Origin of the sequence: Bradyrhizobium sp. MOS002 (genome assembly GCF_003020115.1) — a bacterium.
GTDB lineage: Bacteria > Pseudomonadota > Alphaproteobacteria > Rhizobiales > Xanthobacteraceae > Bradyrhizobium.
Map to the genome: position 1 here is coordinate 1 of NZ_PYFX01000017.1, position 57,671 is coordinate 57,671.

Annotated in this window: 44 protein-coding genes and 3 pseudogenes (1 of these 47 running past the window's edge); 19 read left to right on the forward strand and 28 right to left on the reverse strand. The window is 57.1% G+C overall.

Annotated features, from left to right (window positions below):
- A pseudogene (locus tag C7G41_RS38125) lies at nt 1–287 on the forward strand (2-polyprenyl-6-methoxyphenol hydroxylase); the annotation flags it as partial.
- On the opposite strand, the pseudogene C7G41_RS38405 reads toward C7G41_RS38125, so the two are convergent.
- Both C7G41_RS38405 and C7G41_RS30400 read right to left on the reverse strand, forming a co-directional pair.
- Nucleotides 288–473: pseudogene (locus C7G41_RS38405) on the reverse strand (AraC family transcriptional regulator); the annotation flags it as partial. It lies immediately after the preceding pseudogene.
- A 36-nt stretch (nt 474–509) separates the two neighbouring features.
- Nucleotides 510–710, reverse strand: a complete 201-nt coding sequence (locus tag C7G41_RS30400; RefSeq protein ID WP_106946059.1) for a DUF6494 family protein — start codon at nt 708–710, stop codon at nt 510–512.
- Nucleotides 711–1,081: 371 nt separating this feature from the next.
- On the opposite strand from C7G41_RS30400, the gene C7G41_RS30405 reads away from it, so the two are divergent.
- Nucleotides 1,082–1,879, forward strand: coding sequence for an alpha/beta fold hydrolase (locus C7G41_RS30405; protein WP_106945987.1), 798 nt, complete (start codon nt 1,082–1,084; stop codon nt 1,877–1,879).
- 168 nt (nt 1,880–2,047) lie between these two features.
- Complete coding sequence (locus C7G41_RS30410; protein ID WP_106946060.1) at nt 2,048–3,556, forward strand: tetratricopeptide repeat protein; 1,509 nt, start codon at nt 2,048–2,050, stop codon at nt 3,554–3,556.
- 163 nt (nt 3,557–3,719) lie between these two features.
- On the opposite strand, the gene C7G41_RS30415 is transcribed toward C7G41_RS30410, so the two are convergent.
- From C7G41_RS30415 to C7G41_RS30425, 3 genes are all read right to left on the reverse strand, one after another.
- Nucleotides 3,720–4,637: a class I SAM-dependent methyltransferase gene (locus C7G41_RS30415; protein WP_106945988.1), complete on the reverse strand. Its 918-nt coding sequence runs from the start codon at nt 4,635–4,637 to the stop codon at nt 3,720–3,722.
- 492 nt (nt 4,638–5,129) lie between these two features.
- The gene (locus tag C7G41_RS30420) at nt 5,130–6,143 is read right to left on the reverse strand and encodes a methyltransferase (RefSeq protein ID WP_106945989.1); all 1,014 of its coding nucleotides are present in this window, start codon (nt 6,141–6,143) and stop codon (nt 5,130–5,132) included.
- Between the two features lie 21 nt (nt 6,144–6,164).
- Nucleotides 6,165–7,145 carry a tripartite tricarboxylate transporter substrate binding protein gene (locus tag C7G41_RS30425; RefSeq protein WP_158268055.1) on the reverse strand — a complete coding sequence of 327 codons (981 nt, stop codon included), beginning with the start codon at nt 7,143–7,145 and terminating at the stop codon, nt 6,165–6,167.
- A 146-nt stretch (nt 7,146–7,291) separates the two neighbouring features.
- On the opposite strand from C7G41_RS30425, the gene C7G41_RS30430 reads away from it, so the two are divergent.
- Nucleotides 7,292–8,836 carry a winged helix-turn-helix domain-containing tetratricopeptide repeat protein gene (locus C7G41_RS30430; protein ID WP_158268056.1) on the forward strand — a complete coding sequence of 515 codons (1,545 nt, stop codon included), beginning with the start codon at nt 7,292–7,294 and terminating at the stop codon, nt 8,834–8,836.
- 1,369 nt (nt 8,837–10,205) lie between these two features.
- Here the strand turns inward: C7G41_RS30430 and wrbA are convergent.
- The 3 genes from wrbA to C7G41_RS30450 form a co-directional block, all read right to left on the reverse strand.
- Nucleotides 10,206–10,805, reverse strand: a complete 600-nt coding sequence (gene wrbA / locus C7G41_RS30440) for an NAD(P)H:quinone oxidoreductase (protein WP_106945992.1) — start codon at nt 10,803–10,805, stop codon at nt 10,206–10,208.
- A 467-nt stretch (nt 10,806–11,272) separates the two neighbouring features.
- Entirely contained in the window at nt 11,273–12,433 is a 1,161-nt protein-coding gene (locus C7G41_RS30445; protein ID WP_245446774.1) for an ABC transporter substrate-binding protein, read from the reverse strand.
- A 723-nt stretch (nt 12,434–13,156) separates the two neighbouring features.
- Nucleotides 13,157–14,221 (reverse strand): SDR family oxidoreductase, encoded by a 1,065-nt coding sequence (locus C7G41_RS30450; RefSeq protein WP_106945994.1) that lies wholly within the window; start codon nt 14,219–14,221, stop codon nt 13,157–13,159.
- A 482-nt stretch (nt 14,222–14,703) separates the two neighbouring features.
- Here C7G41_RS30450 and C7G41_RS30455 point away from each other — a divergent pair, with 482 nt between their 5' ends.
- On the forward strand, nt 14,704–16,110 hold the full coding sequence (locus C7G41_RS30455; protein ID WP_199198697.1) for an FAD-binding oxidoreductase: 1,407 nt from the start codon (nt 14,704–14,706) through the stop codon (nt 16,108–16,110).
- Between the two features lie 821 nt (nt 16,111–16,931).
- Here the strand turns inward: C7G41_RS30455 and C7G41_RS30465 are convergent.
- The 9 genes from C7G41_RS30465 to C7G41_RS30510 all read right to left on the reverse strand — a co-directional run bounded on the left by C7G41_RS30465 (nt 16,932) and on the right by C7G41_RS30510 (nt 26,421).
- Nucleotides 16,932–17,369 carry a DsrE family protein gene (locus C7G41_RS30465; RefSeq protein WP_106945996.1) on the reverse strand — a complete coding sequence of 146 codons (438 nt, stop codon included), beginning with the start codon at nt 17,367–17,369 and terminating at the stop codon, nt 16,932–16,934.
- A 44-nt stretch (nt 17,370–17,413) separates the two neighbouring features.
- On the reverse strand, nt 17,414–18,385 hold the full coding sequence (locus tag C7G41_RS30470; RefSeq protein WP_106945997.1) for an MBL fold metallo-hydrolase: 972 nt from the start codon (nt 18,383–18,385) through the stop codon (nt 17,414–17,416).
- Between the two features lie 121 nt (nt 18,386–18,506).
- On the reverse strand, nt 18,507–19,334 hold the full coding sequence (locus tag C7G41_RS30475) for an alpha/beta fold hydrolase (RefSeq protein WP_106945998.1): 828 nt from the start codon (nt 19,332–19,334) through the stop codon (nt 18,507–18,509).
- 147 nt (nt 19,335–19,481) lie between these two features.
- Nucleotides 19,482–20,246 carry an HD domain-containing protein gene (locus C7G41_RS30480; protein WP_106945999.1) on the reverse strand — a complete coding sequence of 255 codons (765 nt, stop codon included), beginning with the start codon at nt 20,244–20,246 and terminating at the stop codon, nt 19,482–19,484.
- Nucleotides 20,247–20,263: 17 nt separating this feature from the next.
- The gene (locus tag C7G41_RS30485; RefSeq protein ID WP_106946000.1) at nt 20,264–20,689 is read right to left on the reverse strand and encodes a DUF302 domain-containing protein; all 426 of its coding nucleotides are present in this window, start codon (nt 20,687–20,689) and stop codon (nt 20,264–20,266) included.
- Between the two features lie 1,443 nt (nt 20,690–22,132).
- Complete coding sequence (locus tag C7G41_RS30495) at nt 22,133–23,386, reverse strand: cytochrome c (RefSeq protein WP_106946002.1); 1,254 nt, start codon at nt 23,384–23,386, stop codon at nt 22,133–22,135.
- On the reverse strand, nt 23,379–25,157 hold the full coding sequence (locus C7G41_RS30500; RefSeq protein ID WP_106946003.1) for a GMC family oxidoreductase: 1,779 nt from the start codon (nt 25,155–25,157) through the stop codon (nt 23,379–23,381). The genes C7G41_RS30495 and C7G41_RS30500 overlap by 8 nt, the downstream gene beginning before the upstream one ends.
- A gap of 1 nt (nt 25,158) precedes the next feature.
- Complete coding sequence (locus C7G41_RS30505; protein ID WP_245446776.1) at nt 25,159–25,887, reverse strand: gluconate 2-dehydrogenase subunit 3 family protein; 729 nt, start codon at nt 25,885–25,887, stop codon at nt 25,159–25,161.
- 21 nt (nt 25,888–25,908) lie between these two features.
- Nucleotides 25,909–26,421, reverse strand: coding sequence for a Dps family protein (locus tag C7G41_RS30510; protein WP_106946005.1), 513 nt, complete (start codon nt 26,419–26,421; stop codon nt 25,909–25,911).
- Nucleotides 26,422–26,883: 462 nt separating this feature from the next.
- Between C7G41_RS30510 and C7G41_RS30515 the strand changes: the two genes are divergently transcribed.
- Nucleotides 26,884–27,522 carry an HD domain-containing protein gene (locus tag C7G41_RS30515; RefSeq protein WP_106946006.1) on the forward strand — a complete coding sequence of 213 codons (639 nt, stop codon included), beginning with the start codon at nt 26,884–26,886 and terminating at the stop codon, nt 27,520–27,522.
- On the opposite strand, the gene C7G41_RS30520 is transcribed toward C7G41_RS30515, so the two are convergent.
- The 5 genes from C7G41_RS30520 to C7G41_RS30540 all read right to left on the reverse strand — a co-directional run bounded on the left by C7G41_RS30520 (nt 27,494) and on the right by C7G41_RS30540 (nt 34,265).
- Nucleotides 27,494–30,028, reverse strand: a complete 2,535-nt coding sequence (locus tag C7G41_RS30520) for a two-component system VirA-like sensor kinase (protein WP_106946007.1) — start codon at nt 30,026–30,028, stop codon at nt 27,494–27,496. The two genes, C7G41_RS30515 and C7G41_RS30520, sit on opposite strands and share 29 nt — an antisense overlap.
- Nucleotides 30,025–31,275: a cytochrome-c peroxidase gene (locus C7G41_RS30525; RefSeq protein ID WP_306768067.1), complete on the reverse strand. Its 1,251-nt coding sequence runs from the start codon at nt 31,273–31,275 to the stop codon at nt 30,025–30,027. The genes C7G41_RS30520 and C7G41_RS30525 overlap by 4 nt, the downstream gene beginning before the upstream one ends.
- A gap of 222 nt (nt 31,276–31,497) precedes the next feature.
- Nucleotides 31,498–32,190, reverse strand: a complete 693-nt coding sequence (locus tag C7G41_RS30530) for a response regulator (RefSeq protein WP_106946063.1) — start codon at nt 32,188–32,190, stop codon at nt 31,498–31,500.
- Nucleotides 32,191–32,410: 220 nt separating this feature from the next.
- Nucleotides 32,411–33,211 (reverse strand): indole-3-glycerol phosphate synthase TrpC, encoded by an 801-nt coding sequence (trpC, locus tag C7G41_RS30535; protein ID WP_106946064.1) that lies wholly within the window; start codon nt 33,209–33,211, stop codon nt 32,411–32,413.
- A gap of 601 nt (nt 33,212–33,812) precedes the next feature.
- Nucleotides 33,813–34,265, reverse strand: coding sequence for a cupin domain-containing protein (locus C7G41_RS30540; protein WP_306768068.1), 453 nt, complete (start codon nt 34,263–34,265; stop codon nt 33,813–33,815).
- A 534-nt stretch (nt 34,266–34,799) separates the two neighbouring features.
- On the opposite strand from C7G41_RS30540, the gene C7G41_RS30545 reads away from it, so the two are divergent.
- From C7G41_RS30545 to C7G41_RS30565, 6 genes and pseudogenes are all read left to right on the forward strand, one after another.
- Nucleotides 34,800–35,186 carry a hypothetical protein gene (locus C7G41_RS30545; RefSeq protein ID WP_306768069.1) on the forward strand — a complete coding sequence of 129 codons (387 nt, stop codon included), beginning with the start codon at nt 34,800–34,802 and terminating at the stop codon, nt 35,184–35,186.
- Between the two features lie 354 nt (nt 35,187–35,540).
- Nucleotides 35,541–36,437, forward strand: a complete 897-nt coding sequence (locus tag C7G41_RS30550) for an NADP-dependent oxidoreductase (RefSeq protein ID WP_306768071.1) — start codon at nt 35,541–35,543, stop codon at nt 36,435–36,437.
- A 700-nt stretch (nt 36,438–37,137) separates the two neighbouring features.
- A complete protein-coding gene (locus tag C7G41_RS30555) occupies nt 37,138–39,993 on the forward strand; it encodes a winged helix-turn-helix domain-containing protein (RefSeq protein WP_106946010.1) in 2,856 nt (951 codons plus the stop codon).
- A gap of 287 nt (nt 39,994–40,280) precedes the next feature.
- On the forward strand, nt 40,281–41,051 hold the full coding sequence (locus tag C7G41_RS30560; protein WP_106946011.1) for a sensor histidine kinase KdpD: 771 nt from the start codon (nt 40,281–40,283) through the stop codon (nt 41,049–41,051).
- Between the two features lie 60 nt (nt 41,052–41,111).
- Nucleotides 41,112–41,303 (forward strand): annotated as a pseudogene (locus tag C7G41_RS38860) (LysR family transcriptional regulator); the annotation flags it as partial.
- An 18-nt stretch (nt 41,304–41,321) separates the two neighbouring features.
- Nucleotides 41,322–42,173, forward strand: coding sequence for a LysR substrate-binding domain-containing protein (locus tag C7G41_RS30565; RefSeq protein ID WP_245446802.1), 852 nt, complete (start codon nt 41,322–41,324; stop codon nt 42,171–42,173).
- Nucleotides 42,174–42,406: 233 nt separating this feature from the next.
- Here C7G41_RS30565 and C7G41_RS30570 read toward each other — a convergent pair whose 3' ends face one another.
- From C7G41_RS30570 to C7G41_RS30590, 5 genes are all read right to left on the reverse strand, one after another.
- Complete coding sequence (locus C7G41_RS30570) at nt 42,407–43,030, reverse strand: DUF1348 family protein (RefSeq protein ID WP_373681170.1); 624 nt, start codon at nt 43,028–43,030, stop codon at nt 42,407–42,409.
- 42 nt (nt 43,031–43,072) lie between these two features.
- Nucleotides 43,073–45,970, reverse strand: a complete 2,898-nt coding sequence (locus tag C7G41_RS30575) for a winged helix-turn-helix domain-containing protein (protein WP_106946013.1) — start codon at nt 45,968–45,970, stop codon at nt 43,073–43,075.
- Nucleotides 45,971–46,080: 110 nt separating this feature from the next.
- Nucleotides 46,081–47,379 carry an MFS transporter gene (locus C7G41_RS30580; RefSeq protein ID WP_106946014.1) on the reverse strand — a complete coding sequence of 433 codons (1,299 nt, stop codon included), beginning with the start codon at nt 47,377–47,379 and terminating at the stop codon, nt 46,081–46,083.
- Nucleotides 47,380–47,653: 274 nt separating this feature from the next.
- The gene (locus C7G41_RS30585; RefSeq protein WP_106946015.1) at nt 47,654–48,187 is read right to left on the reverse strand and encodes a DUF4863 family protein; all 534 of its coding nucleotides are present in this window, start codon (nt 48,185–48,187) and stop codon (nt 47,654–47,656) included.
- Between the two features lie 11 nt (nt 48,188–48,198).
- On the reverse strand, nt 48,199–48,996 hold the full coding sequence (locus C7G41_RS30590) for a nitroreductase (protein WP_245446778.1): 798 nt from the start codon (nt 48,994–48,996) through the stop codon (nt 48,199–48,201).
- 323 nt (nt 48,997–49,319) lie between these two features.
- Here C7G41_RS30590 and C7G41_RS30595 point away from each other — a divergent pair, with 323 nt between their 5' ends.
- From C7G41_RS30595 to C7G41_RS30605, 3 genes are all read left to right on the forward strand, one after another.
- A complete protein-coding gene (locus C7G41_RS30595) occupies nt 49,320–50,297 on the forward strand; it encodes a LysR family transcriptional regulator (protein WP_106946067.1) in 978 nt (325 codons plus the stop codon).
- A gap of 280 nt (nt 50,298–50,577) precedes the next feature.
- Nucleotides 50,578–51,216 (forward strand): HD domain-containing protein, encoded by a 639-nt coding sequence (locus tag C7G41_RS30600; RefSeq protein ID WP_106946068.1) that lies wholly within the window; start codon nt 50,578–50,580, stop codon nt 51,214–51,216.
- A 164-nt stretch (nt 51,217–51,380) separates the two neighbouring features.
- Nucleotides 51,381–52,562, forward strand: coding sequence for an MFS transporter (locus C7G41_RS30605; protein ID WP_245446780.1), 1,182 nt, complete (start codon nt 51,381–51,383; stop codon nt 52,560–52,562).
- Between the two features lie 204 nt (nt 52,563–52,766).
- Here the strand turns inward: C7G41_RS30605 and C7G41_RS30610 are convergent, their stop codons facing one another.
- Entirely contained in the window at nt 52,767–53,153 is a 387-nt protein-coding gene (locus C7G41_RS30610; RefSeq protein WP_106946017.1) for a class I adenylate-forming enzyme family protein, read from the reverse strand.
- 459 nt (nt 53,154–53,612) lie between these two features.
- On the opposite strand from C7G41_RS30610, the gene C7G41_RS30615 reads away from it, so the two are divergent.
- The 4 genes from C7G41_RS30615 to C7G41_RS30625 all read left to right on the forward strand — a co-directional run.
- Nucleotides 53,613–54,974 carry a glycosyltransferase gene (locus tag C7G41_RS30615; RefSeq protein ID WP_106946018.1) on the forward strand — a complete coding sequence of 454 codons (1,362 nt, stop codon included), beginning with the start codon at nt 53,613–53,615 and terminating at the stop codon, nt 54,972–54,974.
- A gap of 298 nt (nt 54,975–55,272) precedes the next feature.
- Nucleotides 55,273–56,499 (forward strand): cupin domain-containing protein, encoded by a 1,227-nt coding sequence (locus tag C7G41_RS30620; protein ID WP_106946019.1) that lies wholly within the window; start codon nt 55,273–55,275, stop codon nt 56,497–56,499.
- Nucleotides 56,500–56,706: 207 nt separating this feature from the next.
- Entirely contained in the window at nt 56,707–56,916 is a 210-nt protein-coding gene (locus C7G41_RS37110; RefSeq protein WP_146159831.1) for a hypothetical protein, read from the forward strand.
- Nucleotides 56,917–56,928: 12 nt separating this feature from the next.
- Nucleotides 56,929–57,671: the 5' end (the start) of a formate dehydrogenase subunit alpha gene (locus tag C7G41_RS30625; RefSeq protein ID WP_373681171.1), read on the forward strand. Its footprint extends 2,209 nt past the window's final position; 743 of the gene's 2,952 nt are visible here — the first part of the coding sequence; its start codon is at nt 56,929–56,931; its stop codon lies off the right edge, out of view.

Genomic DNA, 57,671 nt, shown 5'->3' on the forward strand with positions numbered 1-57,671 from the left:
TCGAAGACGGCATCGCTCTCGCTGTCCTTCTCGAGGGACGAGATCCGGCCGAGGTGCCGGCCATCTTACCGCAGTACGAAACAATGCGCCGCGTCCGGACTGACGTCATTCAGGCGGAGGCACGGAAAAACGGACTGCGTTTTGATTCGAAATATGAAGACCTCGAACAACGCGATCGAGAAGTCGCAAACTCCGCCGCATTCCGCAGATGGCTGTTCGATTATGATGTTCAGAGCGCTGCCATTAGCCAGCGCGCGCACAGTAAAGATTTGCCAGCTCATCGCTGATTGCTGCGATGCGACCAGTCTCTTGGCGACTTTGAGCGCCGTTTCCGCGCCATGCCGCTGCCCGACCAGCGCCAAACCCAAATCCATTCCCGCAGTCACACCCGGCGCGGTGATCAGCCGCCCATCGCGCACATAGATCAAATCAGGCTCGACTTTTGCTCTTGAGAAGCTGGCCGCCAGCGCCTGCCAAGAGGACGGCAGTGACAGGCGCCCCGAATATTGTCAAAGTGCAATTCTTTCCTCAATTACATGTTCCAGCGGCGTTCCCTCAGCGGACAAGGTCATTCGCAATTTGAGCTCGCCACCTTCCACTGCCCCGCTACGCACGAGGTTCTCAATTTCACGCTGCGATGTAACCCCGACATGCTTCAGAAATTTACGGATAGCCATATTGAAGCGGTCTTCATCGAACTCGGCGGTCATGTCTGTTCTCCTGGTCTGACGGGCCAAGTCTACCACGACGCGCGCCAAGACCAAAGATCCGAGACCCAACTCGCGTCACCGCCGACTTCCTCCTCTATTTGATTGCCTGAATGCGAGAAGGGAGCGAACAAGAAGCCGGTCACGACGCGCGGGACAGCACAACGAAGCGCGAGATCGAAAGCTGGCAAGACACCGAAAGGGCGTTACGCGATAGGCTTGCACGTGTTAAGTGTAGGGCGAACCGCCGCCCGGGTTTTCATAGTTGGTTAGTTCCGGACATTGGAATGTTCACAGGTTAGCCGCACGTCACGAACTGAACTGACGATACTATCTTCACTACCGAAAATTTCGTTGCACGGAGGAGGAAGACGATGAAACGTCGAGAATTCTTGGCAGCAGCCGTCGCGAGCATCGCCCTTGTTGCAACGGCATCGCCGTCCATCGCGCAGTCTTCTGGAACAACATTTTTAGTCTGTACAGGTGCGTGGTCTGCGGGATGGTCGTGGAAGAAGATGCACCCGCTAATGGCCGCCGGCGGCCATCGTTTGGTCACTCCGACCTACACAGGTCTTGGCGAGCGGGAGCACCTAGCTAGCCCGTCAAACGATCTCGAAACCCATATTCAGGACATTCTGGCGGTCATCAAATACGAAGACTTGCGCGACATTGTGCTAGTCGGCCACAGCTACGGTGGCATGGTCGCGACGGGGGTCGCGGACCGGGCGCGAGACCGTATCACCCGATTGGTTTATCTGGACGCATTTGTGCCAACGGATGGACAGTCTCTGATGGATGCGGGGCCCCCGATGGCACGGCAGCGCATGAAGGAGCTCGCAAAGGCGGGCGATGGCTGGCGGGTACCATCGAATCCCATTCCGCCTGACACATCGGATGCCGACGTGAAGTGGATTTCTGAACGCAGGTTGCCCCAATCCATCAAATGCTTCGAGCAGCCGCTGAAGATGCACGGTGGGGAGCTGTCCTTGCCGCGTAGCTACATCTATCTCACGCGCGTAGCTCCTTCGGACCCTTTCCGACCATTTGCCGAGCGCGCGAAAAGCGATCGTAATTGGCGTTACTACGAACTCGACGCCAGCCATTCGGCGCACATAACCGCTCCCGTAGCTCTCACCCAGGTACTTCAAACGATCGCGTCGCAGCCCACGTAAGGTCTGTGTTGCATGGCGGTCGTCGACAATCGCAAACGCAGCATTAGGCAATTGTCGAGCGGCAACTTAAAAGAACGCGAATGAGTCATAGGCCCTGACCCAACCTGAAGTCGTGCAATTCTGCTACGGTTAAAAAATCCGGACGTATGGCTAGTGTGGGAGGCAGCTGTGACAAACTGGGAGGTCTCCAACGATCCATCTGGCAAGCCGCCATCCGATAACGGGCAGCCGGACAAAGCAGGATCCGATGAGCAGCGATCGGGGAAGCCGCCATCTGATCGCAGTTTAAGGATTCGCTTGCGGGCACGATTGCAGTTGATGGGCGGCGCGCTCGCCTCAATTGCGGCGGTGGGTGCAATCGCGGGCGGCCTTGTCGGCTACTGGACTGTTTGGAAGACGCTACGCACAGACGTGTTTCCGGAAAGCCAGAAAACGCAGAAACAGGCTACGGCCCGGCCCGACATTGCTCCCCGTTTGTCTTTCGTTGTCCTGCCATTCGCAAACCTCAACAACGATGCAGAGCAGGACTATTTCGCCGATGGCATTACGACCGATCTGACGACCGACCTCGCGCAAATGCCCGATACGTTCGTGATCGGGCGTGGGACGGCTTTCACCTATAGGAATAAGCAGGTCGATCTCAAGACGCTCGGCAAGGACCTTGGTATCCGATGGGCGGTGCAAGGCGCCGTGCAACGGGCCGGAGATCGCGTCCGGATGAACGTGTCGCTTGCTGACCTTTCGACCGGTCGTGACGTCTGGTCGGACCGTTTTGACGGCGATCGCATGAATCTCGCCGCCTTGCAGGACCAGGTGACGGCGCGGCTTGCCCGCTCTCTCAACGTTGAACTCATCCAAGCCGAAAGTCGGCGCAGTCTGATGGACCAGCCCGCGAATCCAGATGCCGTGGATTTCACCATGCGCGGATGGGCAAAAGTCTATGGACCTCAGAGTAAGGTAACGATCATCGAGGCAAAGGACTTGTTTGAGGCCGCGCTGCATCTCGATCCGGACCACATTGATGCAATGCTCGGTAAGGCGTGGTGCATAGCCGGCGGCATACTCAGCGGATGGTCAACGTCCGTGACCGAAGACAAAAAGATCGCCACCAGCTTAATTGATCAAGTTCTTTCAAAGCGACCGACGAGCGCGAATGCACACATAACCAAAGGAAACATTTTACTCTATGGAGATCCCGAGGCGGCGTTACCTGAATTCGACGCCGCCTTGGAAGCCGACCCGAATTCGCCGATTGCATACGCAACAAAGGGAATTGCACTGGTCACAGCGGGGCGCGCACACGAATCATTCGACCCCGTTCAGATTGCTTTACGCCTAAGCCCCAAAGATCCGGCGCGTAGCACCTGGCATTTCTTCCTGTGTCACGCTCACGTCCATGTGCAGCAATATAAAGAAGCCATTGAGGAATGCAGGCGCTCGATCAATCTGAATAAATTATACTGGATGCCGTATGTGGATCTGGTTTCAGCCTATGGAGCCACAGGCCAACTCGAAATGATCCCGCAAATGACGGCCGAACTGGATGCAATCCTGCCGAATTTCACGGTCCAATGGTTCCGTCAAATAGGCTACGCTCGTTCGAGCAATACGCAGTTTCGTCGTGAGTACGACAACATCCTTGATGGACTTAGAAGGGCTGGCGTCCGCGAGCAATAAGATGAGCAGGGTCTTCTTTGCTTGGCAACCAGCACAGTCTCCTCTGGTCCTAAGCCGAAAAGCTTGAGCCGCGGTGACGTCCGGCGTCGCTGGCGACTCAGACGCCGAGCTGCTCTTCCAGTCCCCCAAAATCGACATCCAGTGCCGCGCTCGACAGTATTCATCAATGTCCCTTACCTACTCGCGCCAGGGCTATGTGCAAGCTGGCAGGGGGGTGTGCGAGTGTGCTTGCTCGCCGGTAGCGTTCCCACATTGCCTTTCCGTCTAGATCTTCAACCAGCTCAAGTCCAACACAGGCGAGATCGTTGACGATCTCATCCGGATGGAACCCCGAAATCCAAGGTTCGCCGGTCTGCGCTACCAGGTTGGCATTCTCGTTGTGCGGTAATTGCGATCTGTTTTGGGCGAACTGCGCTTGGTCCAGATAGGTGAATACAAGTTCGCTTCCCGGAGCACCGCAAGTTGCAACTGCACGCAAGGTTGCCAGATTGGCTTGGCGTGTCAGGTACACCGAAACGCCGAGCCAGGAGAAGAATGCTTTCTTGTCTTTCCGGAAGCTAGAGCAAGCCAAAGCAGACACTAAATCCTCGTTTGCGAGGTCGGCGGCGATGAAATGCACAGACGGCGGAAGCGACATGCCGCATTCTTTAATACGCTGGATCTTCATCGTTTGCGTCGCCGGATGGTCTATCTCGAAGATCGTCAGGGCGTCGGAAAAAGCGGGCCGGCGAAGCACGAAGCTATCCAGGCCGGCGCCGATCAGGACATACTGACTTATGCCCCTGATTGTCGCCTCGCGCAGCGCGTCCTCTGCATAGCGAGAGCGGATTACCACTCCTGGCAGTGCGGTATTGGTGAGCAGGAAGTCGTCCAACACTGTATTGGGTCCCTGCAGAGCACGGGCACGCGCGTCTTTATCCATGCGGGCCAATACACGCTCAGTCATCCTTTCCCGTTCAGATTCGAGAACGAGACGATCACCCCAGGGATCGTCAAAAAGGGGAGACGGGTCGAACCGCGAATGCAGCGCTCTCATCAGCGACGTCGCCAGTGCGGTGCGGCTAGGCAATGACTCCATCATCCCTATCCTTGTTGGGACGGCTTGTCTCGCTGAATACTAGGGCGATCTGTCGCGTACGGACGATAGCTTAGAATTCGCGATGATTAAAGCTGCCCATCGACTGAACAGAGCGGCAATAACTTGCGCACCAGCCGCATTGGCGTTAGCGTCTATTATCCACACAGAGTTGAGTGAACATCGATCGAGGAAGGCCTGATCCGCGTTCTGGAGGATCGTTGCGCTCTTTCTCGGGCTATCGTCTCTACAACCCAAGTCGAGAGGAACCTACGCCGGCGTTTCGGTGGCCTCGTCGAAGCACGTCATATCGGATGAGATGACCCGCACGTACATGAGCGCGCCTGACGGGCCGTTTTTGCGGCATGGTCCGAATCCAGAGCGGGACTTTCGAGCCTCGGTTAGCAAGTTTGTTTCAGGTCACCAACTGAGAGAATCCGACATTCTGGTCGACGTTTGTGGCCGCACCGAACATTGGCCGTCGAAGCTCGGTTCTCCTCATTTCTGGCCGATCACCATCGATTGCCCGGCTACAAGCGGTTCGATGCGCGTTTCACTGAATCCCGCCTCGCGCATCCAATCGGCGCACTCCGACCCACCGTAACCGAACCCAGCGTTGGTCCACAGCAACATGTTCAGGCTTGATAACAATCCACCCACGGCGGTGCGTCGCTCATCGTCAATCAGCATGTCGTAAACAACCACCGCACCGCCTTTTGGGATCACCTGATAGGCCTTTTGTAAGAGCATTTTTTTTGTAGCCAGGTCCCAATTGTGCAGGACACGGCCGAACACCAGCACATCCGCGGCTGGAAGATCGTCACGGAAGAAGCTCCCCGGGTAGAAACGCAGGCGTTCAGAAAGCTCGTTATCGCAGACATAATCTGCGAAAGCCTTCGAAAGCTCGGGTAAATCGAAGCCGCCACCTGTGATGTGGGGATGAAAATGAGCGACCTGCACTGGAAGACATCCTTGTGCTGTACCGATATCCATCAGCGTCCGGTGGTTCGACCAGGGAAACTTTTCCGCGATGGCTTTCGCCGCCGTCAGACTGCCTGCTGTCATCGCGTCTACAAACGTCCGAAAGCGTGCCGGCTCACCATAAATCGTCGCGAAATGCTCCGCGGACGTGCTGCCAATCTGAGGCTCACCGGTTCGCAATGCATCACCTAGCTTCGACCACATCTGGTATTCACGGGAATTGAACTGGTTGAACATACCGCCAAGATATGAGGGCTTATTCCGATCGAGATAGAGGCTGGCTTCCATGGTATTCGCGTATCGTCCAGCGGTATCCCGCGCCAGCAACTCGAGTGCGACCAGCGCGTCGAAGAAATCGCATGCTGAGCGGCTATGGACACCGACCATCCGCGCGAGATCTGCAGCCGCTCGCGGCTGCCCACCAAGTGCTGTGAACACGTCCAGTTCAACCGCGCAAAGCAAAACTTTGGCACATCGATAGCCGGTAGCCAGTGAAAACAACCGATCGGGGGCGATGTCGCTATGCAGCATGACGTTCTGCCTCCGGCCAGATCAGGGCTTTGCCTTGACATCGCCGGCACGCGCGATGGCCGCGACCTTGGCGCGTTCATTTTCAATGATCTCCCCGAATTCCGCGGCCGTGTTGGTGCGAGCGATCAGCCCGCCGCTGGCTAGGCGAGCACCAATCGCCGGATCAGCACCAACCGCGCGAATGTCAGCGCCGATCCGCTCGGCCAGATCCTTCGGCATCCCCTGTGGGCTAAAGAATCCGAGGAAACCCTCCAACGATAGATCGGGGAAGCCAGCTTCAGCCGTGGTCTGAGCTTCGGCAAGCAATGGGCTTCTCTCTCGGTTGGTGACCGCGATGACTTTGATGTTTCCGCTGCCGACCATACCAAGTTGGCTTGCCAGGGCGGAAACGTAGAAGTGAATTCTGCCCTCAGCCAAGTCCTGCAGCGCTGGTGCGATCTCCCGATAAGAGACGTGGGTTAGATCGAGATTGGCGCGTTTGAAGAAACTCGGCACGACGTAGTCGAGGGCACCGGGAGTAGCGCCCCAGTTGAGCTTACCCGGTTGCGCCCGAGCGAGCGCTATGAAGCCCGCAAGTGTATCGATCTTCAATGATGCCGGAATCGATACTGCGATCGAGACATCGGCGCCCGAGGATATCGGAATGAGATCGCGCACGGGATCATAGGGCAAATGATCATGATTGAACGCGTTGGTCGTGACTGGACCACCATTGGTATAGAGAAGGGTGTGATTGTCACGCATCCCGATGACGGACGTGACCGCCAGAATTCCGTCCGCTCCCGGCTTGTTCTCGACAATGACCGGTTTGCCCCAACGCAGCGCCAGTCGCTCAGCGTAAAGCCGCGCCGAAAGATCACCGCCGGTACCCGCGGGGAACGAAGTGATGATCTTAACGCCGCGCTCGGGCCAGACCTCTGCCAGCGATGGTGACGGCGCAATGGCGACGCTTCCAAAACAGACCACGAGAACGCTCAATGTCCTTGCCACGGTCGAGTGCATGATCAACCCCTCCTCGGCACGTTTTGACCCGCACCCTTCTTTGAGGAAGCTGCGCGGTAACTGCTGGACTGTACCCCGCGTAGCCCTTAAGCTCATTGGTTCAGAAACTTAATTGTCCTGAATCCGCTGGCAGAATGGCGGCCTCGATGGATCAAGATCAGGTCAGCTTCGGACCCTTCCGTTTCGATCTGAGCGATAGAAAACTGAGCTTTCAGGGCGCGCCGATTGCCCTAAGTAGCCGCGCGTTGAATATTCTGCGTGTCCTCGCGTTGGCGAAGGGCAACGTTGTGTCCAAGGATCGACTCCTTGACGCGGTATGGCCTGGCCTGGCCGTGGAGGAGAACAATATCCAGGTCCACATCTCCGCATTGAGAAAAGAACTGGACAGGCGAACCGATGGCGAGAGTTTTATCATTACTATTCCGGGCCGGGGTTATCGCCTCGTCGGACTAGAGCGTCCACCAGAAACCGACCAATCCGAAATGGGCGGCCCTGGAGGGCTCGTCATTCCGGGCGCGTCTATCGCGGTCTTACCGTTTCAGAACATGAGTGGCGATCCCGAACAAGAATATTTTGCGGATGGCATCGTTGAAGACATCATCACGGGCCTGTCACGCATCAAGTGGCTGTTCGTGATCGCCCGCAATTCCAGTTTTGTTCATAAGGGAAAAGCTGTTGACCTAAAGCAGATCGGGCACGATCTGGGCGTCCGTTACCTTGTTGAAGGAAGCGTGCGAAAGGCCGGGGATCGGGTACGGATTACGGTTCAACTGATAGATGCGAAGACGGGCGGCCATCTCTGGATCGAGCGTTATGATCGTTTGTTGGACGATATCTTTGCAGTTCAAGACGAGATTACGATGAGGGTCATCGGCGCCATCGAGCCGAACCTCCGAAAAGTCGAGATTGAGCGCGTCAAGCGAAAACGGCCTGATAATCTCGATGCTTATGATCTCGTGTTACGCGCTCTACCTTTTGTACGTACGGGAATGGTACAAGGCGCAAACGCGGCTATCCCGCTGCTGAAACGGGCGTTGGAGCTCGAACCAGAATATGCTTGGGCGCGTGCTCTTCTCGCTCAATGCTTCCACTTTCGCTTCAGCCGAGGCGGACTGGGGGAAGCAGATCGCCTTACTTCAACTCAGCATGCGCGCGCCGCAACGGCGGCTGGCTCGGACGACGCCACAACCCTCGCAATCGCCGCGATGGTTATCTGGTTCGACGGTCACGATGTCACCACGGCCTTTGAACTCTTTGATCGCGCGTTGGCAGCCAGCAACTCGAATGTCGTAGCACTCAGCAACAGCGCATTCGTCCTTGCCTGGATGGGCAAATACGACTTAGCGATTGAACGTGCGCAACGCGCTATCAAGCTAAGTCCGTTCGACACCTCGAATTCCGATTTGGCATTGGCCGTGGCGTACTTCCACATCAACAATTATGAGAAATCGAGGGAAGCAGCACAGCGGGCCGTTGAAACAAATCCGGCTTTCAGCATTCCCCGCGTACTGCACGCCGCGGCGTTGATGCGACTCGATCGTAGGTCCGAAGCAATCGCAGAAGCAGCGCGCGCGAGGGAACTCGATCCCACTTTTACAATACAGGACTGGTCCGTGACTGTAGGGATTGTGCCGGAGATCTTTTCACTGTTTGCGAACGCATTGCGCGACGCAGGGATTCCAGACAAATAGATCAATTCCGAGCGCCAAGCGCAGGACCGCGGCTTTGCCTCCAACAGCACCCGACAATGTTCACGGCGGTTATTAGGGCGGCAGCGTGCAGGACTCTCCGTCACCGAGCCACGGAACGGGCGGCGATCCGAAGGCCCTACACTGAATGGTCAATTTCAGATGAGGGAGGAGAATAGGCTACTTCTAAATCAACCAATCCACTGGGGCACCGGCATTCGTTAACTGTATGCTCTTATTGTACGGCAGACATGATCACGACTTGTCGTTCATGAACGGATTGGCGGAACACGTGCAGCATATCGAAACCAATGACCCTATCGAGGCCCGACGTAGCCGCTACGCCCAGTATCGAGGACTAGTTGCCACCCTCACCTTCGGCCGCGCGACGGTGAGAGGCATGGTCAGATCGGTCAAGGAAGACAGCTCTTGTACCCCAGTTCGATGGTTGATCACTATCGCTCCGACATAGCAGCTGGCAATTCGTAAGGGTGACCGGCCTTCGTCGGACACGGATCTTCCGCGTCCCGACCGCGACTCCAATATTCCCGCGATGTCCGCCCGAAGGGTTCTTGCTGGGCATCCTAAAGGCCGAGCCAAATCTCCCAGTTCCTGTCCCCTCAGTAAGTTGTGCCGTCGCCTCGACATCATGGAAATCAAGGCGCTGATCCCGAAGGCTTCGGGGCGCCGCCGTGACAATTGGGCATGGGCCACTCTCGATGCGTCCTCCCGGGTACCGCGCGTCGGCCGCAGCATTCGACGACGCTCGTTTTCGTCATCTCACCTTTGCAAGATACGATGCACGAGACAATTCGACCACCAACTGCCATGACGCAGACCTCGCTTGGCCACTATCGATTGCTGATCAAGCAAACACAATGCCACCAGAAACGCGGTGGAAGGTTTAGCCGATCAATTAGGAGCCGAGGGAGCGACAATGGTCTTGGATGAGCCGCCAGGTGCGGGCTGCATATCCGGCGGTGTCCCTCCCTGCGGACTTGCAGCCGGCGCCCCGCCTGAACCTGTCGAGTTTGGCCCGGTCCATCCCTGCGGCTGCAGCTGCCCCTTGTTGTCCGGCAGCACAGTCCGTCCAGTACTGTACGTGGAGTCGCTCGGGCTTCTGTCTTCAGCTTTCACCTGTGCCACAACAATGTTGGCAACAAGAGCGATACAGAGCGGCAGGAGCAAGACTGGCATAGTCCATCCACAGGTCGGTTGATGACATACTTTATTTGGCCGCCTGCTACAGCACGCCGGGCGCACTCAAGGGTCCGTCCGATCTGTCGCCGGCTTCAGTGAGCAAATTAGCCGGTCGGCGCGCTGCCGGGAGGGTGAGCGCCAGTGCACCAACTCGTACGCTGGCCGTCTCACACTAGGCATGCAGCTTCATCGTGATCTCCGCTATTGCACGTCCTTGATAACGTGCGCCGGACAGCTCGTTTTGAGACGGCTTTCGGCTGCCGTCCCCACCAGCGATTGTACTAGCGCCGTAAGGTGAACCACCAGTGACTTCGTCGAGCTTAGTCTGACCCACAAACCCATAATTCAGGCCGACAACCGTCATTCCGAAGTGCAACAGGTTGGTGATGATGGAGAACAAAGTGGTCTCCTGCCCCCCATGCTGGGTTGCGGTCGAGGTGAAAGCGCCGCCAACCTTTCCGTGGAGCGCACCTCGAGCCCAGAGACCGCCCGCTTGGTCGAGAAAACTCGCCATCTGCGACGTCATGCGGCCAAAGCGGGTGCCAGTGCCGACGACGATCGCGTCATATTCCGCCAGATCCTCGATATTCGCTACAGGCGCAGCCTGATCGAGCTTGTAATTCGACGCCTTTGCAAGGTTGGGCGACACCAATTCTGGGACGCGCTTGATGTCTACCGTGACTCCCGCCTCGCGTGCCCCGTCGGCGACAGCGTTCGCCAGAGTTTCGATGTGTCCATACGCCGAATAGTAGAGAACCAGGACCTTCGTCATGTTCGCTTCCTGAAGTTTTGTAGATGGGTAGATGGTGCGCCCGTGAAGCAGGTTCGAAGAGAAGTGGATCGTATCGCATGTAGAGTGTTTCGTGTCTTCGTTGGCTCGAGCTAGCCGCCGACCATCAGGGCAAGCATCGAAGCTTCCAGCGCCGTCTGCAGCTAATCTTATCTCGGAGCTGGAAGTTCATTCACCACGACGGTTCGTTTTAATGCCTGCTGAGTTGGGCTGGAACTGAAACGATTTCAATTGCCAGATGCAGCGCGTTCAGTGAAGTGCTTGGAAGCTGACCACAACTGTCGAATACGGCATCAGTTCAGCTTGCGCCGCAGCATTGAGACGTTTTGGAGTAGACGGTGCGACCTCGAGGATATCACTGATGATACGCCGCAGCACAGCACACCCGTTTTGAGAATCACAGTCTCGCCCGAATGACACGCTCGATCTTCCCAACGAGTGTCTTCAAGTCAATTTTGTACCAACGGGCATCCTCCCTCGTCCATTGGGCGGAATGCCTCTCCTTTCGGAATGGTGGCCAGGAGTTTGTAATAGTCGAACGCGTATTTGGATTCTTCGGGCGATTTTACCTGAAACAAATACATGTCTCGCACGAGCCGACCATCTCGCCGGATTTTCCCGCCTTTTGTCATTAGGTCATTAACCGGCATCTCACGCATCTTCGCCGCAACCGCGGGACCGTCCAGAGTCCCTGCGGCGCCAGCGGCCTTTAGGAAGTGCATCACGGCACCGTAAGTGCCAGCATGGATCATCGTGGGTACCTTGTGTGTGCGGGCGATGAAACGCTTGGACCAAGCCCGCGCCTCGTCGGTCATGTCCCAATAGAAGGCCGAACTCAACAAAAGGCCTTGAGCGCTCTGCAGACCGAGGTTGTGGACGTCTGCAATGAAGACGATCAGCCCGGCAAATCTTTGCGAACCCAATATGCCGAACTCATGGGCTTGCTTTACAGCGTTTATGAAGTCGCCACCTGCATCTGCGAGCGCAATGACGTCTGCGTTAGACGCCTGCGCTTGCAGCAGAAAGGACGAAAGGTCCGTTGTACCGAGAGGATGCTTGACGGCACCGAGAATCCTTCCGCCAGTCGATTCAATCACCTTGCGGCTCTCCAGCTCGAGCTGAGATCCGAGAGAATAGTCCGCAGATAGAAAGAACCAGGTTTTAGTACCGAGCTGTGAGATCGCTTTTGTCGCTCCATGAGCCAAGGCGTACGTGTCGTAGGTCCAGTGAATTCCTGTATTTGAGCATTCATCGCCAGTCAGGCGGGATGTCGCGGCTCCCGTCGCCAGAAAGATCTTCTTTCTCTCGCGCGTGATCCCCTGCACCGCCAACGCAACCGCAGAATTTGGCACATCGACGATCACTTCAACGTTTTCGTTCTCCAGCCACCTCCGCGTGATCGCCGAACCCACGTCAACCTTGTTCTGGTGATCCGCGGCGACAATTTGAATGCTACGGCCGAGCACCGTGTTCCCGGAGTCCTCAACAGCCATCTCGGCGGCTATGATCGAGCCTTCCCCACCATTGTCGGCATATAGCGAGGACATGTCTGTCAAAATCCCCAGCTTGACTGGCGCCTCTGCTGTCGCCGGGCCAGAAATAAAGGCCATAGTTGCGACTGCCAAAACGGCTTCTTGCAAGGTGCTGACAGTTGTTCGCTTCCGACCTCCCATAGCCGCCTTCTCCCAGAGCCTAGCTTAAAGCGCCATTAATGATTGGCATGCACCCAAGGAGAAGTGAAATTGTTACAGCACGATCCTGAATAGAGCTCACGGGGCGTGTGCAAGGCAGCGCGGCTACAGCATCGTTTTTTTAGAGGAAGGTTGTAGCTAACTAGCGCATCGTAGGCCTGAAAAAATTAGTTCCGAGTCAGGAGCGGCGATCGTGGCCGCTTCCTTCACGCAAAACCTGAATCTACTTTCGATGATCAACACTTACGGCGGGGCGCCAGCCAGAGCCACACAGGGTGATGCACCAGCAGATCAAGCCATTCCATCCACTCACGCTGGCACGATCCCCACATCGAAGCGCTCGTTGGAAATACGCGGCCGCACATACGGCGACGCAGCGGAAGTCCAGCGGCACGACCACTACCGATCCGCTCCAACCAGCGGCAGATCGGTGAGACTTCGTTGATATCGGCGATGAATGCGCCCTAGCTCCGCAGCCGGGAAGGCTCTTGTTGCTTCTGCGGCGGGTGGCTTGAATCGTGGCTTGGCTGGCGGGTTCGACTGGTCGCTATGAGTGGATGTATTATGCTCTCCTTGAGTTCTGTCGTTCATGACCCAAAAGCGGAGTTTGCGGTTCGAACACACTCGAGCGAGCCGCCTCGCTCACGGTATGATTCGCTTCTCTCGCAGAGTCGTGAACAGGTCGAAGAAACTCTCGTCCGTCGCCTGATAGTCAAGGAACCCCAGCCGACGACTCTTGCCCATGTCGGTTACAACCTCGATCGGCCGACCGAGGTCTCCATCGGTGTGCCACGCAGACGCAAGCCGGTTGAGATCCGGTTCTGCCAAATGATGCTTCCGGGCGATGTCGGACCAGATCGGGCGGGCGTCGCTCATCTGTCGCTCAAGCGGATTCCGCTCGTTCGGAAACGCTGCTGGCTGCAGTCCGAACCAACCCGCCAAGCGTCCCCACATCCACTTCCAACGGAATACGTCCCCGTTGACAACATTGAAAGCCTGATTGCGGGCAGCATCTGTCATGGCCGCCCATTCCAGATGTCTGGCCAGCAGTCTGGCGTCCGTCATATCGGTTAGTGCGTTCCACTGAATTGCAGAGCCTGGAAACAGAAAAGGCCGTCCGATTTCGCGGCAGATCGTAGCATACGCAGCGAGCGTTGTGCCCATGTTCATGGCATTCCCGAGGGCATAGCCTATGATCGTATGTGGCCGGTGAATGCTCCAGCTGAAGCCGTCTCGTTTCGCCGCCGCGAACACCTCATCTTCCTGGGCATAGTAGAAATTCTCGGCATCGAGCCGCGGCTGGTCCTCTCGAAACGGCGTGGCGATCAAGCTGCTTTGACCATAGGATTCGAACGGCCCGAGATAGTGCTTGAGGCCAGTTACGAGTGCGACGTGCCTGACCGACGCAGCAGATGACAATGCATCCAGCAAGTTGCGCACCATCGCAGAGTTGATCAGGATATTCTCCCTCTCCGTTTTCTGTCCAAGCCACGTGGTGAAGAAAACATGCGTGGGACGTAGATGGCGCAGCGCCGATCCGAGGGACACCGGATCCAATAGATCAGCGGCGATCGGCAACATACCGGGGATATCAATTCCTGGCCTGCGCGCGAGCCCGTATACTGACCACCCGCGCTCCAGGAGATGTCGGGCAAGATTGTTGCCCACTATGCCGGTTGCTCCTGCGACAAGTGCTGCATGTTCCATCGTCGGACCCTTCGCGATCCATCAGAGATGGGACGCCGATTAGACGCAAGCAATCCGAATCTCTGTTTCGTGATGTTGCGAGTTTGTCCTGTTTTGGCCTTTCTCGGAAGTCCGACAACGTCCGCTTTCGCGCCGCTGTTGGAGAACAAGCGGACATCACGCGCCCCTACTCTTAGCAGCAGATTTATGAGTACGCACCGCTGGGTGCAGTTAGCTCATCATCCGGCTGAGATCGTTGCACTTGCACAGAGTGGTCGCACAACTCATGCTTTAAAAATCGCTCCGTGGCGTGAGGAAAACACTAGCTGACGACGTTTTCAGCCCTAAGCGGGACTCGGCGAATCGTGACGGCTCCGTTGCGTCGCTCCATCCTTGAATGCCTGAAGCGCGCTCTCTCCTTTTCAATGCCAAAGGTACAACGTTCTGATCTGACGACGGAGTCGTCTGGGCTTGGGGTATGGCACTAGCAATAGGACAAACTCATGATGTTCAATGATACGTCGCTGCCGCCGGTGTTGCTAGAAGATGCAGCGCCCCTCCGGGCCGCGGTCGCGGGTTCAGTTCTACTACCGGGCGACGCGGGTTACGATGTCGAACGCGCCGTCTGGAACTTGAATCACGAGCTGGTGCCAGCGATTATCGTTGTCCCTGAGAGCGCGGCCGACGTGCAGGCGGCGGTAACTTTCGCGGCGAAGCACCACCGACCCGTCCTTGTGAAGACCACTGGCCACCAAGTAGTCGGCAAGGCACACGGGGCCGTGGTGATCGCAACCCATCGGCTGAACGATATAACGATCGACGCGACAGCACGAACGGCCCGGGTCGGCGCCGGTGTGGTGTGGTCGGAGGTCATCGAGCAGACGGCCAAGGTGGGGTTGGCGCCGCTGAACGGATCAAACCCCCATGTGGGAGTCTCCGGTTACACCCTCGGCGGCGGCCTCAGCCCGACCCTTGGGCGCTCGCAGGGCTACGCCGCCGACCACGTTCGTTCGCTCGATGTGGTTACCGCGCGGGGCGAAGTGCGGCACGTCAACGCGCGATCCGAACCCGATCTGTTCTGGGCGCTACGCGGCGGAAAGGGTAACTTTGCGGTGGTCATCACACTGGAATTCGACTTATTCCCGGTGTCCCGCCTCTACGGCGGAGCCATTTACTTCCCTGGGGAGCGGACGGCAGACGTGCTGCGAGCGTGGGCCGATTGGCACCCGAGCACTCCGGAGAGCATGGTCACGTCGATCGCCGTGATGCGGATGCCTTCGATGACCGGAGTGCCCTTGCCTGTACGCGGAAAGTTTCTGGTGTCGGTGCGGATCGCCTACAATGGCACGAAGGCGGATGGCGAGCGGATGCTAAAACCGCTGCGAGCGGTAGCTCCGGCAGTCCTAGACACTGTGAGGGACATGCCATACGCCGAGGTTGCGTCGATCCACAGCGAGCCGACCGAACCGGTGCCCTACTATGAACGAGGTATTATGCTCCGAGAGTTCCCCGCGCAGGCGCAGGCGAAGCTGATCGGACTTGTCGGTCCAAATGCCAAGACAGACCTAGTGATGGTCGAGCTGCGTGCCCTGGGCGGGATGTGGGACCGCGAGCCGGCCGTTCCAAACTCCGTAGCAACAAGGGGGCTGCCGTACAGCTTGCTAGCTGTATCGGCAGGTCCGCTCTCGCAGGAGCAGCAACTCAAGCAATCGGTCGCCGATGTCCTCGAAGGAATGAAGCCTTGGCAGGCCGACCGGCGGTTCGTGAACAATCTCGCGCCGGACGAGGCGACCGAGGCAGCGGCAATTTACGGTCCGGAGCGCTACCAGCGCTTAGCTTCCATCAAAAAGACCTACGACCCGAGCAATATGTTCCGCCTCAACCACAACGTGAAGCCGGCCTCTGACTGATACCGCCGAGCGAAATCGCGACATCCTGAAGCATAAGGTAGTCTCTTACTCAATCGCGTTGGCGCCCCGTGCCGGCGGGAGCGGCTTCGCTTCTCAAGCTTTACCGCAAAGAGGCTCTTAGAACGATCTCGTCAGAGGATCTCGAGAGTCTTGTTCACCGAAGCCGCCGAGCGCTGCAGACACCCGGATGGCGTTCGTTCTAACGGAGGCTGTGCATGCGCATCTAAAGCTTCTCGAGCCGCTCCGGTCAGACTTTCGGCGCTTGCCTAAATCCCCGCCGTGAGCCGAGGTTTGCAGAATTTCGATGCTAACATCTCAGTTCGGTCTTGTGCGCCATTTACGAAAGACGGGCGTGAGCTGCGGGCGTCAAGTTCACACTAGGCAAAGGGTATATCTGTTTTTGGAAATAGGTCTGTTGGGCGCGCTCGGCATCAGCGAGCCCTGAAGCTGCCGCCCCTGGTGAGGAGCCCTGATCAGCCGCCCCCGAACCTGGAAGGGTCATCGTAGGTAGGAGGGTCGTCGTGGTCAGTCCGCAGTCCGCCGGGAACGGAGTTGTCGCGATAGATACACACACGGCCCGAAGTGATGCAATTTGGCAAGATTGCCTGACCAGGCCTAACAATGGCATGTCGAAAATTACGATGCGATCCTGCGGCGCCGTTCGCAGAAGCACATAGACCAATCAAAAAGCACAACCCAAAGATAACACGCATTGTGCTTTCTCCGTTGGGATACGTCACCACACATCGGCCGGACCAGCATCAGCTCCGCCGCCTTTTTGCCGTGCAATGCTGTTGCTCGGATCGCACCACCTGATTGCGCTATTCGGTAATCTTCACGTATCCTTTCTGAACCAGCTCCGTCGTTCTCGCCATGGCATCCGTGTTGACTTTTATGCCGGGGAGCAGGTCGGCATTGCCCCAGCCATGTACCTTAGCGGTCGCGCCGCACAGCTCTACGCCCACACCGCGCTTCATCAGGTCTGTCACGAGATCTGTGTAGGGATTCCCGGTGGCAATGTTTCTATCGATGTTGTAAGCGCGATCGTGCAGCGTCACGTGGCCGGCATTTGTGTGAAACACTGCGATGACTTCCGACGCAGCATGCGACTCCGCGATATCGTTGGTAATAAGCTGAAGGTGGAACATGCATGCCGGCAGATCGCCTTCGAAGGCGAGCGCACCGATGCTATATACTGTCTTTACGTTCTGGAGTGTTACCGGAATGTCGATATGAAGTGGTTTTTCGGAAGGTTGCATACGAACTCTCCTTTTACCGAAGATGGCTGCGAAACGGTAAGCAGTTAGACGCCCTCATAAACTAGCCGGGTGAAGAACGCCGGACCGATAAGAAACTGGCCCCACTTTGCGTCGAACGCCGCCGTCGGCTTGGCTATAATTGTTTCATCTAGCGAGCGGCCCTGCTGCTTGAGCTTGCCGACATTGTCGCGGATTGCGACAAGCATGGCGCGATATGCTACAAGTTCAGCTCTGTTGCTGATCGGTTTGCCGTGCCCTGGGATGACAATCGTCCCATCCGATGCAGCGGCAACATTCGCATCGGCAGCCCTGATCATCCCATCGATGTTTCCGCCTGTTGAATAGTCGATGAAGGGATAGATGCCGTTCCAGTAAGTGTCGCCACAATGAAGGACCTCAGCTTCGGGTATGGTCACCGATAAGTCGCTGTCGGTGTGTGCGGGACCGTAGTACTTAAGAAGAAGCGTGGAGCCGTTGAGTTTGAGGGCTTTTTCGGACGAGAAGGTTTCAGCTGGAGCGGCCGGCAGTGGAGACGACGGGAAGTTGAAATCCCAATCGTCCACCCTCTGCGCGGCCAACAGATGCTTGTGAGTGTTCTCATGAGCGGTTATTGCCGCTCCTTCTGCGTTTAACCACTGATTCCCGTCTGTATGGTCGAAGTGCCAATGCGTGTTGATCAGGTGGGAAATCGGATCGCGGCTCAACCCGTTCGCAGCTTCCAAGATGCGAGGCCGAGATACGGCGATGCCAGCATCAATAAAGACCTTGCCGTCGGCGCCTGTCAGCACAGCGATATTGCCGCCGGATCCTTCCAGGACGCTGACATTGCCTCTCAACTTATGCACTTTGATCGGGGTTTTGGCTGCGTCATCTCGGATCAGGTCTACGATGTTGCGCGCTTCCGCGAAAGCCTGTCGCGGCGAGAGCCAGTCGCCGGCCGCCGCAACTGTCGTGGCCGCCATGCAGCACAGACAGAATCCACGTCGCGACATAACATGCTGCTTGATAGTAGCCATGGGCTTCTCCTACGGATGCCGCTCAACAGTCCAGGCGCACCACAAGCGTGGTGAGCGCCATTTCGAGGTGAACGAAAGATCCCTTATCGCGCACGGACAGCGCGCTGGGCGGTCAGCCACATCACTGACTGCTGATGAATCCCAAGAGGTCTGCATTGATGGTCTCTGATTCCGTCGTTGGCATGCCGTGGGGGAATCCCTTGTAAGTTTTCAGCGTACTCTTGGTCAGGAGCTTTGCGGAAAGCGGCGCCGAATCGGCATACGGCACGATTTGATCGTCATCGCCGTGCATCACCAGCACGGGCACGTTGATTTTCTTCAAATCCTCGGTGAAATCGGTTTGCGAGAACGCAACGATGCCCTCGTAATGCGCTTTCGCTCCGCCCATCATGCCTTGGCGCCACCAGTTCAAGATGACGGGCTGCGATGGCTTCCTGTCCGGGCGATTGAAGCCGTAGAATGGCCCCGATGCGACGTCGAAGTAGAATTGAGACCGGTTCGCAGCCAATTGCCGCTGGAAGTCGTCGAAGACGGACTTCGGCAGCCCTGCCGGATTCGCGGGCGTCCGGACCATCAAAGGTGGCACTGCAGAGATGATCGCGGCTTTGGCTACACGGCTTTCGCCATGCCGCGCGATGTAATGCACGACCTCCCCGCCACCAGTGGAATGTCCGACGTGAACAGCTTTTTTCAGATCAAGATGCTCGGTAAGCGCGGCGAGATCGTCGGCATAGTGGTCCATGTCATTTCCGGCCCCACACTGGCTCGAGCGTCCATGACCACGGCGGTCATGGGCAATGACTCGAAAGCCTCGATCAAGGAAGAACAACATCTGCGTATCCCAGTCGTCGGCCGATAACGGCCAACCATGGCTGAATACGATGGGCTGTCCCGAGCCCAAGTCCTTGTAGAATATCTGCGTACCATCTTTGGTTGTGATCGTCGGCATAGCGGATCTCCTGCTTCGTTGCACCGCGTGCCAAATAAGATCAGAGGCACAGCAGATGATTACTCAGGGCTCGTTCAAAGCTCGCCGTTGCTCATTAAGATGTTGGAGATCACCAAGGGAGCGGATCGCGAACGGAGAGCACCGCGGCTATGGCCCCGCAACCCAAGGCGACGTCCGCATTAGGCTGCTGAAGTCCCTGCGCCGAAAATTGGGGTCCTTGTAGGCCAATACATCAGCTAAACCCGTGCCTTGAGTTGTTTCGGGGCGGTGCTTCAGGCTCTCATAGAGGGCCTGCAGGAAGCCTTCCGCGAATTCCGGCGGACGCGGGTAAGCCCCTTCGACAGCACTTCGCTGCGCCGCATTAAAGTCGTTAAAGCCGGCGCCAACGAGATCCATGTTAGCTGCTTCGGCAAGGAGTACTGCGATCGGGTACAGATGCGGGGAAATTCCATTTGTGGTATGCAGCGCGATCGCCAGCCAGACCTTTTGGCGGCTAGCTTCCGATATCCCTTTGCTCTCCAAAAAGGCACGCGCGGCGTTCGCGCCATCCACTTCATAACGCAAGTGGCTTTCTCCATAGCCTGCAGTCAATCCGTAGTCGTGGAACATCGCCGCGACGAAGAGAAGCTCCGGATCAAACATCAGGCCCTTGCGCTTTCCGGCCAATGCAGCCCAACAGTAAACGCGCATGGAGTGCTGAAAGAGCAAATCGCCTTCACTATTGCGGATAACCTGAGCTGCGTCGCGAGCCAACTTCGTGTCAGGTACACTAATTCCCAAAGACTCAAAAAGCTTCGGAGGCGCCCCAGCCACCGTAGGCATCGCATTTTCCGCTTGGCTCCTCGGCACCAATGGGATTCCGACGACCATGATCGCAAAGGCGGCGCAGGTGAGAGTATTACGAAGCTGCATGGGGTGTCCTTCGGGGGTCAAAATGAGCCATCTACGTTTTGACTAGACTGCATCCGTCGGTTGTTGGCAGAGCTTGCTATCAGCGCGCTAGCGATTATGCCCTCCACGGGGGTGAGCTTTTGCGCCATACCTGCTGCCAGTCCGTGCTTTCCTTCCAAAGTGGCGGCGGGATTGTAGGTGACATAGGTTTTCCCATGCTTCCCCTCTCGAACAAGTAGCCGCAGCGGGAGCTCCAGCGCGAAGTCTGGAGCGCTCAGCATCAGAGGAGTGCCGCTCCGCGGATCACCGTAGATGAGCACGGTTGACGGCGGCATAACCAAGTCGACAGACTGAGCCGCGCCGCGGTGATCGATCACGGCGAAGATCCTGAAGCCCCTGGCTTCAAGGCCCGATCGCAAACGAGCGAGCGTGACAGCAAATGGGTAACTACTTTCGAGTCTCACGGCTTTCTCTCATCCAGTGCTTGCGACAACTCAGCACGTCAGGGGCAGATAATCGAAATAGCCCGCACACGCACTCTGAGCTATTCGTGCCCAGAAGGAAGTGAAAGAACAGCAATCCATGAATGAGTATGCTGCACGCCTGCACGATATAGGTCCCCATACCGATGCGAAGCCAGACCGCTAAGGATGCGGATGGGGAGTTCGCCTTCTGCGCGCAAGATGCCACCGTTCATCCAGCGGCCATAAAGGCCAGCAAGGAAGATGACTGCGGCTGCAATACCGGACGCCTCGCCTATCCGCTCCACGCGAAGGTTTTCTCAGGTGCTCGACGACTTCATGCGACTGCCTTGGGAATCAGGTCGGTCGCGGTGGGGCCTGGGGTGACAGCGTTGAAAGTGATGCTGCATCCGCGCCACTCCTTCGCGAGGACGCGAGTTAACCGCTCGATGCGGCATACAGGCCATCGCCTCGCCTGGATAAGAGGACGAGTTTGACTGGAAGGCAGAGCGTTGTTGGCGACAAAAGCGACCACGCCGTCAATGCCCCGTACGCCTTCTGTGCACCGTCGAGTATGGCAGACACGGCCTCTACCTCGCCAACATCAGCCCGCGCCCGGGCCGTAGTCCTCCAGAGGTCCAATTTTTGGCGCTCGAGTTTACTGCCACGGTCGGCTCCGACTCGGCAAACATGCTTTCACTTCTTCCGGCCGCCTTAGTGAGCCATTAATCCACTTCCAGGTCACTGGGTCGTGCAAAGGGTCATCTCGCTCCGACAGGCGTTCATCACAGGTGCTGGAGAGAAAATGCACCAGGTCAGTACCAGCCTGTTCGAGCCAGCTGCATTGGGCTGTGAAGGCGTCGAAGTTAAGGTTGATTTTCCCCCCGAGCCCCGTTGGCCTGCGCGAAGTTGAACCTGGCGCTCTCTCCACAAATGGGCTCCGTCCCCTCCTGGGGCTGCAATAGAAAGGTGTTACTTCGGAAGGCGGCAGGCTCGTCGCCGCCTGCATCAACAAAGGCGGCGACAAGCGCGGCGTATATGACCCATAAGCCACCCGTGTAGGTCACCACGATCGCGCGTCATTGGATGGCGCCTTACCTGCCACTTTCTAGCACTACTCGGGCTTCGATCCTGATGGAAGTGAATCGACGACAACGACGGGCTGAAGGATGATCATCTCTAAGGCACCACCGCCATTCACTTGAGAGGGGTTACTGTTACAAAGCCAAGATTCACTGGCGTGACGCCCGTGGGCGCCGTCGTCGACGTAAACACCGCGTAAGTGACCAGCCGGCTGCTCCGCTCTTTTCAGCGCAAGAGCTGTTCATGATAGTCGCGGCATTGGAGGCTGGAGCTAAGGGGATCAAACTAAGTGTGCCGTGAACTCGGCGCCACCGCCTGCGTTCGCTGCGATCGACCTGACTGAGAGATGCTGTCGGACCTCGGTTAGTCGGCGCGCGACGTTACCTGCGACCGCACTCGAGTGACATCCGTAGCTTCAATGGCAGGAGAAGCAGATCCCCAGCTATTTCTCACGTAATTGAGAACCGCTGCGATCTGGTGATCGTCGAGCTGTCCACCATAGGATGGCATACCTGGAGCGGTCGGCTCGGCTTTCGTGCTTACGCTACGCGCACCCCGAAGCAATATCCGGATCACTGTTGTCGGGTCATCTGAGCGAACCATCGCGGACGCGCCAAGCGATGGAAAGAGATAGGCCACGCCTTTGCCCTCAATGCCGTGACAGGCCGAGCACTGGTCACGATAGATAGCGTTACCCGCGGCCATCATGTCGTCACCAATTGGCGAGGGCGCCCTTCCCTCCGAACCTTTACCCGGAAGCGTTTTCAAATAGATGGCTATTGCCAATGTGTCCGCATCCGCCATCTTGGACGTCGAGAGCTCAACGGCTTCTGCCATCGGCCCGGTCGCCGCGGAGAAGCGATTGTGTCCTGTCTTCAGATAGAGCGCGACGTCCTCCGCTGTCCAGCCGCCCAGTCCTGTACGAGGGTCATTCGTTATGTCTGGTGCCGACCAGCCCTGCAAATTCGCACCCTGCAGGTAGTGATCCCCCTGGTCGCCTCCCAGGATGGTCTTCGGGGTATGACAAGCGCCGCAATGCGCGGGACCATCCACAATGAACTTGCCGCGATTCCATTCCTTCGATTTCGATGGGTCAGCCTTAAATTCGCCGGCCGTAAAGTAGAGCTTGTTCCACACTGCCATGAGAGAGCGGACATTGAAGGGAAACGGCAGCGTATTCGGATTGCGCGATTGGCGAACTGGTTCGAGCGAGCTGACGTATGCTCGAATGGCCAGAACGTCGTCGCTCGACATCCGAGTATACGCATTGTAAGGCATTGCCGGGTAGAGATGCACGCCCGTCCATCCGATTCCTCGTCTCAGCGCGTCGTCAAATTGCTTGTCGCTCCATGCCCCGATGCCAGTCTCAAGGTCCGGTGTAATATTGGGCGATACAATGATTCCAAATGGCGTTTCGATCGGGCGACCACCAGCGAATGGCTTGCCCCCCGCAACCGTGTGACAACCGCCGCAGTCCGATAGGATCGAGACGTAACGTCCTCGTTCGATCACAGTGAATTCTTGCTGGTCCGGCGAGCCAGCAGATGCGTCGAGGACCAGAGTGGCTGAAAGACGGATTGCTAGTCCGAAAGCTCGCGCGCGGTGATCTCTATACATCGAGGAGCCTTCCCGGGCTCTTGAGGTACTGAGTACGGATCGCAGCGGCCGACCAGTAAGCAAGCGCCCCAACCGTGAGCGTGGGATTGTAGCCGGCGTTCTGAGGAAACGCGCTTGCGCCCATGACGAAGAGGTTTGGCACGTCCCAGCTCTGCAAGTAGCGATTGAGAACGCTGGTCTTGGGATCAGTGCCCATCACTGCGCCGCCGTTGAGGTGCGTCGTCTGATAGGCCGTGATATCGTAGGGGCCTGTACGATACTGGACCGCCAGCTTCTCTGCTCCCATAGTTTTGATGATTTCTGCGAACTTGTCGGTCAAAAACTTATTTTGCTTGATCTCATTTTCCTTGAGATCCATCGTAATCCGCATCAGTGGACGTCCGAAGCGGTCTTTGTAGGTCGGATCAAGGTCGAGGTAGATGTCACGGTAGGCGTAGAAGCTTCCGTGCACGCCGGCGCCAGGCTTTACGGTGCTGAGATAGTTGTCTTTGACTGCCTTCTTCCAATCGACTCCCCATCTGGGCGTTCCCGGCGGCACCAATGTACTCTCGATCGGACGGGCACCTGTCTGCACCTGCCCAACATAGCCACCTCCGACGAAACCAAGTGGTCCATGATCGAAGTTATCGCCGTTGAATTCGTCGATGCACATGCCGATCGACCCGGACCCAATAAAAGGATTGAAATTGAACTTCTTGTTATCGAAAAACCCGTTCACGGTCGAGACGGTCTGGTGGGTGTAGTTACGCCCTACGACGCCCGTGTTCGTGACAGGGTCGTAGGGTTGGCCGATCTTGGAATGCAGAAGAAGCTGGACGTTGAACAAAGCATAGGCAGATAGAATCACCAGATCCGCCGGTTGCTCCCACTCATCTCCGCTAGAGTCGACGAAAGTCACGCCAGTTGCATGCCTCCCTGCGCGATCGAGATTGATCCGAATGACCTCCGAATTGTCTCGAAGGCTAAAGTTCGACTTCCGAATGAGATATGGCAATATCGTGGTTTGTGGACTTGCTTTCGAATAGTTGCTGCAGCCAAACCACTCGCAAAAGCCGCAATAGGTGCATGGCCCAAGTCGCATACCCAATGGATTTGTATACGCCTGCGAAAGATTGCCGGACGGCTGCGGAAATGGCTTATAGCCCAGCTCGCGGGCGGCCTTGCCGAACAACGTATGGCTAAACGGCTGTTGCTGCGCCGGAGTCGGATAGGGACGTGACCGGGGCCCCTCAAAAGGGTTGCCGCCCTCCTGAATTCCCCCGCCCAGATTTCCTGCTGTGCCCGACGTGCCGCAAAGATACTCGAAGCGGTCGTAATGCGGCTCAAGATCGTCGTAGGTCACGCCCCAATCCTGAATGGTCATGTCAGATGGCAGAAACGACTCACCATAGCGCTCGGTGAGGTGCGTCTTCAGCACGAAATCGCTTGGCAAAAAGCGCCACATCTCGCCATTCCAATGAACGCCGCCGCCGCCGACGCCGTTCGGCGGCATAAAAGCGCCCCAACTCCGGATCGGAAGCGCAGTCTGGCTCATCGTGTTGCGAAATGTGAATGTTAGCTGATCTGGTCGCAGGAACAGCTCGTGGCGAACGCGATAGCGGAGCTCGTCCTGCATGTAGGTTGGCGGAAAGTCCGTCGGGGCATCACGCCAAGGACCGCGCTCGATGGCAATGACATCCAGCCCCTCGTCAGTGAGCTCGTTCGCCATTATCGCGCCGGTCCATCCGAAACCGACCACGACGACGTCTTTTCTGGGAAGCTTTTTGACCATGCTACCATCTCGTCCACTCGGCATTGCCAGTAATCCCCACTGGCGGGAGCGGAAAACGCTCGTTGTGGCGATTGACCCAATCGAGGTAATTGTAGCGGGCGCCGGGGTACCCGATCATTTTCCATCCGGCCATATCTCGGTTTCCGCCGTAGATTGGGTCTGCAAAGAACCCCATCTGTACGTCCTTGACCATTTGTTCTAAGAACGACTTTCCATCGACACCTTGAAGCTTCACTTCACCGGCTTCTAACACTTTCAGGAACAGGATCCTTTCGTCAGTCGAAAGATCGGCGAACGCTCTTCCGCCGTAACGTTCCCTGCAGACGCTATTAATCGCAGCCAACCCGGCCCGATAAGTTTCTGCTGGCCCGATGTCCGACTGATAGCCTTGATTCTTCGCACCAGACAGAAATGGCGGCCGCTGATAAAGCCCCTCCTGCCTGCCGTAGGGTCCTGCCAACTGTCGGTCGATGAAGACAGCGCAGCCTGCATCCTTTCCGCCCGGCGCCTGTGGGTCTGACGGAATAATGGTGTCGGCAAGTGCCTCCATTGCGCGGCCCTCGTCGCCGGTAAAGAATTCCCAAGGCCCTAATTTGAAAGGCCGCGGTGGAGCGCCAGCATTTGGGGTCCAGGGCAGTCGACCAGCGATTGTCGCAGCTCTGATACCGGTCACGGTGAACAGCAGAGTGGCTGCCCCGGCAAGAAGATCCCTGCGGCGAACGTCAGTCATGCATCGCCCCTTTTGTGCCGCTCAGTTGCGCGAAGATTCAAACAGGAACCAAATTCGCTTTTCAGCTTCGTCGATCCAATTCTCTAGCGCGCTTGCGGACGCAACATCTTCGTGTCGCTCGCAGAGAGTATGAGCATCCAGCATAAATTCCCGGAGCCGGAGGTTGTCAGACCGCAGCTCGCTTAGCATTGCACCTGGGGAGAGCTCATGGACATCAGAGTCCGTGAGCCGCTGCCTACGGGCGATTTCGCCCACAGACCGGATCGTCTGGCCGCCAATTTTTCGGCATCGCTCAGCCATCGCATCGACCATCGCGAAAACCTGGTCGGCTTGCTCGTCCAGCAGCAGGTGATAGTCCCGAAAGTGGGTTCCCGACATGTGCCAATGAAAATTTTTGGTTTTCAGATACAACGCGAAGACGTCTGCAACTAAGTCTGTTAACGCACTGCTGATCTCAAGAGAAACATTCGAAGGAAGGCTTTGCTCAGAACCAATGAGAGCAGAAACACTTCTGGATCCTAGTGCGGTGCCCATCTTAATATGTCCTCTTGGTTGTTTTAACTCGTCCCCGTGGTATGCGCCTTCATCGGCACACCCGGAAGTGAAACTCGTTCACTCGCGAGCTGACGTGATTGCAATCAACCGCAGCGCCATGCTTTCGCGCAAAAAAGGCCCGTCGCGTCCAAGGCGCGACGGGCAAGAGTCAGGGAGGAGCTACCATCAACGCAGCTCCACCAGCTCGATGCAAATGCACTGTATTCAGGACGCGGATGACTGTGGTCGAACTCAGCAGCGCATGTCGTGACCGCATTCTCTAAGAGCATCGATACAGCCTGCTGACAGACCTCTCGCATTATGAAGAGTGATCACATGCATAGTGGCGGATTTTCACTTCCAACGCTCCACGTTGACGACAATAACAGCCCCGAACGGCTGCCGGTTCCGCGCCCTTACGTGAGGACGGCTTGCTGGTCCAACAACAGAAGGTCATATGCTATGACAACGATCAACGACATCAGGACGCCAGATTCGTCGCTGTGCAATGAGATCCGTGAGCTCGTCCGCGATACCGAATCTGAGCTTCTTTTCAACCATTCGAGCCGAGTTTATCACTTCGGAGCGCTCACCGGGTTACGTCGCGGCCTCACCTTCGACCGTGAACTGCTCTACGCGGGTGCAATGTTTCACGACATGGGCCTTACGCCGCAGTACTCCAGCACGACTGAAAGGTTCGAAGTGGACAGCGCCAATGCGGCTCGCGACTTCCTGCGGGCTCACAAGATCTCGCCAACCGACATCGATCTGGTCTGGGCTGCCATTGCGCTGCACACCACCCCCGGTATCCCAGTGCACATGCATCCGGTGGTCGCCCTCGTTACCGCTGGGGTCGAAATGGACGTGCTAGGAATTGGATACGATGAATTCTCCGATGCACAACGCCTCGAAATCGTTTCCGCACACCCACGTACGCCGCATTTCAAGGAGGATATTATCAATACATTCTATAGAGGAAATGAACACAAGCCGCATACCACATTCGGCAATGTCAACGCCGACGTTCTCGCGGACAAAGATCCCAATTTCAGTCCCATCAATTTCTGCAGCGTCATTCGGCATTCAAGGTGGGACGGATAGCGGATCTCGGGGCACTCGTCCGCCCAACTGGGCCTGTCGGTCCGCTGGCATTTGAGAACTGGGACAGGGAGGCCGCGATCTCTTCTGTAAGTATCGGCCAGCGGACCACGTCTGAGATGCCGGCAGCCAACAGTTTGTCGGGGTCTATGTCGGATGAAGACCTCGCTGCAACAATAATCGGTGTAGCAGGGAGCGCCTCGTGGAGGTCGTTGGCTACTTCAAGGGAGTAATCCAAGGAGCCAAGTTGCCCCACCACCACGAAGTCGAAGCGATCGGGGCATGCCTCGGATGCTTGTATTGCCGCCTCAGCCGTCGAAAACCCAACCGCTTCATAGCCCAACGCGGCAAGCTTCTCTTCTTCTCCAAGCAGCCGATCCTTGTCAGGCCCTACCAGCATGACGACCTCCCCCTGGCCCGGGATGTGAGCCTTCAGCCGCCCTTTTGGTGACGGAGCGGCCGCCGCAGTGCAGACGCTGGCAGGCAACCAAACCTCAAACCTGCTTCCCTCGCCCGGGAGGCTCTCAACATTGATCCCACCACCATGCTCGCGGACGATCTCGCGCACTGTTGCGAGCCCGAGCCCATTGCCATCTGGCTTCGTTGTGAAGAATGGCTCAAATATGCGATCGAGTACGGTCCCATCCATCCCAACTCCCGCGTCAACCACGGAAATCCTAACATAATCGCCGGACTCGATCTCATCGTGGCTGAGAGAACTTGCTCTCGCAATTTGGAGGAGTTCGACATCGACTTGAATGCGGCCCGTGCCTCCCATTGCGCTCGCAGCGTTCCGGCAGAGGTTCATGAGGACCTGCTGCAATTGAGCAGCCTCTCCATTGACAATCGCATCGCCAGCAACCGACCTCATCTCCAATTCAATTCCTATGGCTAGCGAGACTTGTAAAAGTGATATCGTCTCCCCGACCAGATCAACAATGCTGACAGGTAACCGGCGGATCTCGCGGTATCGGCCGAACACCAACATTTGGCCAATCAGATCGCGCCCGCGCTCCGCGCTTCTTCGTATGCCACTGAGATGACGCACCTTATCCCCCCGGCCGCCAATTAGCTCTTCCATCATCTCGGCGTGTCCCAAAATGCCGCCAAGAATATTGTTAAAGTTATGGGCGATACCGCTCGTAAAGGTTCCGATCTTTTCCATTCGACTCGCATGCTGCACGCGCCTGTGAAGACGGACACGCTCCTCCTCAACAGACCTGCGGTCGATCGCGTGGATCAATATGTCCAGCAACATCCGCAGCAAGACAAGTTCTCCGGATTTGAGAAGCGAGCCTTCTTGAGACACTACCTCAAGGCCTAGCGCGATCAGTCTCCCGTTGCGATCAATGCCCGTTGCGCACGTCCATCCGCTGATGCCGAGTGCCTCCAGAAGAGACTTGCAGCGCCCTGCGGGCAGACGGCTCACTTGCCGGACGCTGATCGCACGGTCTTCACCGTCTCGCATTTGTATTGCAAGTTCCGGAGCCGCTTCCGGCCAGCCAGGTGGAAAGGGCGCGTCCGTCCGTTGCCAGAGGTATGGATTCGCGGTCGATCCCGGCACCACGAGGTAAGCCCGATGACAGCCGACATGACGTGCGAATTCCACTATGGCGCGTTGGATCAGTGTGTCGCTGCCATCTGGCTCCGCGTTTACAAACTGCATCGAAATGTCGGCGAGGAGGTGCTCCAACGCGACGCGCCTGTGGAGGTCGCCCACCAGGGCTTTCAGACGCACTCCGAGCTGAACAAGGAATGTCAGCAACACCAATGACGTAGTATACAACAGGGCTCTGTAAGATCGCGCCTCATTCCTGGAAGAGAGTTGGCGCAGCTGGATCAGCCGGCGAAGGGTGTTCAGGTCAGTCTTTTGGGCCAATACCATCGCCTCCTTCAACGAGGTGTCCACCGAGGGTAGGAGCCTGTGCAGCAGACTTCCATGCGCTAGTAGCGGCTGAACTGCAACAGACTGTCCGCTTCGTTCCGCTTGGCGCTTGAGATCCTCGAGCCGCATCGCCGCTTGAGTGATAGCGTCAGGCGATGTGTCCAGGGTAAGATGAAGAATTGCTGTCGCAGCAGCGCCGATCGCAACATCAAGCTCGCGCGAATCTGAACGAGTCTCAAATCGGGCAAAGAATGACAGCGAGTTACGAAGGACCGCGTTCTCGCGCTTGAACGATTCGACGAGTTGCTCCTCTCGATCAATCGACGCCCTTACACGGCTTATGGCCTCCCCGGTCTGCCCATCGGACGATCCGATCTCCTGCAAGTGAGCGACTGAATAACGTAACGCATTCATCTCACTCACAAGCGAGTCGTAATTTCGTAAGAGGCCGATACGCGTCGCGAGAAGATCCCGATATAGGGCATCTTGAACGAGACCGAGGTGATCGAGTTCGTCTAGCGCACGATCGAACTGCTCGGCGTGAGGATTGATTGCACGCCATGATAGCCAGGTGAGCAGCAGTAGAAGACCGACAACGATAGTTACCGAGCGGGCGACGCTCATGGCGCGCTGCTCGCGACTGGCTTCCCCCTAAAGTTCCCTGTCAAGGTCTTCAGGAACGCTACGAGCGAGGCAACCTGATCGTCGGACAATATGCGGTCGAGTTGGGCGGCGGCCATTCGTTGGACCGCGTCCTCCAGGGTCGGTGCGCTGCCATCATGAAAATACGGAGCAGTTGCTTCCACATTGCGCAGACTAGGGACACGAACCTGCCTGGGCCCAGATAGCACAAGGGGCACGAAGATGCCCTGGCGGGTAACTAAATTGGCTCCGACGCTGACCCCTTGATGGCAGGAACTGCAGCCAAGCTCATTGAACCTACGATAGCCTTGGATTTCGTCTGGTGTAAGAGCTGCTGCGTCGCCCTGAAGCCATCGGTCGAAGCGGCTGCCAGGCGTAAGCAGTGACTCCTCAAATGTCGCAAGCGCATCAAGAACACTTTCGCTATTGAGAGGGGCTCCATACGCTGCCCGAAATGCTTCGTTCAAGTCCCTATCTGCTCTCAATTTCGAAACAGCTTCTTCGATGCCGCTGTGCATGCCGGAGGGGTCCGCTATTGATGCCCTCGCCTGCTCGGAAAGACTCCGCGTATTTCCTTCCCATGTAAGGCGGTAGCTTAATGCTGCGTTGAAAACAGTTGGTATGTCGAGATGCTTGATTCCTTCTGACTGCCTCTGACCGGGGTAAGCTCCATTTGTCGTAAGATCATGGCAGCTGGCGCAAGAAAGCCGTTCGTCGGCGGACAGTCGCGCATCGCCAAACAGCCTCTCGCCCAAGGCCAATTTACGCGGGTCTGCTCGAGGAGGCTGTGGAATGGGCGCAATAGGGCCACTGTCCTGCCATAGCTCCGGTGAGAAAGGAATATCGCCTCGCGCAGGCTGCGCAATCCCAGGGCGCGTCAGCAAGGCCGATATTGTGGCGACCGCAATCATGAGAATCCACAGCATCTGCCGATTGCGCCTTATGATCATTTCACGCGCCCCAACGCTTCGGGGACCGCTCTGCGGTTTTCTTCTCGATGCGTTGATTCCCTCAAGGCGACGCTCGCGTAGATGTGCTCGGCGAAGGCAACCACGACATTGACGACGGCGGACAAGCAGATTGCGAGTAACAGCTCGGGACGCGGCCCCGCAGCGAAGCCCCCAAACCGGCAAGTAAAATTCAACACCCGCACCGATAACTGGGCTCGACCTGCGTCCACAAACCAGCCCGGCGTTACTTTGAACCGCGGTCGACGATACAGCCGCCATGACCTAGTCGCATTGACTATCATCAGATCCCGCAAGCACTCTACTGCCGCGCGACGAACAAACCTACAATCTCTCCGCATATCTCTCTCCTACCATCCCCAGTATAGAGACTCTGCGAGCTCTCTGTTTTCGAACGATTACCCCGCGGCACAAGATGACTACATCGGCAACAGGTTCCCCTGCAGATGTCAGTCCTGATTTGCCTCTTCACCTCCACATGGGCTAGCGCCGCTCCACGGCCAACGCGAAGACATACCCGACCCCCCGCTCCGTGCGGATTATGGCAGGCGCACTAGGATCGGCTTCGAGCTTGCGGCGCAGTCGAAGGACCTGCACGTCGATACTCCGGTCGTAGATATCCTCGTGGACGCGGGTTGCCTGCAGAAGATATTCGCGAGAGAGCGGCCTTTGCGGTGCATCAAGGAACGCGGTTAGCAGGGCGTACTCGCTCTTCGAGAGTGGAGTATGTTCACCGCATGAACTGGTCAGACGACGAGTTCGCCTATCAAGCTGCCAAGTGCCAAAGCGCCAAAGGCCCTTCTCATCCCGTTGAGCCGGGGCCGCGTCTCGGCGCCTGAGAACCGCTCTAATTCGCGCAAGCAGTTCTCGCAGACCAAACGGCTTTATTAGATAGTCGTCGGCTCCCAGTTCTAGCCCCACCACTCGGTCGATCTCGTCCCGCCTATGACCCGTCACGATAATGACCGGAACATCGGATTGCGCTCGGATCTCCCGCAACAAGTCTAGACCATCCTCGTGTCCAAGGCGAAGATCGAGAACGACTAGATCCGGCCCGTGCCGCGCGAGAATTCCGAGCACTTCCTCTCGCCGTGACGCCGAGATTGTGCGGATGCCATTCTCTTCCAGATAGTTCGTGACCAGTTGCCGCATCGTCACGTCGTCTTCGACGACCATACATGTCAGCGTCTGGCCGCTGGCGCCGTCAAGTTTTTGCAATGGATTTCACGAAGAGCTCGTCCCTGTCAGTCGGTCGTACCTTGGTCGGCCCGAACGTTGCTCCTGCCACCGGGCCCGTCTGGACATCTGCTACGCTGAGAGCAGCTGAAAGGCCCGGCCCGCTCAAGAGTCACCTGCAACGATCTCGCCAGCCGAGCACCCTCCTTGCAGTGACGGATCAATGGCCCGACGGACTCAGCAAAGCTCGCGTTGCTTCGGTTACATCCGTCTGGCGCATCAGACTTTCTCCGACCAGGAAAGTTGATATGCCTATCCGCGCAAGACGGGCGATATCGTCTGGGGTGAAAATCCCGCTTTCGCCAACGATCAGCCGATCTTTAGGCACATGCGGGGCCAACGCCTCGCTGATCCCGAGCGAGGTTTCGAACGTGCGAAGGTTTCGGTGATTGATCCCGATCATCGGCGAGCTTAGGCGCAAGGCTCTGTCAAGCTCGGCGCGATCATGTATTTCGATTAGCACATCCATGCCCAGCTCGAATGCCGCCGCTTCGAGCTCCCTTGCGGCGCTATCGTCAAGAGCGGCCATTATCAGCAAAACGCAGTCCGCACCATAGGCGCGCGCCTCCACCACTTGGTAGACATCAAACATGAAGTCCTTGCGAAGCACCGGCAACGAGGTCGCCGCGCGAGCCATCGCCATAAATTCCAGCTCGCCCTGAAAAGACGGTCTGTCCGTCAACACGGACACGCAAGCGGCACCACCAGCTTCGTATGCTTTAGCTAAAGCGAACGGATCAAAATCCTCTCGGATTAGACCTTTGGACGGAGACGCCTTCTTGATCTCCGCAATCAAGGCATGTTCCCGCGATGCATGCTTTGTACGAATAGCCGAGACAAAGCCTCTGGCAGCTACTGCAGATGTTGCACGCGCCAGCATTTCTGCCAATGGATGGGCGCGCTTAGCTTGCATAATCTCTTCGCGCTTGTAAGCCTCGATTCTCCTCAAGATATCGGGAATCATGTCTGTCGACCTTAGGTACGAGTGGATGCACAGAGGTTGGGTGAGCTGACCATCAAGGTACTTCTGTGAGACGCGGCGCCTGTCTCAGAAATGGAGCGCCCCGCTTTTCTCCGCCCCGCCGGCGGAGGATGGTCGGGCCACCCAGGCATTTGACAGACGACACATCGGCTAGCATTCGAGACAATATCGCACAGTGAATTCGATCATCTCGCGATGCGAAACCCCGAGATTGCGTAGTGTGCAGTCATCCAGGCGAGCCAACGATCGCGTCGCATTTCTTACTAGGACTTCTCTTGTCCAGTACGCTCTTAAATCCATCATCAAGTTCACCGGTAATGAACCGTTGGAGCACCCGGCGTCATCTCTCACATTGTCCTGCGCCAGCTTGGCGTGCATTTTCACAGCACCGAATCCTACTTGTCTACGCGGCCCGTCCGCGCCGTACCTAGGATTTGATGATAAGGCTGTATCGCTACGAGCTCGCTACTCTGCTCCGGCTTCTGATTTCAATTGAAACCTCATTCCGCATTTTTGCCACGAATAAATGTCCCGTACGCCGATGATGCGGAGGATTGATACGTCCGCCGCTCGAGTGTCCCTACTTGCCACTTTCAGCGTCAGGCGCGGTGAGAGGTTGGTCGCCGGCCTTGACGACAAACACGGCCAAAAGGCTGGCGGGCGTGGAATCGCTAGCGTTTTCGCTCACCAAATGGTGCGCTCCTGGCTCTTCATAGAAGCTCTCGCCAGCCCGATAAATTCGAGCAGGCTCGGCACCAACAGCGCTTCGGATTTCGCCCGAGAGTACATAAGCGTAAATGAAGGCGGAGCTGGCATGGTGATGAGGCCGAGACCTTGCAGCAGGCGGGTAATTCACGAGCACTGCGATCAATTCTCTGTCAGGCAAGTTAGGGATCGGGCGACGGAAGATCGGCTTTACGCTCTCAGACGCACTATCGGACATCGCCGCTCTGACCGTTGCGTTGAGCGTCGGCCCAGAAGGTGTCATTTGGGATGACTGCAAGGCTGCGATCTTGGCGATCGGGGAGGTCACTTCGGCCGCCCTCTGCGACTGGCAAGAGGTAACGGGTACCTCTGCCTGATCTGTCGTAGACGCCCTAGTTGGAGCCGAGACACATACGGCAATGGCAACTGCTTTGGCAAAGCGCACTGCAATCGATCGAGATGATAGCATTCCGTGCTCCTATGAACATGCGCCATCGGCGCTATCGATTGTTTCGGCTTTCAGCGTCGCGCAACACGAACGAACGCTCACCCGTCTGGAACCCACATTCACCTAGTCGTCTTTGGCTTGCGTCCTTCCGCGATCTGACCAAAAGACAATCTCCGGTTTCTCATTAGCCGGTATGTGCGCCTATGGAAGTGAAAGTGTCTCAACAGGGGAATGAGCCAGACGCAGGATGGATTCGCTGCTGAGACCTGTACTGCGTCGCGCACAAGACCGAATTTTCTGACTTCGGGAACCTGATCTCTGTTCATGGAGTGCCTGCGCAATGGTCATTTAACTTTGACACAGGCGAGCTTTAGACACTGGCAGCTTCTTCCACATAAGCCGGAGAAGCGTCGGATGAATGACCTGTATGATTGGCTTTCGCGGCAGCACCACGGACTGCAGACATTTCAGCTCTTCCGCCAGAGGCTCACAACACTCGCTTTTGATGAGCCGAACCACAAAGCCTTGTATACGCTGCTAAGCCTGCTGGCAGCTCGCTACATCGAGGCCTTCGATGAAGAACCGGTTCCAATATCGGTTGCCGACCGCGCCTATGGCAATTTATTGCGGCTTGTGGCGAGCCTCAACTTGACCGCGCCTGCAGAGGGCAAACTGAATGATCTTAATCGTATCGCTGCGACGGACCTTCTGGATCCGTCGTCTGCGAGCGACTTTGATCCGGCCCGGCATTTCAGCTCACGGGGCGGGATCGGTTTAGACGGGCAGCACCGCTTGGACTGACCGGCCTTGGATTGAATGTTACCAAGCAAGGGCCCAGGCATTGTTGCCCTGACCGAGATACGGCCCGCGGGGACAGGCCTGCGTGAACGAAATGAACTTTACAGTTGCAGCCGTTTCACTTCATGCGATTTCTGCCGACTGGTAGGACATGCTTCCTCTTACCGACCGCCCGCTCTATGGGTCACGCTCTACTAGATGCCCATTACTGCGATCAGCCGGTGCGCCGCATCCGATTGGAAAATGACCAACTTGCAAGGATTGGAGCCAGAAATGGTAGATAACACCGCCGCCCGTCGCATATCGCCGATGGAGATGAAAGCTTGGCGCGTGCACGCCTTCGGCTCCCCGGAGAATATGGCTTTCGAAACCGTTCCCCGACCTAGCCCTGGCTCCGGCGATGTGCTCTTGAAGGTGCATGCAGCAGGCGTAGGGCCTTGGGACTCCTGGATACGATCCGGTCGAAGTGCTTTGCCCCAACCTCTCCCGCTGACATTAGGTTCTGACTTGGCTGGAGAAGTGCTTGAGCTGGGCTCAGGGCCCATGAACCTCGCCATGGGTGACGAGGTCTTTGGCGTAACCAATACGCAGTTTCTCGGTGCTTATGCCGAGTACGCGGTCGCATCCGCTTCGATGTTAGCTAAACGGCCGTCGTCGCTTTCGTCTGTTCAGGCGGCCTCGGTTCCTGTCGTTGCGGTGACTGCTTGGCAGGCGCTTTTCGATTATGCTCGATTGGAATCTGGCCAGACGGTGCTCATTCACGGCGCAGCAGGAAGCGTCGGCAGCTACGCGGTGCAGTTAGCTCACCGAGCGGAAATTCGTGTCATCGCAACGGCGGCAAGCGGAGATACTGAATACCTGCGCGGTCTTGGTGCGGCTCAGGTCATTGACTATCGAGGGCAGCGCTTCGAAGAAGAAGTCCAGGAAATCGATGCAGTCATTGACCTCGTCGGTGGGGAAACGCAAGTACGTTCGTTCGACGTCATCCGCGAAGGCGGAAAACTGATCTCCACTGTATCTCAGCCAAACCAACGATTGGCTTCGGACCGCAAGGTGGCCGCGGAATTCTTTCTCGTGGCTGTAACGACGGAAAGACTGAACCGACTTTCCGAGTTCATCGACCGCGGTGAGTTGAAGCCGGAAGTGGGGACGGTGCTTCCGCTGTCAGATGCACGAAAGGCGCACATGATGCTTGACGGCCAAATTCCGCACCCAAGAGGTAAAATTGTGCTTCGGGTGGATTCGCGCGAATAGGGCGGCGGCTCTCTTCGCAGCCACTCAACAACACGCGGGGCCGGAGGGCGAGAAAGCCGTAAGTACCCTTGCGCCGGCCCCGGACAAAATCGAGTCTCAGGGCATCGGCCACCGCTCCCCAGGGTTCGTCCTTGCTCGTGCTTGTACGATTGGCCAAAAATGTCCGAAAAGCGTCTCGGGGCGTGGTGGTCTTCCACCTGTACGAGACACTTATACGATGCACGCGGCCCGTCCTATACTAAGCTATAGTCATGGAGCTTTCTTCAATGAGGCGCTTCGTAGATCGTGGTGGTCGTGATCGTCGGGTAGATTTGCTAGAGCTTACGCGCAGGCCACGCACGCACCGAGAGAAGCAGTTTGATGGGCGGAAATCCTTTGTTCGCGCCATTTCTCCAAACGCGCCGGAGCGTGCCGCTGGTAATCCATTGCCATCGACAGACCTAATAGGCTGCCTATATGCTCACCTAGAGCTATCCGACGCGACGACTACACTGGCGACAGGAACAGCGTCTGCGCGAGACGCTGCGGTTGAATGATGATTCATTCCTATTGGCGCGAGACACTGTCCGCGAGTTTCAAGCGCGGGCGGCGCCAACTGTCGATTGAAGCTGTAAGAGGATAGCCATATCCTCCGGCATCTTTAAGTGCAAATAGCACCCCCCCCCCTTTGTTTGCAGGTTCGAACCAGTAAATTTGAACGATGACCGAACCGGCTACCCAGACATCTAAGGACATCTTCGTATTTGGGCCCTACCAACTGGACATAAAAAATAGGGTGCTGAGAAAAGGTGAAGAGACGCTCTCCATTGGCGGTCGAGCGATGGATTTGTTAGTGGTGCTACTCGAGCGCGCCGGAGAGGTGGTCAGTCAAAAGGAACTGCTCTCCAGAGCCTGGCCTAATGCCACCGTCGACCCGGCAAATCTACGGGTCCACGTTGCTGCTCTTCGCAGAGTATTCGATCCTGGTGGCGATGGTCTGCGTTACATCGCAAACGTTTCCGGCCGTGGCTACTGCTTTGTCGCACCCGTACAGCGTTCGGCGGATGATCCGCGCTTGCGCTTCGGCGGGCAATCCATCGCGAGCAGCATTGGCCAACTTCCTACCCGGCAGATCCGAATGGTTGGGCGGGACGAAACGGTGGACCAACTTTGCACCGAACTGATGGGCCGCCGGTTCGTGACCGTTGTAGGCCCCGGAGGCGTCGGGAAAACCACTGTGGCGATTGCGGCCGCCCATTCGTTCGCCAGGCACATTCACGGCCCTATTGGCTTTGTAGACCTGAGTTCTCTCGCTGACCCCACTTCCCTTCCAAGCATCCTTGGATCAACCCTCGGATGCTCGTTGCAATCGCACGATCCGAGTTCCGCCCTCATCACTTTCCTCCGCGAGAAATCTCTTCTGCTGGTACTCGACAATTGTGAATCGGCAAAGGACTCTGCCGCGGAAATCGCCGAGCGGATTCACCGAGATGTCGCGAGAGCACACATCATCGCAACCAGCCGAGAAGCATTGCAAGCGGCTGGCGAGCATGTCCACGTGTTGAATTCGCTAGATTGCCCGCCCAACCGGTCCAACCTGACCGCTATCGAAGTTCGGAGCTACCCTGCAGCGCAGCTATTTTTAGAGCGGGCAGCCGCAGGATTAAGAACGCCGTTGACTGATGCAAATGCTCCCGACGTTGCAAGGATCTGCCGCCGGCTGGACGGCATTCCGTTGGCACTAGAACTCGCGGCTAGTCGTGTCGGCTCGCTTGGCCTTCGTGGCACGGCAGATCATTTGGACAGCAGCTTTGCATTTGTGTGGAAAGGCCGCCGGACCGCGATCGCTCGGCACCAGACAATCGCTACGATGCTCGACTGGAGTTATCGTCTTCTTACCGAACCGGAGAGAGCGATCTTCTGCAGCGCCTCCGTATTTGTTGGTGATTTTACGGACGAGTTAGCTGCGGCGCTCAGTATGGAGGCGTACGAAAGCCGACATACCATCAATGATGCCTTGGCAGGACTCGCTGCAAAATCCCTCATATCCGCCAGCGCACGTGACGGCCAAACACGTTACCGGTTTTTGGAAATCACGCGTGCCTATGCTGCGATAAAGCTCTACGAGCGCGGAGACTCGAACGACGTCCGCCGAAGGCATGCGGTTATCTTCAAAGATCTTTTGCAACAACAAACTGAACCTCGATCCGTCTTCGACCCATGCAGCTTTCCGGCGCAAGATGTTCACGTCGGCAACATTCGCGCAGCGCTCGTTTGGGCGTTATCGGAGCGGGGAGATCCAGAGATCGGCGTACGGCTAGCGGCCCTAGCTGCGCCGCTACTGATCCGGCTCTCATTGCTCGATGAATGCCGGCGCTCGTGCCGAAGAGCTCTCGCGTTGTTGCCGGAACTCGAAAAAGGCCAACGGATCGAAATGGTTCTTCAGGAAGCCCTGTCGTATACATCCATGTTCACAAGAGGCAACAGCAGTGAAGTGCAAGCGAGCCTTCAAAGAGGGTTAGCCATCGCTGCGGACCTAAACGACAGCACTCAGCAGCTCCACTTCCTAGCCGGACTCAATACCTTTCTATACAGGACTGGGGATTTCCACGGTGCTCTTGCAGTCGCGAGCCAGGCAAGCGAGGTGGCAAAAGTCAGCAGGATACCAAGCGGCATGGTGATGGCCGAGTGGATGCTTGGCGTTGCCTATCATTGCGTCGGAAATCAAGATGCTGCGGAGCGCCACTGCCAGAACGGCTTCACGCACTCCATTGACCTGTCGGTCCACGATCCAGCCTTCTTTGGCTATGATCATCGAGTTCGCGCGCTCGTCGGACTGGCCGGGACGCTATGGCTGCGCGGATACGCGCACCGCGCCATCAGCATCGCGGAGCAGGCAATTCGGGAAGCGGAGGTCCGGAATCAACCGGTTTCTCTTTGCATCTCACTCTACACTGTTCAGGTCTTCCTCAGGGCCGGTCTCGTTCAGCGCGCGGCTGAACTTTCTGAGCGGCTGACGGAGTGCGCGACACAGTATGGCCTGGACCCATTTCGCTCGGTTGGACTGGCGTTCGAAGGGGAGCTTGCGCTTCACAGTGGACAACTGGCCAGGGGTATTGAGCTGCTCTGTCATGCCCTGTCTTCACTCCAGTCTGAACAGCACAATATTCTACATACAGTCTTCTCTGGCGCTCTCGCAGAGGGCCTCAGGCGGTTGCTACGCTTCGACGAAGCGCTCGTGACCATTGACCGAGCTATAGATTTGGCAAACGGTTCTGGAGCCGCGCTAGAACTTTCTGAGTTGCTGCGTGTAAAGGCTGAAATATTGGCTGCAACTATGCCCACCGATCCTCACTCTGCCATCAAGGCGATCCGGCGGTCCTTGGAAGTTGGTAAACAGCAAGCCGCATTAGCCTATCAACTGCGCTCCGCCGTCACGTTTGCACGGTTGGAAAGCGAACAATCCATTGACTATGGCGCGAGGGCGATTCTTGGGTCGATTTACGAGCAGTTTGCGGAAGGCTTCGAAGCGCCTGATCTTCGGGCGGCACGCGTCATTCTGAATCGACCGGGCTGAATGTTCGGCGTCCCTTTGCTCCATCGGAGCGGCAACATAGCGGGCGCAGATAGAATAGCCAAACTCATCGAAGATACAGATACAGATGACCCCGATACGCTCGCTGAATGGATCAAAGCCGCTCGCCGCTACCGGCTGTATAATCGTGCTTTTTCGCAAATCAGCTGGTCTGTTTTCACTCCTTTACAAAATCTTAGCACGTTTAACTCGAACGCGGGAGTAAACGGGATAGCATGGTTCATGGCAGGGATGTTCTTTCAAAGCCCTCGAGCTGAAAGGGGAACACTATGCAAGGACCGACTAATGTTGCGTTGCAGCAGGAGGCGACCGGCCGGCTGGCTTTTGGCCTTGATGGACATAGCGGTGCGCAAGCACACAAGGCCACGGAGTTCGAGGCGGTGTTGCTCGCCATAGCGGGGCACGATCTGCGTCAACCATTACAGGTGATTCAGAGTGTACACGAACTGCTTGGTGTCGGGGTTCGGACAAGCTCGGAGTTACGGCTTCTGCAATCGGGGCAGAACGCGATCGATCGGCTCAGGGAACAGTTGGCGCTGCTTACCAGCGCGCTTCGAATCCAAGAGCATACGAAGTCTTTCAAACTGGTACCGGTCTGTGTCGGCGAGGTCCTGAGGCAGGCTCTCCGGGATAACGAAGAAACCGCACTGAGCAAAGGCGTCACCGTTCGTCTGGTTCCGTCAGAGGCGATGGTGCTGAGTGATAGCCTGCTATTGGCAGCAGCTTTGCGCAACTTACTGAGCAACGCCATAAAGTACACTCAGCCTGGTGGACGCATTCTGCTCGGTTGCCGGCGCTGCGGCTCCGACCTTCGGATCGAGGTGCATGACACCGGCATCGGTATTGCCAGCGAGCAGATGCCGAGAATATTCGAAGCGTTTACCCGGGTCGATCCAATGCGGTACGACGGCTTGGGCATTGGGCTCTTCATTGTCCGGCAGGCCCTCGGCTTGCTAGGACACCGAATCTACGCCGCATCCCGCCCGTCACTGGGATCCCTCTTTTCGATCCTGGCGGCGAGGTTCGAGTTGCCAAAGTGAGGCCTTCGTCGTCCCGACTGAATTGCCCCTCATATGTGCCCATAACCGTTCCGGTCCACCATGACAACGACACTCAACAGGCTTGATTTAAACCTTCTACGCGTCTTCGACGCAGTGATGGAGGAGCGCAGTGTACTCCGGGCCAGTCAGAGAATATGTCTGAGCCAGTCGGCCGTTAGTCATGCTCTTGCGCGGTTGAGAGAAGTGCTTGGAGACGAGCTCTTCATCCGTACTCCGAACGGGATGCAGCCGACCGCACGAGCGCTCACGATGGCTCCGCTCGTCCGTCAGGCGTGGCAATCCCTTGAAACGGCAGTCGGCGCACCGAAATTCGAACCAGATAAGGCAACTCGACGGTTCACGATTGCCGTAAGCGATTTCGTGACCATCGTCATGGTGCCTCGGCTGCTAAGTCTCCTCAGACAAGAGGCACCACTGATCGACCTCGTCATTCGGCCGGACAGCACGACCGATCTGGCCGAACAGATCGATCTCGGACACATCGATGCGGCGATCGGCACATTTTCGCACAAAGCAACCAGATTCCGGTCACAGGCGCTGTTTGCGTGCGACGATGTGTTGATCGCCAAGTCCTCGCGGCATCTTGGAAAGTTATCGCTTGCGGCGCTTTCGAAACTGCCGATCGCTGCGGTTTCTTTGCACGGAGAGCACAACGCCTTTGTTGAAGGCTTTGTGTCCGAACGCGGCTTATCTCGGCGATCAGAGATGTATGACCGGCCTGCTCTGGAAAACGCGCTCTCGGCCTCCGGACAGAGTGCCCGGATAGTGGTGTCACTTCCACATTTCCTTGCGCTTCCGAGCCTGCTCGAGCAGTCAGAGTTGGCCGCTATCGTGCCCCGGCCGCTGGCCTCTTCGATGGCTCGTACACAGCCACTGACAGTTCACGAGCTGCCCTACAACACGAGCTCGGTGGACGTCAGCGTTTTATGGCACGAACGACTGACAAATGATGCGGCTCAGCAGTGGCTGCTCAGCCTCCTTTCACGTGCAACTGAACACCTGTCAGACCGAGCAGCAGAACGTTGTCCAGGACGGGTGCCGCCGTTGTCCGACCTGAGGTTAAACAAAAGAGCCGCCATTGATTGTCGGCTATCGCCGTAAATTGGGATTTTTCGAGCAAGGAACGGGGCGCAGCACACCACCTTGAGTAGCTGGCGCATCAACCTCGACGGGGCGCGAAGCTCGACTTCCGGGGACGTCGACTTATGGTGCTAGGCCCAAAGCGGTTGCGTTGAAGAAGCGCGTCGCCTGTGATCGTGACCTGGCCTTTGAGGCGTTAGGCGAGCGGCTATTTATAGTTTATGGCCACTTGCTGGCGACGATTGTCGCCTCCGTCAGAGGTCGAAGTCGCTCAGTTCAGGATGGTCATCTGGCCGTGGCCCAAGCGGCCACCGAAGTACTCGATCTGCCTCCTGAATTGAATGATCGTTGAAGCTTTCGATGCGTCGCTGGATTAGCCCATCGGAATCAACCTCCCAATGTTCACTCCCGTACGATCTGTACCACTTCCCATCGATGTCATGATACTCATTTGCGAAGCGCAGCGCGATCCTACTCTCCGTAAATGCCCAGAGTTCGGCGATTAGGCGGTACTCCAGTTCCCTCGTCCATTTCCTTGTAAGAAACGTCTCGATGGCCGAACGTCCTGAGAGGAATTCGGCGCCGCTGCGCCAGAAGCTGTCGATCGTGTAGCCAAGTGCCACAGTTAACGGCTCACGACTATTCCAATTGTTCTCAGTGATCCGTACCTTCGCGGCTGCGGCAGCCCGGTTGAAAGGAGGGGTTTGCAAACGTGGTGACATGCCGATTTGTCCAGTGGACTCGATCGGACGCAAGTTGACGCCGAAGCAACTGCAATGCGAGTTCTTTCCTGTTAAATGGTGTAAATCCGAGCGGCCCGACTGCATAATATCAATACCGTCAGTGTATTTCTCCTGCAAAGTCGCGATCGGCTGCATGCAGACAGGTTTCAGCTGCCATCAAGCTCATCTATGTTTTTTTCAGGTGTTCCAAGTCCGAAGTTTGTGTGCGGCCTGAACCAAGTCAGCAGTTTCGAAACCCTCTGTGAATCGCTCATAGGACTCAGCAAGCAAGCTTCGCGCTTTTGCGACGAGCCCGCGATCTAGCCACAAGGCGCCCAACACCAAAGCCGAGCGCAATTCCCAGCCGGGCGCCGCTTGCTGCCGCGCATACTGGAGCGACTCGTTCAGGCATGCCTCTGCCGCCGACCAATTGTCGGCTGATCCGAGCAACAACACTCGTGCGCGCGTCCGCAGCAACTCGGGTACTTCGAAGGATCCCGAGCCGCTCCTGGCGTCGGCCAGTAGCCCGTCGATCATGTTGGAGGCTTCTAACAACTGCCCAGAAGCGGCCAAACCTTCCGCCAACGCCCTATAAACGGAAGAAGAAAGCATGAAGCGTCGCTCGGACCGCAGGACTGACAAAGCCTCCCGAAGCATGCGGATGCCGAGCTGGGTTTGCCCTCTGGCCAGCAAAAGCTCGCCCTTCAAGCCCGCCCCGCCAGCCTCATAATTTGGAAGCGAGTACTTGGAAGCACAGGTGACGAGGCGATCTATCAGGCCTTCTGCGATTTGTAGGTCTCCACGCCACAAGAACACCGGCGTGGCGTGCTGAAGACAAATACAGAGCGAAACCGGGTGCTCATGTCTTTCGGCAACTTCAAGGCCTTGGTAGGCCAGTCGCGCTGCCTGGTCCGGAAATCCTCTGAGCCACATCGTCCGCGCATAACCGATCAGGGCTCTTACCCGATGATCAAATCCGAATGAGTGCACCTCGGCTATCCCAGAGGCGGCCGCGGCCATAAAGCCCTTCTCGTAGCTTCTCTGCGCCGCCAGCTGATTTCCGACCAGATGGTGGCTAGCTCCGAGCATCCATTCAGCCGTCACAGTTGCACGTGCTCCGTCAACTTGCGCTGCGATTGCCGCGTAGCGCTCCGCTGCCGCCAGAGACCCACCGAACTCCGCCATCCGCGCGAGATGAAGATTAAGGCCGGCCAACAGCTCCAATTGATACTCGGGGTGTCCAAGCGCGTCGGCGAGACCGAGCGCTCTTTCGAGCACCGTGCCAACCTCGCTGCTGTCACTGTGAGCGTGGTTTGAGGAGATCGCCAATGACAGTTGCAATTTCAGTTCGAGCTTCGTACCGCGATCCTCATCCGCCATCGCTTGGATAGCCTGCAGAGACCAGCGCCTACACTCGCCGAGCATGGACATCGATAAAAATAGGGGCATCGCACCTGCGCTAAGCGCCACACCGACCGAGCTGTCACCCGATACCGAGAAGCTCCATTCCAGTGCGGCTCGAATGTCGCCGATATGACGAGTGTATGCAGCTAGGTCTCGGCCCCCTGCTGCTGGCGGCCGAAAACGCTCCAGGCGTTCTGCAAAGTAAAGCGCATGCCTCCTTGCAACGACATCGCCCTCGTCGTGTTCTTTGGCCTTGAGAGCAGCATAGGATCGGGTCGTATCAAGTAGGCGATAAAAGGTAGCACCGTCGCCCGGTGAGACCACAATGAGCGACTTGTCGATCAGGCTAACGATATCGTTTGCAATCTGCAGTCCGTCGCGGTCAAGCCTAGGCACAATGGCTTGCGCCATTTCCAAGGTGAAACCACCAATAAACACGGACAGAGCGGCCAATGTCGACCTTTCGCTTTCGGAAAGGAGCTCGTAGCTCCAGTCGAGCATCGCCTGCAGCGTTTGGTGCCGCGGGACCCCGCGCCGCGCGCGCCAAACGAGCATCAAATGGTCGCCGATCAGCTTAGCTAGACCGTTGATTCCGTACGTGCTTACTCGGCTGGCCACCAACTCAAGGGCAAGGGGCAGCCCATCGAGTTGTCGGCAGATATCAGCCACGAGGTTGGCTTCCCCGTCTGTGAGTGCGTGCCGCGCTGCTCCAGCCGAGGCACGTTCCATGAAGAGTTGTACAGCCGGAAACGTCAAAGCCGTTGCCGCCGTCAACGCTGGGCTACTGGTGGGATGCTCAAGCGAATTTAGTGGATAGACGTTCTCACCCTCTGCACGCAGAGCCTCGCGGCTCGTTGCCATGAGATGAACCGACGGTGCTTCCCGGCAGATGTCCTCGGCAACCAGAGCGGCAGAGTCGAGGACATGCTCACAGCTATCGAGTATCAAGAGGATTCGCTTGTCAGATAGGTAGCTCAGAAGCCGCTGCTTCGAGTCCTGGGTCTGCGCCAGGCAACCGACTGCGGAAGCGACGGCTGTAATGAGAAGTCCGGCGTCTCTCAAGGCACTCAGATCAACAAAGCAGACACCACCTTGAAATTCGTGGGTCAGCGCATGTGCCACAGCGATGGCGACCGTTGTCTTCCCGACGCCTCCAGGCCCCACGATGCTGACGAACCGAGACGATCTGATCTCCGAACACAAGGACTCGATTGTTTCGTCGCGGCCAACCATCCGGGCCAGTCGGTCGGGAAGCGTGTCGGATTGTAAATGATCCTCTCCTGCAGTCAGGAGAGGCTGGATCTGCCGAGAGCGCTCGACCGAAGCGACAAAACAATAGCCCCTCGCGGGGATATTCGTGATGTAACGTGCACCGTCTCGCCCGTCACCGAGCGCCTTGCGAAGCCCAGCGATTTGCACGCGAAGGCTAGCATCGTCGACCGTGACGTCTGACCAAACCCGCGCGAACAAGTCACGATGGCTGACGACCTCGCCGGCCTGTTCAACCAAAGCAATCAGGATATCGAGGGCCCGGCTGCCCAGGGCAATCGGATCGCCGTTTTTCAGCAGCAATCGTTCGGATGCCAGCAAGCGAAATGGACCGAACAGGAAAACTTCACCGTCATTCAATCTGCTCGGCAAGTGCGCCTCGAAATCGGACGTGATGCGGCATTTCATGCTGCAAAGCAGCATGGGACTATCTATGCGCCTATTAGCACATCCGACGAGCTAAGGTATTTCCAAATTAGTCTGCTCTCGCACGCCGAGAGGCCAGGAGAAACTTGCAAGTTCCAGCCGCACACTCAAAGCAGCGCGTGTCGATAGCGATCATTGAAATGCAGGAGAGCAAGGCTGCTAACGAGACTTGCAGTTATCACAACAAAGGCCGGGGAACGGATGTCGCCGCTTACTTCTATTAGCCACGTGGCTAGCGCTGGTGAGAGCGCGCCAACCATGACTGTCAGACCATAGGCCAAAGCAACGGCAGTTGCGCGCACAGTCGTAGCAAATATCTCGGCAAGAGCTGACATCATGGGCCCAATGTAAATTGCGTTTAGCAGAGCGAGCGCCGATTGAACAAGCATCAGCGTCTGGACAGAGGGCCAGGTCGTTACAACCATATACGCAGGATAAATCATCACTCCGTAGGTCACACCAGCAAAGAGCAGTAGCGGCTTTCGCCCGAAGCGGTCGGAGGCTGCGGCCGCTACAAGCGTGCAAACGATCATAAAGGCGGTCGCCACGATCGTAGCGAGCAGCGCTCCCGAACTGGCTAGGCCTAACTTTCGGACCGCGAACGTCGGCATATAAACGAAAACGATATTACCTGCGACGACATAGAGGCTCAGTATTCCTACTGCCAGCAACAGAGAACGACCCGTCTTGAGATTGGCGCTAGCGTGGCTGCTCCTGACTCTTTGTTGCGTGGCCAAAAACAGATCGGGCTCTTGCACCCGCGACCTGATGTAAACGGCGACCGGTATAATTCCCAAACCAAAGACGAAAGGCATGCGCCACCACCCTGATTCGATTTGCGTGGGTGAGATCGTCGCATTCATCATCATGACAACGAATGCAGCCAGCACAAATCCAATTTGCTGACTTGCAGCATTGAAGCTTGCGTAGATGCCTCTCCGATTGGCCGGCGCAAGCTCGACTAAAAGTGCCGTCGCGCTGCCGAGTTCGCCGGCGCCCGAAAACCCTTGAAGCAGACGCGCGAACAGAATGAGCAAGGGTGCCAGGACTCCAGCAGTCTCGTAAGTGGGTGCAAAGACGATGATGGCTGTGCCGATCCCCATGAGGTACATGGCCAAACACAACGAAGCCTTGCGACCAACGCGATCAGCGTACAGCCCGAGGACGATAGCTCCAATGGGCCGCATTACTACGCCACCGCCATATGTGGCGAAGGCGAGCAAGAGCGAAATGACCTCATTTTGAGCGGGGAAAAATAGCTTCGCCATCGTAATGGCGAGCACCCCATATGCGAAGAAATCGTACCATTCGAGTAGATTGCCAATCGTCGCGGCAATAATGGCTCGCCGCCGCTTGGCAGGGTGTTCGAGACAAGCGTGCGTGACGGTGAGCTCTGAGGTGGACATATCTGACGCTCGAAATTCGCGACTCTCGATGTCTAACGAGACGGTTGAAAGGCTCCTCAACTACCCATTGGCTCTCTACAAAACGAAGGTAACGGAACGAACTTGAGAGGCAAGCTCATTTTATCGCGTACGCGGCGCAGCACTTGCAAATGGAGTGCTTCCGACGAGCAATCGCGCACACCGCGCGTCTAGACGCCCTCCCCCATCCTGCGTTGCCTATCTCCGGAGGGGCGTAAATCCCGGATCATCGCGAAGCGAAATGCGACGACAGCGACTAAGATGCCACTTCATACGAAATGCGACCAGCGGGAAGATAAAATAGCGCGATGACGGCGCCTCCTCTGACTTCGGGGAAGTGTTTGCTCCCAGGATCAGGAGCAGTCCAGCCTGCACCTTGCCAGCCTTGCAGACCCCTCAGCTGTGCGCCCTCGTTCAGAGGCACTACGAGATTGAGTTCACCATAAGGATGCCCATGGTACTGGCCGCGCAACATTCCTATGCCGTCCTCATCCTTGAAGCGGCGCGGATCATTGCTGTTCATGTAAACTGCCGTTACGCTGAAATGAAACGTCTCTGGGCTCGGCTCGGAAATCCGACTTCGCCGATAGTTTACCCCCTCCACCTCTTGGCTCGCGGCCCACCCTTCCTCGACGCCAAGCTTTATCAGGCCTGATAGATCCCTGTAGAGCTTGCTCTGGGGGCCGTAGGTTTCGTTGAGCCAACGCTCCATCTCGGCCCCGGGGGTCATGTCCTTGACCTCCGCCAGGAAAGGGATGCTGCACTGGATCAGATCTTCTCGGCTGCCCATGATTAGTCTCCTTAGCTTTCAAATCCAATAAAGTGGGCAAACTCGCCGATATCGGCGCGAGGCATCGATCTCAAGCTTACCCCTCCATCACTGTAACCAATCGATATCCCGCATACGACCATCTGCTCGTCCGGAATCGATAAATGCTGACGAAGTATCGTGTGATACTTCGCAAACGTCTCTTGGGGGCATGAATGAAGTCCGCGCCCCGCTGCCGCAAGCAGCACGTTCTGGACGAACATGCCCAGATCAAGCCAGCTGCCAGCCTCGAGGCGGCGGTCGATTGTCACGATCAAGCCAACGGGAGCACCGAAGAAGACATAGTTCTTCGCCGTTTGACGCGCGCGCGCCTCTGCATCACCGGAATGGATGCCAAGCGAACCATAAAAGATCCGCCCGAACTCCTGCCGTCGCTCGCGATAAGGTGGAGGCAAGACATCCGAATAGTACTTATATTCGGAAACGTGCTTCGCCCTCTCGTTACAATGGGCATCAAGCAGCGCCGCCGACAGCCTTTCCTGTGGGCCGCCAGTTAGAGCGTAGATATTCCAAGGTTGTATATTTGCTCCGCTTGGAGCAAACCGGGCGACCCTCAAAATCTCAACGATTGTATGCTGTGGCACAACTCGATTTGAGAATTCACGGCAGGCGACTCGATCAAGAATGATACGATCAATCTCCGAGTCTGCCGCTCGTTGAGAGTTTTCCGCGGCCATGCGCTCCGAAGCCGACACTGTTTGCCCAAATGAGTCCCCACCTGCCCCGCCCGCCCCGACGATTTCTTTTTCCTCGCCATCGTGGACAGACAATGACGCCCCCTCAGCCGCCGCTCCGTTCCTTCGGCCCTGGCACTGAGAACGTGCAGCGGTGTGACCTGAATGAACTTGGGGATTGCCGTTCCAATCAGCAGCGTACTCCCTCATGAGCTCTCCGCGAAGTCTTGCTTTTGTGACATCAATGACCAGACCTCACTAGAATGGAAGTGAATTTGTTGCAGAACGAAGCTGAACGTAGCTCATCAAGGTGAGCAGCGGGACGACGAAGGCTTCGATTGTGTTTGCGCTGCGGTTGGGATTAACTAAATCCGCGTTAGGGCAAGGCGCACGCCTTTCCCATGCCAGGAACCTCAGCCGTGGCGCTACCGTTTAATACTTTGGACTTGAACCTTCTAAAGGTATTGGATGCCGTCATGGAGGAGCGGAGCGTGCTGCGCGCAAGTCAGAAGCTCGCGCTGAGCCAATCCGCGGTGAGCCATTCATTGGCAAGACTGCGAGAGATGCTGGACGATGACCTATTTGTGAGGACGGCAACCGGAATGCAGCCGACCTCCCGCGCACTGGCCATGGCATCTCCGGTGCGCAACGCACTACGCACTCTTGAGACGGCTATCGAGCTGCCCACGTTCAAACCAGCCATATCGACTAAACTGTTCACCTTGGCCGCGAACGACTTCACCACTCACGTGCTGGGCCCCCCTCTCGTGACGCTGCTTGGTCGTGAGGCGCCCTCGATTGACCTTATCATCAAGCCCGTGACGCGAATTGATCTCGCCGAGCAGCTCGACCTCGGGCGCATAGATGTCGCAATAGGCGTATTCTCTTCTCCACCGAGCCGTTTTAGGACCGCGCTGCTGTTCGAATACGACGACGTTCTGATTGTGGGCGGAAGCAACAAGCACGAGCGCATTGACAAGACCACGCTGGAGCAGCTGTCACTCGTTGTCGTCTCCTTTGGCGGGGAGCAAGAAGGAGCAGTTGAAGGCTTCATTTCCGAGCGCGGCTTGGCCCGACGATCCGAAATGTACGATCGTGCAGCGCTTGAGAAGATGTTCGGCGAGAGCGACCCGCTGCCGCGAGTGGCGATTACTTTGCCACATTTTCTCGCGCTACCGGCGCTGATTGAGAACAGCAACCTCGCAGCGATTGTGCCCCGCCCGCTGGCTAACGTCTTCGAGCGAACTTATGCAATCGCAATCCACGAGTTACCATACAAGACGACTTCGCTGGAGGTCCGGCTGCTTTGGCATAAGCGTCTTGATGAAGACCCTTCCCATCAATGGCTGCACGAAATTCTTCGACGATCAATCGAGCGGCCTTTATTCGCAAGATAGCACCTCGTAAGAGCTTTGATCCGGGCAGGCATACCGCGAACTGCGCGCGTCTAGACGGCCGTTCAAGCGAACGGAGGCAGATAGCAGGCACGCGGGCTCCAGCGGCCCTATTCCGAGTGCATCAAGTCGAATATCCACTTGCAATATCTTCACGCGACTCGGGCCTTCAAAGTAGTCATTGACAGTCTATCTGCACCGACGGTGGAGCTCCCGCCTGATCAGACGGATGGCTTCCGGCAAGTGGTCGCGATGAGCAATGAAAAACTTAGAGGAGTTCGGCATGGCCGACGAAATTTCCGGGATCAGGATCCCCGATAGCAAGATCGCGCGCGAGGCCGCCGAACTGGTGAGGCAGCACGAGAGCGAAATGTTGTTCAATCATTCGGTCCGAGTGTTTGTGTTCGGCGCAATGAGAGGAATGCGCCAGAAAGTGAAGTTTGACTCCGAATTGCTCTATGTGGCGGCGCTCTTTCACGATCTTGGACTAGTAGACCCGTATCACACTCAGACGCATCGCTTTGAAGTGGATAGCGCGAACGCGGCCCGTGATTTCCTTAGAAGTCATGGCATGCCGGAGCCAAACGCCGATCTGGTCTGGGAGGCTATCGCGTTACACACCACTCCGGGTATCCCGCAATTCATGCGACCGGAAATCGCTCTGACTAATGCCGGAGTCTTGGTTGACGTCGTCGGCATAGGATACGACGAGTATACCGCAGAACAACGTGAAAAGGTCATAGCCGCTCTGCCGCGCGGCGATTTCAAGAACGAGTTTGTGAAAATTCAGACCTGCTCGGCACTGAAGAAGCCCGAGACGACCTTCGGAACGATAAACTTCGACTACATCGAGTATCACGACCCTTCATTTCGCAAGCCAAACGCGTGCAAGCGGATTCATGGCACGCCTTGGCCGAGCTAAGCGGTTCAAGTTCGTGCTGGGCGGATGACGGCTTCGCCTCAAAAGAATGCGGAGCCGCTGCCCGCGAACAATTTACCTGGCCACGCCTTGCGGCTCCGGGACGCTCCAGCAATCTCCCCAGCTTTTGGCAGCCTCTCAACAAAATCCCTTCGACGGACATCTAAGTGCCCCACACTAACCTTCTTTGGCTGACGCTCGGCGCTTTTTCCATCGGCACCGAGGGGTTCATGATCGCGGGATTGCTCCCCGATCTCGCACGGGACTTGAACGTCGGTCTGCCGGCTGCAGGTCATCTCGTTACGGTGTTCTCGTGCGCTTACGCATTGGGAGCGCCGGTCATCGCAGTGCTGACCGCCTCGCTCGAGCGCCGAAGCCTTCTCGTCGCTGCAATGCTATGTTTTGGCCTCGCAAATGCGTTCGCTGCAATGACACCGAATTACATCGGGCTGCTGCTGGCTCGCCTAGCACTCGCATTCTCAGCAGCCAGCTTCATGCCTGCCGCCAGCGGATATGCGGCTGCCGTTGGAGGCAGCGAGCGACGCGGCCGCGCCCTCTCTGTCGTCACAAACGGGCTGACGCTGGCGATCATCGCTGGGGTCCCGCTGGGCGTGCTGATCGGAGCAAGATTTGGTTGGCGTGCCACCTTCGCAAGCGTGGCGGGGATGGCGATCGTTTCCCTGCTCGGGATCTTAACCCGAATGCCGCGCCTGCAGCCGGGCACCATCCCGACTCTTGCCGAACGCTTCGCGCTCGCCAAGCGGCCCGATATGCTGGCCGTGTTGGCGACGAGCGTATTGACGGTGGCGAGCACCTTTACGATGTACACCTATCTTAGCGTCTTCCTGGTAGCGGTCGCGGGTATTGGCGCTACCGGCCTTGTCATGGTATTCTTGGCGTTCGGAGTTGCCAGTGCGATCGGGGCATGGCTTGGCGGCGCCAGCACTGACAGGTGGGGGGCAGGCGTTACAGTTTTGGTTGGATGCAGTCTGACACTGCTCGCCTACGCTGTACTCTCGCTCGCTCCCGGGCTCGCGTCGAGTAAAGCCGTCTTCGTACTTCTGCCTGCGGTGCTTGTTTGGGGTGCAGCCAGCTGGGCGACAATGACTGCACAGCAGGCAAGGCTGGTTGCTCTCGCGCCGACGTTGGCATCCGTCAGTCTGTCACTAAACTCATCGGCGATCTATTTGGGCAGCGCTACCGGAGCAGCAATTGGGGCCATGGTTGTCGCGGACGGCGCCGTTGTGTACCTCGGCCGGGTCGCAGCGCTCTTCGGCGTGGCCGCTCTCCTCGCCGTGCTGATCGTACGTCAACTCTCTCAGCGACAACGGGTAGAAGGCACACTCTGACGCGGGCATCGCACCACTCACTGGACTTGGCAATTCCAAGCAGTCTGCAAACCTCACGCGTTTTGCGGCGGAGAATCGCCCGGTTTGGACTGAGCTGCTCCAAAGCGAAGATCGTAGTCTTCGCCGGCATACCTACTCTCGAACCAGAACGGATGCACAGGGACGCATATGGCAAACATCCTCGTTGATCCGTACGCTGCTTCCTCAATCACAATTCCTGTGACTCGGAACTCCGAGAATAGTCTCTGCCAAGGCTTGACGATCGATGTTCCCGAAGGGATCGCGGGGAACAGCGTCAATAGCGGTCAGCAAATCTGGAAGTTTGTGTTCAGGCAGATGCACCCTCGCTGCCGCCAAGATCTCATCGATTATGGCATCGTCATCTTCTTGTTTCAGCACGACAACGGCCGCCACACGTTGTCCTAGCACCGGATCCGGCGCACCAAACGCCGCCGCATCCTTCACCATTGGATGCGTGAGCAAGGCGCTTTCGACCTCCGCCAGGGAGATGTCGAGGCCTGCACGAACGATTACATCCGCATTGCGGTTCGCAAGACGTGCCACGCTCGTAAATTCTATCAAACGCGCCATTTTCGTTTCCTGTACTCCAAAACCCTGCTCGTCGCAGAGCCGCCGAAATCATCGCTCTTCATGTAGATCTATCTCCATTTGAGACCTGAGACCCAGTGACCTTCCTGCAGCTTCGTTATTCAAGAGCTGCAGTTAAGCTGCGTCTTTAGGCCACGAGTATTGGCGCTTGTGCGTTTTGGATCTGCCGAATGCTCATGGGCCGCCTGGCTATCGATCGCGGCCCTCGCACATCCGTGCAATGATCCGGGCATGACCAGCACAGCCCGTGACGCGGCTTCATCATGTGCTGGACAGATTTCCGCATTGCTACCTCAAGCCGCATGATGATGACGAACGTAGCGCGATCACAGCGATCCGACATCGAACTGCAATGGGCGCAGAGAAATCTCTCAATGCAGTCAGTCGGCTGCAGTCAAACCGGAGTAGCCGCTCGTCTTGGGCGGCCGGAGAACAGGATCAATGAAAATCGTTATCGCCACAACGCCAGCGCCGGGGCATGTCAATCCGATGCTTGGGCTTGCGCGAATTCTCTTAGCCGAGGGCCACCAAGTGCTTGCATTCACTGGACGGGCGTTTCAACAGCGCGTCGAGGCGATTGGAGCGACGTTCCGCCCGATTCCAGCAAGCGCAGATCAGGACGTTGTCGATCCCTTTGCGAAATATCCCGAATTCAAGACGCTGCCTCCCGGGTTGGAGCTGCTTCGCGTCATTCTCGAACGATTGTTCGTCGACCACATTCCAGCGCAGCACCAAGGATTAGAACAAGTGCTAACGGATGTGCCGGCGGACGTTCTCATTGGGGACGATTGTTTCCTTGGGTTGTTGCCGACGCTCCTTAAGCCTCGATCAATTCGACCACCCGTCCTGTGCTTTGGCACCTCCATACTGCATTGGCCCCGGGAAGATGGAGCGCCGGATTTTCTCGGCTTGCCGCCCGCAGCCAGCCCGACCCAACATGTCGCGATCATTCAGGAACACGACAGGATCGTCCACCAACCGCTTGCGCAGCGTTTGAACGGATGCCTGGAACGTCTCCGCCTGGGCCCGCTTGCAAATCCGCCATTTGAAGCGATGGTGAGGCTCGCCGACGTCTACTGGCAGCTTACTGTGCCGAGTTTCGAATTTCCTCGGGCGTTACCCGGCTCCGTGAAGTTCATTGGGACTCTGCCCATCATACCAAACCAGGTACCGCTTCCGCCGTGGGCAGCAGACTTGGACGGCAAGCGCAAGGTTGTGCTTGTCACTCAAGGAACCGTCGCAAATCACGATTTCAATCTCCTGATCATGCCAACCCTGGCTGCGCTAGCTGACCAGCCTGACCTCCTCGTTGTCGTCACAGCTGGTGGACGGCCGGTGGAGGCTATCCCAGGACCGATCCCGGCCAATGCGCGCCTAGCCAGCTATCTTCCATTTGAGTGGATCCTCCCCAGGACGGACGTTTTCGTCACGAACGGTGGCTATGGCAGCGTCAACCAAGCCATGAGCTTTGGCATTCCATTGGTGTGCGCCGGGCTCACTGAAGACAAGGCCGATGTGAATATGCGCGTAGGATGGTCGGAGGTCGGGATTGATCTGAAGACAAATACGCCGACCCCTGAGGCCCTGCGCGATGCTGTCCACGCTGTTCTCGACACCGACAGATATGGCCGCCGCGCCTTGCTGATGTCTGAAGAGTTCCGGATGACCAACACCCGAGACGAGATCGTCCGCGATATCAACCGGTTTTCGAGGCAAGTGGCTGAGGGTCCAGAGGCGGCAGCGATTTTGGCGCAGCAGCAGTCAACGCCACCGACCTTCTTGCCAGCCGCTCCGGAAGTATGATCGTTGGCCCGCGCGGTTCGACCAGTTCGTAACCGCGCGGGCCGGGGGTCGACATTCCATTGAGCCTACTCCTCGGTGTGAGCAGGTCTCGGGACTAGCCTTTTGGTTGCGCACGGATGCAGCAAGCGCATCTCGCGACTGAAATGGTTTCACTTCCGCTGAAGTTCGAAACGACAGAGCATTTGACGATCGCAGTCACGAGTTTTGCGAACGGTTGCACGGACTGCGCGATCATTGGAGTCCGATGCAAGTCTGGACTGATGATGTTCCTCATGTCGCACCACTGGAAACACCGCTCATGGACCCACTCTCGCGTCGTCAAATGCTTGCTGCGACCGCTGCCGGCGGCCTTCTAACAACAACTGCGCTCGCACAGGCGCAATCTGGCGGGGCTGTTCCTCAGCCACAACGACCGGGTCGGGGCGGTTCAGATCCTGGGCCGCGCAATTTGGCGCGGGATCAACAGAACCCTGACATCCTTGTGCCACCTTCGACGGATCATGGCTCCCTGCCCAACCTGCGCTTCTCATTCTCCGATGCTCATATGCGCCTGGAGACAGGTGGCTGGACGCGCCAAGTGACGCGACGTGAGCTGGGCATCGCAACGGCACTTGCAGGTGTTAACATGCGCTTGAATGCCGGCGGGGTCCGCGAGCTGCATTGGCATAAAGCTTCCGAGTGGGCCTACATGCTCCATGGAACTGCCCGGATCACCGCCGTCGATCCCGACGGCCGATATTTTGTCGATGACGTGGGTGCTGGTGATCTTTGGTTTTTCCCTTCCGGGACGCCGCACTCGATCCAAGGACTCGGGCCGGACGGCTGCGAGTTTCTTTTGGTATTCGATGACGGCGACTTCGATGAAGACAACACGTTCATGATCAATGACTGGTTCAAACATATACCGAACGAAGTGCTTGGCAAAAATTTTGGAGTGTCAGCTTCGCTGTTTGGTCACACCCCTGAGGAAAGCGACCGCTATATTTTCCCGGCACCTTTGCCGGGCCCATTAAGCTCCGATAGTATCCGTGGCGCAACCCCTGTAGAGACAAGCTACACTTGGCGACTGATGGCGCAGGAGCCCACCCGAACGAAGGGTGGCACGGTGCGCATCAACGATTCTCGCCTTTTTCCGATCAACACGACGACCGCCGCCGCACTCGTAGAAGTGAATCCAGGTGCAATGCGGGAGCTCCACTGGCATCCAAATGGCGACGAATGGCTCTACGTTATAGAAGGTCAGGCGCGCATGGGCGTATTCGCCGGCCAGGGGCAGGCTCGCACGTTCGATCTTACGGCGGGCGACGTGGGTTACGTTCCGGCCGCGATGGGTCACTATCTCGAGAATACAGGACCCGGTCCATTTCGCTTTCTTGAAACATTCAAGAGCCGCTACTTCGTTGATGTTTCTTTGGACACTTGGATGGCGTCGACCCCTCCAGAGCTGGTTGATGCGCATCTTAACCTGCCGAAAGAGGTGATGGACGGGCTGCGGAAGACGAAGGCGCTAGTAGTACCTGAATAGTGTCTCTGGACTCCGCCGCATCGCCTGTCGCCGGTTTACGGTCGATCACTGCGCTGTCGCTCAAGCAGAGTACCGCTAGCAGACCCTTAGAGTAAGGCCTCGAGGTTTCCGTGCATTTACGAAAGAACACCGCTGAAAGCAGCTTATCCGAGGTGAGGTCGATTGGCGCGTCAGCTATCATCCCCCGGCGAGCTCGGAGCGAAAGTAATGAACGACAAAACGAGGAAGACCTTACTTAGACGCGATCTGCTTCGCTTCGGCATCGTCGGGGTTAGCTCAACACTGATCGGATCGCAGGTGCCGGTGTCGGCATCTGCAAGCCTCAAAGATCCGAAAGACAAACGCAGGGCTCGCTATCAAGCGAATTCCCCAGAGGTTCGCAACTTCTATCGTGTTAACAGCTATCCTGCTCGATGAGGGGTCGCTCTTGTGTTGATGAAAGCAGCAGAAGGACGTTCTGGCAAACCGATTGAACACGGTGAGACGTCACTGTCCCGCTCAGAGTTGGAGCGCCGAGCTTTTCTACGAGGCTCAGGTGTAGCTGTCGGAGCATTGGCCACACTTGGCACGCTACCGCTAACGAATATCCGCAAGGCACAGGCAGGCACACCCCCGGCGCCGGGCGCGCCTGTTACGACCCGCAAGAATATTTGCACGCACTGTTCCGTTGGATGCTCGGTGATCGCAAAGGTTTCGAACGGGGTCTGGATCGGACAGGAGCCCGATTATGATAGCCCGATCAACCGCGGCTCACATTGCTGCAAGGGAGCCGCAGTCCGCGATGACGTCTTAAGCCAGCGCCGCTTGCGCTATCCTGTCAAGCTCGTGGATGGTCAGTGGACCCGGATCTCCTGGCAAACGGCAATCAGTGAAATCGGGGACAAGTTACTGGACATCCGAGAGCGGTCTGGGCCCGATTCAGTTTACTGGCTTGGGTCGGCCAAATTCACCAACGAAGCCGCTTATCTCAACCGCAAGCTGGCCGCGTTCTGGGGAACGAATAATTCGGACCATCAGGCGCGCATTTGTCACTCTACCACCGTCACCGGCGTAGCCAATACCTGGGGCTACGGCGCGATGACAAATAGCTATAACGACATCCGCAACTCAAAGACTATTTTAGTCATGGGTGGCAATCCCGCCGAGGCTCATCCCGTCTCTCTGCAACATAT

Coding starts and splice junctions, on each gene's coding strand:
- C7G41_RS30400 (WP_106946059.1), bottom strand. CDS start 710: ATGACCGCCGAGTTCGATGAAGACCGCTTCAATATGGCTATCCGTAAA.
- C7G41_RS30405 (WP_106945987.1), top strand. CDS start 1,082: ATGAAACGTCGAGAATTCTTGGCAGCAGCCGTCGCGAGCATCGCCCTT.
- C7G41_RS30415 (WP_106945988.1), bottom strand. CDS start 4,637: ATGATGGAGTCATTGCCTAGCCGCACCGCACTGGCGACGTCGCTGATG.
- C7G41_RS30420 (WP_106945989.1), bottom strand. CDS start 6,143: ATGCTGCATAGCGACATCGCCCCCGATCGGTTGTTTTCACTGGCTACC.
- C7G41_RS30425 (WP_158268055.1), bottom strand. CDS start 7,145: ATGCACTCGACCGTGGCAAGGACATTGAGCGTTCTCGTGGTCTGTTTT.
- C7G41_RS30430 (WP_158268056.1), top strand. CDS start 7,292: ATGGATCAAGATCAGGTCAGCTTCGGACCCTTCCGTTTCGATCTGAGC.
- wrbA (WP_106945992.1), bottom strand. CDS start 10,805: ATGACGAAGGTCCTGGTTCTCTACTATTCGGCGTATGGACACATCGAA.
- C7G41_RS30445 (WP_245446774.1), bottom strand. CDS start 12,433: ATGGCCTTTATTTCTGGCCCGGCGACAGCAGAGGCGCCAGTCAAGCTG.
- C7G41_RS30450 (WP_106945994.1), bottom strand. CDS start 14,221: ATGGAACATGCAGCACTTGTCGCAGGAGCAACCGGCATAGTGGGCAAC.
- C7G41_RS30455 (WP_199198697.1), top strand. CDS start 14,704: ATGATGTTCAATGATACGTCGCTGCCGCCGGTGTTGCTAGAAGATGCA.
- C7G41_RS30465 (WP_106945996.1), bottom strand. CDS start 17,369: ATGCAACCTTCCGAAAAACCACTTCATATCGACATTCCGGTAACACTC.
- C7G41_RS30470 (WP_106945997.1), bottom strand. CDS start 18,385: ATGGCTACTATCAAGCAGCATGTTATGTCGCGACGTGGATTCTGTCTG.
- C7G41_RS30475 (WP_106945998.1), bottom strand. CDS start 19,334: ATGCCGACGATCACAACCAAAGATGGTACGCAGATATTCTACAAGGAC.
- C7G41_RS30480 (WP_106945999.1), bottom strand. CDS start 20,246: ATGCAGCTTCGTAATACTCTCACCTGCGCCGCCTTTGCGATCATGGTC.
- C7G41_RS30495 (WP_106946002.1), bottom strand. CDS start 23,386: ATGTATAGAGATCACCGCGCGCGAGCTTTCGGACTAGCAATCCGTCTT.
- C7G41_RS30500 (WP_106946003.1), bottom strand. CDS start 25,157: ATGGTCAAAAAGCTTCCCAGAAAAGACGTCGTCGTGGTCGGTTTCGGA.
- C7G41_RS30505 (WP_245446776.1), bottom strand. CDS start 25,887: ATGACTGACGTTCGCCGCAGGGATCTTCTTGCCGGGGCAGCCACTCTG.
- C7G41_RS30510 (WP_106946005.1), bottom strand. CDS start 26,421: ATGGGCACCGCACTAGGATCCAGAAGTGTTTCTGCTCTCATTGGTTCT.
- C7G41_RS30515 (WP_106946006.1), top strand. CDS start 26,884: ATGACAACGATCAACGACATCAGGACGCCAGATTCGTCGCTGTGCAAT.
- C7G41_RS30520 (WP_106946007.1), bottom strand. CDS start 30,028: ATGAGCGTCGCCCGCTCGGTAACTATCGTTGTCGGTCTTCTACTGCTG.
- C7G41_RS30525 (WP_306768067.1), bottom strand. CDS start 31,275: ATGGCGGCTGTATCGTCGACCGCGGTTCAAAGTAACGCCGGGCTGGTT.
- C7G41_RS30530 (WP_106946063.1), bottom strand. CDS start 32,190: ATGGTCGTCGAAGACGACGTGACGATGCGGCAACTGGTCACGAACTAT.
- C7G41_RS30545 (WP_306768069.1), top strand. CDS start 34,800: ATGAATGACCTGTATGATTGGCTTTCGCGGCAGCACCACGGACTGCAG.
- C7G41_RS30550 (WP_306768071.1), top strand. CDS start 35,541: ATGGCTTTCGAAACCGTTCCCCGACCTAGCCCTGGCTCCGGCGATGTG.
- C7G41_RS30555 (WP_106946010.1), top strand. CDS start 37,138: ATGACCGAACCGGCTACCCAGACATCTAAGGACATCTTCGTATTTGGG.
- C7G41_RS30560 (WP_106946011.1), top strand. CDS start 40,281: ATGCAAGGACCGACTAATGTTGCGTTGCAGCAGGAGGCGACCGGCCGG.
- C7G41_RS30565 (WP_245446802.1), top strand. CDS start 41,322: ATGGCTCCGCTCGTCCGTCAGGCGTGGCAATCCCTTGAAACGGCAGTC.
- C7G41_RS30570 (WP_373681170.1), bottom strand. CDS start 43,030: ATGCAGCCGATCGCGACTTTGCAGGAGAAATACACTGACGGTATTGAT.
- C7G41_RS30575 (WP_106946013.1), bottom strand. CDS start 45,970: ATGCTGCTTTGCAGCATGAAATGCCGCATCACGTCCGATTTCGAGGCG.
- C7G41_RS30580 (WP_106946014.1), bottom strand. CDS start 47,379: ATGTCCACCTCAGAGCTCACCGTCACGCACGCTTGTCTCGAACACCCT.
- C7G41_RS30585 (WP_106946015.1), bottom strand. CDS start 48,187: ATGGGCAGCCGAGAAGATCTGATCCAGTGCAGCATCCCTTTCCTGGCG.
- C7G41_RS30600 (WP_106946068.1), top strand. CDS start 50,578: ATGGCCGACGAAATTTCCGGGATCAGGATCCCCGATAGCAAGATCGCG.
- C7G41_RS30610 (WP_106946017.1), bottom strand. CDS start 53,153: ATGGCGCGTTTGATAGAATTTACGAGCGTGGCACGTCTTGCGAACCGC.
- C7G41_RS30615 (WP_106946018.1), top strand. CDS start 53,613: ATGAAAATCGTTATCGCCACAACGCCAGCGCCGGGGCATGTCAATCCG.
- C7G41_RS30620 (WP_106946019.1), top strand. CDS start 55,273: ATGGACCCACTCTCGCGTCGTCAAATGCTTGCTGCGACCGCTGCCGGC.
- C7G41_RS37110 (WP_146159831.1), top strand. CDS start 56,707: ATGAACGACAAAACGAGGAAGACCTTACTTAGACGCGATCTGCTTCGC.